At 63.7% G+C, this 57,072-nt stretch carries 51 protein-coding genes (2 of these 51 cut by a window edge); 28 read left to right on the top strand and 23 right to left on the bottom strand.

The genetic code is table 11. The features are described 5' to 3' along the window. Positions 1 to 21: the final stretch of a ligase-associated DNA damage response DEXH box helicase gene (locus tag MRBLMA1_RS21385; protein WP_363739794.1), read on the top strand. It extends 2,391 nt beyond the left edge of the window; 21 of the gene's 2,412 nt are visible here — the last part of the coding sequence; its start codon lies off the left edge, out of view; its stop codon occupies positions 19 to 21. 63 nt (positions 22 to 84) lie between these two features. On the opposite strand, the gene MRBLMA1_RS21380 is transcribed toward MRBLMA1_RS21385, so the two are convergent. After that, positions 85 to 645: a thiamine phosphate synthase gene (locus MRBLMA1_RS21380; protein ID WP_363739731.1), complete on the bottom strand. Its 561-nt coding sequence runs from the start codon at positions 643 to 645 to the stop codon at positions 85 to 87. A 17-nt stretch (positions 646 to 662) separates the two neighbouring features. Here MRBLMA1_RS21380 and MRBLMA1_RS21375 point away from each other — a divergent pair, with 17 nt between their 5' ends. Then, positions 663 to 1,409, top strand: a complete 747-nt coding sequence (locus tag MRBLMA1_RS21375; protein ID WP_363739729.1) for a YggS family pyridoxal phosphate-dependent enzyme — start codon at positions 663 to 665, stop codon at positions 1,407 to 1,409. Here MRBLMA1_RS21375 and MRBLMA1_RS21370 read toward each other — a convergent pair. Next, positions 1,387 to 4,155 carry a TonB-dependent receptor gene (locus MRBLMA1_RS21370; protein ID WP_363739727.1) on the bottom strand — a complete coding sequence of 923 codons (2,769 nt, stop codon included), beginning with the start codon at positions 4,153 to 4,155 and terminating at the stop codon, positions 1,387 to 1,389. The genes MRBLMA1_RS21375 and MRBLMA1_RS21370 overlap by 23 nt on opposite strands. A 188-nt stretch (positions 4,156 to 4,343) precedes the next feature. After that, entirely contained in the window at positions 4,344 to 5,003 is a 660-nt protein-coding gene (pdeM, locus tag MRBLMA1_RS21365; protein ID WP_363739725.1) for a ligase-associated DNA damage response endonuclease PdeM, read from the bottom strand. A gap of 53 nt (positions 5,004 to 5,056) precedes the next feature. Between pdeM and MRBLMA1_RS21360 the strand changes: the two genes are divergently transcribed. Continuing rightward, on the top strand, positions 5,057 to 5,905 hold the full coding sequence (locus MRBLMA1_RS21360; protein WP_414714783.1) for a rhodanese-related sulfurtransferase: 849 nt from the start codon (positions 5,057 to 5,059) through the stop codon (positions 5,903 to 5,905). Between the two features lie 77 nt (positions 5,906 to 5,982). On the opposite strand, the gene MRBLMA1_RS21355 is transcribed toward MRBLMA1_RS21360, so the two are convergent. Genes MRBLMA1_RS21355 through MRBLMA1_RS21345 form a run of 3 tightly spaced genes read right to left on the bottom strand, consistent with a single transcriptional unit; the run spans position 5,983 to position 7,759 of the window. Further along, positions 5,983 to 6,693 carry a M48 family metallopeptidase gene (locus tag MRBLMA1_RS21355; protein WP_363739722.1) on the bottom strand — a complete coding sequence of 237 codons (711 nt, stop codon included), beginning with the start codon at positions 6,691 to 6,693 and terminating at the stop codon, positions 5,983 to 5,985. Continuing rightward, positions 6,674 to 7,099 (bottom strand): YcgN family cysteine cluster protein, encoded by a 426-nt coding sequence (locus MRBLMA1_RS21350; protein WP_133654478.1) that lies wholly within the window; start codon positions 7,097 to 7,099, stop codon positions 6,674 to 6,676. The genes MRBLMA1_RS21355 and MRBLMA1_RS21350 overlap by 20 nt, the downstream gene beginning before the upstream one ends. A 3-nt stretch (positions 7,100 to 7,102) precedes the next feature. After that, complete coding sequence (locus MRBLMA1_RS21345; protein ID WP_363739719.1) at positions 7,103 to 7,759, bottom strand: SCO family protein; 657 nt, start codon at positions 7,757 to 7,759, stop codon at positions 7,103 to 7,105. 47 nt (positions 7,760 to 7,806) lie between these two features. Between MRBLMA1_RS21345 and MRBLMA1_RS21340 the strand changes: the two genes are divergently transcribed. Then, positions 7,807 to 8,430, top strand: a complete 624-nt coding sequence (locus MRBLMA1_RS21340; protein WP_363739717.1) for an ankyrin repeat domain-containing protein — start codon at positions 7,807 to 7,809, stop codon at positions 8,428 to 8,430. A 76-nt stretch (positions 8,431 to 8,506) separates the two neighbouring features. Here the strand turns inward: MRBLMA1_RS21340 and MRBLMA1_RS21335 are convergent, their stop codons facing one another. The 11 genes from MRBLMA1_RS21335 to MRBLMA1_RS21285 all read right to left on the bottom strand — a co-directional run bounded on the left by MRBLMA1_RS21335 (position 8,507) and on the right by MRBLMA1_RS21285 (position 15,585). Continuing rightward, complete coding sequence (locus MRBLMA1_RS21335) at positions 8,507 to 9,001, bottom strand: MmcB family DNA repair protein (protein ID WP_133654476.1); 495 nt, start codon at positions 8,999 to 9,001, stop codon at positions 8,507 to 8,509. A 99-nt stretch (positions 9,002 to 9,100) separates the two neighbouring features. Next, a complete protein-coding gene (locus MRBLMA1_RS21330) occupies positions 9,101 to 9,748 on the bottom strand; it encodes a cell wall hydrolase (RefSeq protein ID WP_363739715.1) in 648 nt (215 codons plus the stop codon). Positions 9,749 to 9,925: 177 nt separating this feature from the next. Next, positions 9,926 to 10,276: a DUF1491 family protein gene (locus MRBLMA1_RS21325; RefSeq protein ID WP_363739713.1), complete on the bottom strand. Its 351-nt coding sequence runs from the start codon at positions 10,274 to 10,276 to the stop codon at positions 9,926 to 9,928. After that, positions 10,266 to 10,775, bottom strand: coding sequence for a PaaI family thioesterase (locus tag MRBLMA1_RS21320; RefSeq protein WP_363739711.1), 510 nt, complete (start codon positions 10,773 to 10,775; stop codon positions 10,266 to 10,268). Before MRBLMA1_RS21320 ends, MRBLMA1_RS21325 begins: the two co-directional genes overlap by 11 nt. Next, positions 10,735 to 11,202 (bottom strand): PTS sugar transporter subunit IIA, encoded by a 468-nt coding sequence (locus MRBLMA1_RS21315; RefSeq protein WP_133654473.1) that lies wholly within the window; start codon positions 11,200 to 11,202, stop codon positions 10,735 to 10,737. Before MRBLMA1_RS21315 ends, MRBLMA1_RS21320 begins: the two co-directional genes overlap by 41 nt. A 117-nt stretch (positions 11,203 to 11,319) precedes the next feature. Next, entirely contained in the window at positions 11,320 to 11,916 is a 597-nt protein-coding gene (gene hpf, locus MRBLMA1_RS21310; RefSeq protein WP_363739709.1) for a ribosome hibernation-promoting factor, HPF/YfiA family, read from the bottom strand. 94 nt (positions 11,917 to 12,010) lie between these two features. Beyond that, entirely contained in the window at positions 12,011 to 12,703 is a 693-nt protein-coding gene (dnaQ, locus tag MRBLMA1_RS21305) for a DNA polymerase III subunit epsilon (RefSeq protein WP_363739707.1), read from the bottom strand. 32 nt (positions 12,704 to 12,735) lie between these two features. Continuing rightward, entirely contained in the window at positions 12,736 to 13,329 is a 594-nt protein-coding gene (gene coaE / locus MRBLMA1_RS21300) for a dephospho-CoA kinase (RefSeq protein ID WP_363739705.1), read from the bottom strand. Positions 13,330 to 13,348: 19 nt separating this feature from the next. After that, positions 13,349 to 14,170 (bottom strand): shikimate dehydrogenase, encoded by an 822-nt coding sequence (gene aroE / locus MRBLMA1_RS21295; RefSeq protein WP_363739703.1) that lies wholly within the window; start codon positions 14,168 to 14,170, stop codon positions 13,349 to 13,351. Then, positions 14,167 to 14,760, bottom strand: coding sequence for a Maf family protein (locus tag MRBLMA1_RS21290; RefSeq protein ID WP_363739701.1), 594 nt, complete (start codon positions 14,758 to 14,760; stop codon positions 14,167 to 14,169). Before MRBLMA1_RS21290 ends, aroE begins: the two co-directional genes overlap by 4 nt. Positions 14,761 to 14,763: 3 nt before the next feature. Next, positions 14,764 to 15,585: a pyruvate, water dikinase regulatory protein gene (locus tag MRBLMA1_RS21285; protein ID WP_133654467.1), complete on the bottom strand. Its 822-nt coding sequence runs from the start codon at positions 15,583 to 15,585 to the stop codon at positions 14,764 to 14,766. 289 nt (positions 15,586 to 15,874) lie between these two features. On the opposite strand from MRBLMA1_RS21285, the gene hemE reads away from it, so the two are divergent. After that, on the top strand, positions 15,875 to 16,936 hold the full coding sequence (gene hemE, locus MRBLMA1_RS21280; RefSeq protein ID WP_363739698.1) for a uroporphyrinogen decarboxylase: 1,062 nt from the start codon (positions 15,875 to 15,877) through the stop codon (positions 16,934 to 16,936). 14 nt (positions 16,937 to 16,950) lie between these two features. After that, on the top strand, positions 16,951 to 17,391 hold the full coding sequence (locus MRBLMA1_RS21275; RefSeq protein ID WP_133654465.1) for a CopD family protein: 441 nt from the start codon (positions 16,951 to 16,953) through the stop codon (positions 17,389 to 17,391). A gap of 25 nt (positions 17,392 to 17,416) precedes the next feature. Here MRBLMA1_RS21275 and panC read toward each other — a convergent pair whose 3' ends face one another. Further along, complete coding sequence (panC, locus tag MRBLMA1_RS21270) at positions 17,417 to 18,262, bottom strand: pantoate--beta-alanine ligase (protein WP_363739696.1); 846 nt, start codon at positions 18,260 to 18,262, stop codon at positions 17,417 to 17,419. 110 nt (positions 18,263 to 18,372) lie between these two features. Between panC and MRBLMA1_RS21265 the strand changes: the two genes are divergently transcribed. The 13 genes from MRBLMA1_RS21265 (at position 18,373) to MRBLMA1_RS21205 (ending at position 32,093) form a co-directional block, all read left to right on the top strand. Beyond that, on the top strand, positions 18,373 to 19,179 hold the full coding sequence (locus MRBLMA1_RS21265) for a division plane positioning ATPase MipZ (protein ID WP_363739694.1): 807 nt from the start codon (positions 18,373 to 18,375) through the stop codon (positions 19,177 to 19,179). Then, complete coding sequence (locus MRBLMA1_RS21260; protein ID WP_363739691.1) at positions 19,179 to 19,625, top strand: molecular chaperone DnaJ; 447 nt, start codon at positions 19,179 to 19,181, stop codon at positions 19,623 to 19,625. Before MRBLMA1_RS21265 ends, MRBLMA1_RS21260 begins: the two co-directional genes overlap by 1 nt. Positions 19,626 to 19,644: 19 nt before the next feature. Further along, positions 19,645 to 21,039: a phosphoglucomutase/phosphomannomutase PgmG gene (pgmG, locus tag MRBLMA1_RS21255; RefSeq protein ID WP_363739689.1), complete on the top strand. Its 1,395-nt coding sequence runs from the start codon at positions 19,645 to 19,647 to the stop codon at positions 21,037 to 21,039. A gap of 397 nt (positions 21,040 to 21,436) precedes the next feature. Next, positions 21,437 to 22,741, top strand: coding sequence for an OmpP1/FadL family transporter (locus MRBLMA1_RS21250; RefSeq protein WP_363739687.1), 1,305 nt, complete (start codon positions 21,437 to 21,439; stop codon positions 22,739 to 22,741). A gap of 51 nt (positions 22,742 to 22,792) precedes the next feature. Next, positions 22,793 to 23,953 (top strand): flavodoxin-dependent (E)-4-hydroxy-3-methylbut-2-enyl-diphosphate synthase, encoded by a 1,161-nt coding sequence (gene ispG, locus MRBLMA1_RS21245; protein WP_133654459.1) that lies wholly within the window; start codon positions 22,793 to 22,795, stop codon positions 23,951 to 23,953. Continuing rightward, positions 23,950 to 24,243 carry a hypothetical protein gene (locus MRBLMA1_RS21240; RefSeq protein WP_363739685.1) on the top strand — a complete coding sequence of 98 codons (294 nt, stop codon included), beginning with the start codon at positions 23,950 to 23,952 and terminating at the stop codon, positions 24,241 to 24,243. Before ispG ends, MRBLMA1_RS21240 begins: the two co-directional genes overlap by 4 nt. Positions 24,244 to 24,283: 40 nt before the next feature. Beyond that, positions 24,284 to 25,213, top strand: a complete 930-nt coding sequence (locus MRBLMA1_RS21235) for a DMT family transporter (protein WP_363739683.1) — start codon at positions 24,284 to 24,286, stop codon at positions 25,211 to 25,213. 10 nt (positions 25,214 to 25,223) lie between these two features. Beyond that, positions 25,224 to 25,715, top strand: coding sequence for a GNAT family N-acetyltransferase (locus tag MRBLMA1_RS21230; protein ID WP_363739681.1), 492 nt, complete (start codon positions 25,224 to 25,226; stop codon positions 25,713 to 25,715). 178 nt (positions 25,716 to 25,893) lie between these two features. Further along, positions 25,894 to 28,215 (top strand): FtsK/SpoIIIE family DNA translocase, encoded by a 2,322-nt coding sequence (locus tag MRBLMA1_RS21225; protein WP_133654456.1) that lies wholly within the window; start codon positions 25,894 to 25,896, stop codon positions 28,213 to 28,215. 587 nt (positions 28,216 to 28,802) lie between these two features. Next, entirely contained in the window at positions 28,803 to 29,456 is a 654-nt protein-coding gene (locus MRBLMA1_RS21220; protein WP_133654455.1) for a LolA family protein, read from the top strand. Positions 29,457 to 29,740: 284 nt separating this feature from the next. Then, positions 29,741 to 30,538 carry an exodeoxyribonuclease III gene (gene xth, locus MRBLMA1_RS21215; protein WP_363739678.1) on the top strand — a complete coding sequence of 266 codons (798 nt, stop codon included), beginning with the start codon at positions 29,741 to 29,743 and terminating at the stop codon, positions 30,536 to 30,538. Further along, positions 30,538 to 31,596, top strand: a complete 1,059-nt coding sequence (gene ribA, locus MRBLMA1_RS21210; RefSeq protein WP_363739676.1) for a GTP cyclohydrolase II — start codon at positions 30,538 to 30,540, stop codon at positions 31,594 to 31,596. Before xth ends, ribA begins: the two co-directional genes overlap by 1 nt. After that, positions 31,593 to 32,093 (top strand): L,D-transpeptidase family protein, encoded by a 501-nt coding sequence (locus MRBLMA1_RS21205; RefSeq protein ID WP_363739674.1) that lies wholly within the window; start codon positions 31,593 to 31,595, stop codon positions 32,091 to 32,093. The genes ribA and MRBLMA1_RS21205 overlap by 4 nt, the downstream gene beginning before the upstream one ends. A 22-nt stretch (positions 32,094 to 32,115) precedes the next feature. Here MRBLMA1_RS21205 and MRBLMA1_RS21200 read toward each other — a convergent pair whose 3' ends face one another. Together MRBLMA1_RS21200 and mutS are read right to left on the bottom strand one after the other, a co-directional pair. Beyond that, entirely contained in the window at positions 32,116 to 34,875 is a 2,760-nt protein-coding gene (locus tag MRBLMA1_RS21200) for a [protein-PII] uridylyltransferase (RefSeq protein WP_363739672.1), read from the bottom strand. Positions 34,876 to 34,884: 9 nt separating this feature from the next. After that, positions 34,885 to 37,536, bottom strand: a complete 2,652-nt coding sequence (mutS, locus tag MRBLMA1_RS21195; RefSeq protein WP_363739670.1) for a DNA mismatch repair protein MutS — start codon at positions 37,534 to 37,536, stop codon at positions 34,885 to 34,887. 140 nt (positions 37,537 to 37,676) lie between these two features. Here mutS and MRBLMA1_RS21190 point away from each other — a divergent pair, with 140 nt between their 5' ends. Together MRBLMA1_RS21190 and MRBLMA1_RS21185 are read left to right on the top strand one after the other, a co-directional pair. Further along, positions 37,677 to 39,938: an NADP-dependent malic enzyme gene (locus tag MRBLMA1_RS21190; RefSeq protein ID WP_363739668.1), complete on the top strand. Its 2,262-nt coding sequence runs from the start codon at positions 37,677 to 37,679 to the stop codon at positions 39,936 to 39,938. Between the two features lie 475 nt (positions 39,939 to 40,413). Then, positions 40,414 to 40,914, top strand: a complete 501-nt coding sequence (locus tag MRBLMA1_RS21185) for a flavin reductase family protein (RefSeq protein ID WP_363739666.1) — start codon at positions 40,414 to 40,416, stop codon at positions 40,912 to 40,914. Between the two features lie 16 nt (positions 40,915 to 40,930). On the opposite strand, the gene MRBLMA1_RS21180 is transcribed toward MRBLMA1_RS21185, so the two are convergent. Beyond that, positions 40,931 to 41,605, bottom strand: a complete 675-nt coding sequence (locus tag MRBLMA1_RS21180; protein WP_363739665.1) for a response regulator transcription factor — start codon at positions 41,603 to 41,605, stop codon at positions 40,931 to 40,933. A gap of 56 nt (positions 41,606 to 41,661) precedes the next feature. Continuing rightward, a complete protein-coding gene (locus tag MRBLMA1_RS21175) occupies positions 41,662 to 43,935 on the bottom strand; it encodes a GumC family protein (RefSeq protein ID WP_363739663.1) in 2,274 nt (757 codons plus the stop codon). Between the two features lie 270 nt (positions 43,936 to 44,205). On the opposite strand from MRBLMA1_RS21175, the gene MRBLMA1_RS21170 reads away from it, so the two are divergent. Beyond that, complete coding sequence (locus MRBLMA1_RS21170; RefSeq protein ID WP_363739662.1) at positions 44,206 to 45,186, top strand: 2OG-Fe(II) oxygenase family protein; 981 nt, start codon at positions 44,206 to 44,208, stop codon at positions 45,184 to 45,186. A gap of 37 nt (positions 45,187 to 45,223) precedes the next feature. Here MRBLMA1_RS21170 and MRBLMA1_RS21165 read toward each other — a convergent pair whose 3' ends face one another. Beyond that, complete coding sequence (locus tag MRBLMA1_RS21165) at positions 45,224 to 46,549, bottom strand: O-antigen ligase family protein (RefSeq protein WP_363739660.1); 1,326 nt, start codon at positions 46,547 to 46,549, stop codon at positions 45,224 to 45,226. 201 nt (positions 46,550 to 46,750) lie between these two features. On the opposite strand from MRBLMA1_RS21165, the gene MRBLMA1_RS21160 reads away from it, so the two are divergent. From MRBLMA1_RS21160 to MRBLMA1_RS21135, 6 genes are all read left to right on the top strand, one after another. After that, on the top strand, positions 46,751 to 47,755 hold the full coding sequence (locus tag MRBLMA1_RS21160; RefSeq protein WP_363739658.1) for a sulfotransferase family protein: 1,005 nt from the start codon (positions 46,751 to 46,753) through the stop codon (positions 47,753 to 47,755). Next, positions 47,752 to 49,086: a pectate lyase family protein gene (locus tag MRBLMA1_RS21155; protein ID WP_363739656.1), complete on the top strand. Its 1,335-nt coding sequence runs from the start codon at positions 47,752 to 47,754 to the stop codon at positions 49,084 to 49,086. Before MRBLMA1_RS21160 ends, MRBLMA1_RS21155 begins: the two co-directional genes overlap by 4 nt. Then, entirely contained in the window at positions 49,083 to 50,249 is a 1,167-nt protein-coding gene (locus MRBLMA1_RS21150) for a glycosyltransferase family 4 protein (protein ID WP_363739654.1), read from the top strand. Before MRBLMA1_RS21155 ends, MRBLMA1_RS21150 begins: the two co-directional genes overlap by 4 nt. After that, positions 50,246 to 51,934 (top strand): type I secretion system permease/ATPase, encoded by a 1,689-nt coding sequence (locus MRBLMA1_RS21145; protein WP_363739652.1) that lies wholly within the window; start codon positions 50,246 to 50,248, stop codon positions 51,932 to 51,934. The genes MRBLMA1_RS21150 and MRBLMA1_RS21145 overlap by 4 nt, the downstream gene beginning before the upstream one ends. Further along, the gene (locus tag MRBLMA1_RS21140) at positions 51,934 to 53,295 is read left to right on the top strand and encodes an HlyD family type I secretion periplasmic adaptor subunit (protein WP_363739650.1); all 1,362 of its coding nucleotides are present in this window, start codon (positions 51,934 to 51,936) and stop codon (positions 53,293 to 53,295) included. The genes MRBLMA1_RS21145 and MRBLMA1_RS21140 overlap by 1 nt, the downstream gene beginning before the upstream one ends. Positions 53,296 to 53,423: 128 nt before the next feature. Then, a protein-coding gene (locus tag MRBLMA1_RS21135; protein ID WP_363739648.1) for a cadherin domain-containing protein crosses the window boundary here: on the top strand, positions 53,424 to 57,072 show its 5' portion. It continues 89 nt past the right edge of the window; 3,649 of the gene's 3,738 nt are visible here — the first part of the coding sequence; its start codon is at positions 53,424 to 53,426; its stop codon lies beyond the right edge, outside the window.

Here is a 57,072-nt window from a genome sequence, read left to right as displayed (position 1 = left end):
GAGGCGATGCGTACAGACTGAAGGGACGAAGATCGCCGGTCACGACTGCATTCCTCCATTGGCTTGAGTGCGCTTTCACGGTTGTCAAAGCGACAGGCCGTCGATCGCCGCCCAGCCGGATGCACCGATGCCCATCAACATCCCTTGATGTGCCGCGCGCACTCCACCCAGGGCGATCACAGGCATGGGGGCCAGTCGGGCCAGAGCCGCGAATCCCTTTCGCCCCAATATGGGTGAGCCGGGGTGGGAGCGCGTCGGGAAAAGTGGCGAGAGAAGGATGAAATCCGCCGAAAAATGTGCCGCTTGCACCATCTCCCGCCGATCATGCACCGGTCTACTGTGGAGGAGCGGCTTTGCCACCCGCCGCCGGTCACGTCCATGCCAGCCATCGGCGTCCCAGGCCTGCGCCTGTATCGCCGTGCCGCCCAGCATCAGCACCAGTCGCCGGCTACGGGCGATCCGGGCGATCCGGTCGAACAAGGCCCGGCGCCGTGATACGATGGTGCGATAGTGCCGGAATATGATTCCCGCCCGGCCCTTCGGCAGGCGGGCGACAGCCGCCAGCAAGGCGGTCTCCTCAACCCGTTCGTCGGTCATCAACCAGATCATCGGCAGTTTTTTACGGTGGCGGCGCTGCATGGCCATCGCCTATAGCAGCCGCCATGACGACCGACAGCATTGAAGCCGCGGAACAGCTCGCCGCAAACCGATTGGCCGGTATAGGTGACGCCATGGGCCGCGCCGCCCGCCTTACCGGGCGTACCGCCGAGGACATCACCCTGATCGCCGTGTCCAAGACGCAGGCGGCAGACGCCATCCGCCCGCTGATCACGGCGGGCCAGCGGGTCTTCGGGGAAAATCGCGTGCAGGAAGCGGAAGGCAAATGGCCGGCGCTTTACGAAGAGCATGAAGGCCTTCAACTGCACCTGGTGGGTCAGCTTCAGTCAAACAAGGCGGCCGATGCCGTCGCGCTGTTCGACGTCATCCATTCGCTTGACCGGCCATCGCTGCTGACGGCGCTGGCCAAGGCCATGGATGCGGCGGACAAGCGCGTGCCCTGTTTCATCCAGGTCAATATCGGTGCGGAACCGCAAAAGGGCGGTTGTCCGATCGCCGACGTACCGGCGCTGATCCGGCTGGCGCGGGAGGCGAACATTCCGCTGTTGGGACTGATGTGCGTGCCCCCCGCCGAGGGGGAGCCCGCGCCCTTTTTCGCCCTGCTCGCCAAGATGGCGCGGGAGGAAGGGCTGGAGCAGCTCTCCATGGGCATGTCGGGCGATTATGAAACCGCGATCATGCTGGGCGCAACGCACATCCGCATCGGCACAGCCCTGTTCGGGGAGCGCCCTGCCGCTCGCCCGACACCGGGGAGCGGCAGGGGCATGATCAGAAACTCCCGCGAAGGGTGACGCCATAGGTGCGGGGTTCGGCCAGATAGGCGGAGATCAACTGGTTCGCCATCGGTGCGCCCAGAGCGAACTGGCCCGTAGTCGAGGTGGACGGGCTGCTCGACTGGAGCGGGCTGCTGAAGGCGACCTGGGTATAATCCTGGTTGAAGATGTTCTGACCCCAGAATTCCACCGCCCAGCGCTGCTGCGGCCCGCGAATGCCGACGCGGGCGTTGAATACCGCATAGCCGTCCTGCCGCTTTTCCGGGAACAGGTCGGACCCGGTGTTGAAGTCGCTGCTCATGCGCCCGTCGACGTAGAAGAGCGCCGACAGGCCGTTTGAGCCAAGCGGCGGCGTCCAGGACGCGCTGACCGTCGTCACCGCTTCAGGCGCCTGGGAGTTGATCGATCCCGGCAACAGGAACAGCGCCGGATCCAGGGGTACCGTTCCGTCGCCGCTGCCGACCAGTCGGTTGGCGAATTTGGCGCGGGCATAGGTGAATCCCCCCGACAGGCGCACGTTCCGCACCGGCGTAGCCGACAGTTCCAGCTCCACGCCCTGGCTGATCAGACCCGGCCCGACATCGCCGCTGGCGCAGGTCCGCGCCGCCGTCAACGCGCCATCGCAGCCATTGATGTTCTGCACGACGAAGCTGGTGCCGTTGAAGGTGTTCAACTGAAAATTCTTGAACTCCTGCCGGAAGGCGGCGATGTTCGCGCTCCATTTGGGCTGGCTATATTTCAGGCCCACTTCAAACGCGTCGACCTTTTCGGCCGCGAAGCGCAGGCTGGTCACATCGGTGTTGGTGCGCGGCGCGAATACGGCCGGGACCGGATTCAGGCCGGTCGATCCAAGCTGGAAGCGATCGAGATTATATCCGCCCGCCTTGTAGCCCTTGGAATAGCTGCCATAGACCAGCAGTTCGTCGATCGGCTTCCATGACAGGACAGCGGTGCCGGAAAACTCCCCATCGGTGATTTTGTCGTTGAGGTCGAGCGCGTTCAGCCCGGTGGAGCCGTTGCCCAGGCAGCCCAATGTCAAAATACCGCCCGCCAGCGTACCGGCCGAGGTGTTGCGAAGCAGCGGATTCGTGGCGATGCTCGACAGCCCGGAGGCCTGCAACGCCGCGCAGGTCGCATTATTATTGTTGAAATCGGCTGAGAAACGCTTGCTTTCATGGGTGTAACGCAGACCCAGAGTCAGATCGAGCTGCCGGGTGATATGCACGATATTATGGGTGAACAGCGCCCAATTCTCGCTCTTCTGATGATAGAGCGAAGCGACATCCCCGGTCCCCGACGGAATCGCCGCCAAGGCCCGCAATCCATTGCCGAGACCGGTGGAAATGATGCTCGCCTGCGTCGCGCCCACCGCCGGAGTCAAACCTGCATTCAACTGCGCCTGCGTACCGCTAATCAGCGCCTGTGTCGCCAGGCCGCTGCCGCAAGCGCCGAGCTGCGCGGCGGTCAGGTTGCTGTTGACGCTCGCCCCCGCCATCAGACGGCAGGCCGCGAAACGCCCATAGTCCGCACCGAAGCGGATATTATCTTCCAGCGCCAGCTTCTCATGGGCGTAATAGCCGCCCACCAACCAGTCGAGCACCTCGCCAAAGGCAGATCCCTGCGCCCGCACTTCCTGGGTGAAGGTACGGAACTGGCGATAGGTGTTGGGATCGCGGTAGAGCAGGTCAGCCCCGCTATAGTCGTAATCGCCGTAATCCTGGCTCTTATAGTTGCGATAGGCGGTGATGCTGGTCAGCTTGGCGCCGCCCAGATCATAGTTGATCTCGCCCGAAATGCCCCAATCCTTGAGCTTGCTCACATAATCGCGGCCAGCCGTGATGTGGAGGTTGCGGTCATAGGGATCGACGGGGAATGTGCTGCCCTGTCCCGCCAATATAGCCGCGATCCGGTTGAAGGGTGCCGTGCTGTAGCCCCCTCCGGCAACCGGGCGGCGTTCCCGCGTTTCGATATAGGCCGCACCGCAGCAGCTTTCATCGCGATGGGTATAATCTCCGATCAGGCGGATGGAGAGCGCGTCATTCGGCTCGAACAATGCCTGCCCGCGCAGGAAATAACGATCGCGATCGTTGGTCTCGCCCACCTTGGCGCCGCTGGCGTTCACCAGGTCGTAGAAACCGTCCCGCTTCGACCACACCCCGTCCAGGCTCAGCGCCAACTGGTCGCTGACCGGCCCGGTGATGCGGCCCGCCAGCCGCCAATAGTCATAATTGCCATAGGTGATTTCGGCCTTGCCTGCGAGCTTGAACTCCGGCGCCTTGCTGATGATGTTGATGAGGCCGGCGGAGGCGTTGCGGCCGAACAGCGTGCCCTGCGGTCCGCGCAACACCTCGACCCGTTCGATCTCGCCCAGTTCGTTGAGGCCGGCGCCGGTGCGCGATCGGTAGACGCCGTCGATGAACACCGCGACGGAGCTCTCCAGACCGGGATTGTCGCCGACCGTGCCAATGCCGCGGATGCGCGCCGAGGCATTGGCCTCCGTCCCGGTGGAAGACAGCAGCAGCGAAGGAGCCAGTTGGTTGAGCGCGCGAATATCCGTCGCGCCGCTATTCTGCATCGCCTGCGCGGTCACCGCCGACACGGCGATCGGCACGTCGGACAGCGGACTGGCGCGCCGCGTTGCCGTGACGATGATGTTGACGCTTTCCGGATCGACCGCTGTTCCGCTGTCCTGCGCCCATGCGACCGGAACGCTGCTGCCCAATGCCATGGCACCGGCAGAAATCAGCCAAAGGCTCTTCTTCATGATGATGCTCCCTCTCCTTTGCCGCACGGCTTGGCGCCGCGTCGAATTATGGTCGAACTATGCTGCCACAGCGGGGTGAAGGCAAGATATGCCTGATTTTCAGGGGCTTTTGCGCCAGATAGTGACCGGATTCTCATAGGCTGTAACGTAGAGGTCACAGCTTAAATTCCGGTTTCCGTAACGGCGGCCTATATTATGGGAAAGCGCAGCAGCCGGTCGGCGACCGGCACCAGGGCAGCTGCATCCGATCCCATCACCCGCCGAATCGCACCATGACCGGCATCCAGACCGCCGGTCAGCGCGCCCAGGGCAGGCAGAATCAATTTGGTCCGCGACCCGACGAAGCAGCGCCGCGACACATGGCGGCCCCGCACCGACAGGCGGAATTTGGGATGATAATGCCCTGATATCTCCGGCTGCGGGTCCACCGGGTCCGCCTCATGCCGCAGCCAGATGCCGTCCACCTGCATATCCGCGCAACGCCTGCCGCCAGGCGTCTGCGCCATGCCGACATCGTGATTGCCCGTGATCCAGACCCAGTCGACCCTGTCCGTCAGCAGCGCCAATCTTGCCCGTACCGCGGGGTCAAGCCGCGCCGCCCCATCGGCGTCATGGAAACTGTCGCCCAGCGACCAGACAGCCCGTGCGCCGGTCCGTTCGACCAGCATCTCGATCATGTCGAGCGTGGCATGGCTGTCGTGCGGGGGCAGGAATTGCCCGAACCGTGCGAACCAGCTCGCCTTTTCGAAATGCAGGTCCGCTACCAGCAGGGCGGAGCGCGCTGGCCAGAAAAGCGCAGCCTCCGGCAATGCCAGAAAATCGTGACCCGCGAACGAAAGGGGAACCATAGCTTGCCTATGCGCCCTTGCCCCGCTGCTTTCAAGAGGGCGAGGAAGCGGCTATGGGCGCTGGCATGGAATCCGCTTTCACCATCGCTGCGCTTTACCGTTTCGCGTCCTTCGACGATCCGCAGGCGATTGCCCGCGATCTGCGCCTGCTCTGCGCAGAAATCGGTACCTGCGGCACGCTGATCGTCGCGGGAGAGGGGATCAATGGCACGGTGGCCGGCAATGAAGCTGCCATTGGAAGGCTGGTGACGCATATCCGTGCCTTGCCCGGCTGCGCCGACCTCGACGTGAAATATGCTCATAGCGATACAGCGCCCTTCGCCCGCATGAAGGTGAAGGTGAAGGCAGAGATCGTCACGATGGGCGCAGCCGATCTTGATCCCGCGCATCAGGCGGGCAAGCGTCTCGATCCGGCGGCATGGAATGCCCTTATCGCCGATCCGGACACCGTCGTGATCGATACGCGCAACGGCTATGAAATATCGGTCGGCAGTTTCGAACGCGCGATCGATCCGGGTACCCGCTCATTTCGCGATTTTCCCGCATGGTTCGACGATTTCGCCGAAAAGCTCCGCGAGCAGGGCCGAAAGCCGCGCATCGCCATGTTCTGCACGGGCGGCATCAGATGCGAGAAATCGACCGCTCTGGTCCGCACGCGCGGCTTTGAGGAGGTCTATCACCTGCGCGGCGGCATATTGCGCTATCTGGAGGAAATGCCGGAAGAGGAAAGCCTGTGGCGCGGCGACTGCTATGTCTTCGATGAGCGGGTGGCGGTGGGCCATGGGCTGAAGGCAGGGGATTATGTCACCTGCCGCGCCTGCGGGCTGCCTCATGGTCGCGAGACTGCACATGATTGCCCGGCGGATGGGTCCGGGGTCTGGCCGCATCGGAACCAGCTGTAGAGGATCGGCCCGATGGTATTTCCATGGCCCTCGGCCAAGGTGGCGGTGAGATAGCGCTACTTCCTTCCCAGCGACTGTCACACGACGAAACGATGCAGCGCCGATCCATGGGTCCGCAGCCAGTTACGCGCCGGTCGGGGGTCTTCCCCCAGGATCCGCTGGTGCGCCGCGTGGAAGGCAGGGCTGTGGTCCATATGCAGCAGATGGGCCAGTTCATGCGCGACGGTGGCCCGCCGCACTCCCGGCGGACAAAGGATCAGTCGCCAGCTATAGCGGATCATTCCGCTGGAGGCACAGCTCGCCCAGCGGCTGTGCGGATCGCCAATGCCGACCGACGCCACGATCAGCCCATGGTCCCGCGCCATTTCATGGCTCTCGGTCTCCAGCACAGCCTTCGCCCGCATCTTCAGCCAGCGCAGGACACGCGGGCCCACCGATTCGGCCGCGCCACCAAGGAGCAGTCGATCCTCTTCCAGCCGGATCACGCGCGAGGCGCCCTCGACCCAGCAAATGCGCACCTCCCGCCCCTCCAGAGGAAAGGCGGCGCCGTCGCGGAGCATCACTTGCGCGGGTCTTCGCGCCATTTGCGAACGGACCCAACCTTCATGTTCCTGCGCCCAGCCGAGAGCGCGCTTCAGATTGGCCCGGCTTGGCAGTGACAGCCTGAGTTCACCGCGCGCATGATCCAGCGACAATCGATAGGCCTTTGCCCGCGCCGAGCGGTGCACCCGCACGGGAACGGCCACGCCATCGACGATCAGGACCGCGTCAGAGCTCTCTGTCGACAAGATGATTTTCCCAATCGCCGACATCCGCTTCGGCGATCGTCCAGCCGCGCACGGATTCCCGCGCATGGTGCACCGCTTCCCGATCGCCGCAGATCAGATAATGCCATTGCGGCAGCGGCTTTCCCTCTCCACGCAGCCGATAGGCGCAGGTGCGGGGCAGCCAGCTTATCGTCTTCACCTTCGCCGGGGTCAATCGCACGCAATCGGGCACGAATTGGCGGCGGTCCTTATAGTTGGAGCATTGCCCGCTGTGCCGGTCCAGCAGGCGGCAAGCGACATTGGTGGGGTAGATATGGCCGCTATCCTCGTCCTCGACCTTGTGCAGGCAGCATTTGCCGCAACCATCGCACAGCGCTTCCCACTCGCCGCGATCCAGTTTGTCGAGGGGCTTTTCCCAGAAGTCCAACCGTCACTTCACCCATTTTTCAAGGAAAGCCGTCACCTTTGCCGGCTCCCCCTCATCCACGTCCGGCGTTCCCGGATCGTCCACCGGAACCAGCGCGACCGGCGCGCCATCACCATCGAAAAGATAGGGCGTCCGGCTGTGGCTGACCAGATAGCCGCTGGCGCCCTTGGCCTCTTCCTTATTGTACAGGACCACGAAGTCCTTCGCCACCCTGGCAATTTCGTCAGGCGTACCGGTCAGGCCGATCAGGCGGGGATGGAAGGCAGCGACATAGGTTTTGAGGACGGCAGGCGTGTCCCGATCCGGATCGACGCTGATGAAGATCGGCTGGACCTTGGCCGCCAGGGCGGGCCGTTCCTTCTCGAACCGGGTGAAACCCTGCATGATCCGCTGCAGGTCAACGGGGCAGACATCAGGGCAATAGGTGTAGCCGAAATAGACCAGGCGATATTTGCCCTTGAAATCGTCCCAGCGGACCTTCCCGCCATCCTGATCGGTCAGGGTGAAGGGTGCACCGATGCGCGCGCCATGCAGATCGCCTTGGACGCTTTCGTCAGCGCTTGATGCATTGCCTCCGGCCCCCATATTGCAGGCTGCCAGCAGGACGGTCAGCGGCAGGGCGAGCGAAATCAGCGCTTTGTTCATGGCGCCGCCAGCCATGCCCTGCTATGGCCCGATTTGCAAATCCCAACGGGGCTATGGATAGAATGACAGGACGTTTTCCGGCTTGGATGGGGGTTGGCCGTGCCGCCGCCCTGACTCTGGCGCTGCTGTCGCCGGTTGCGGCGCAGGCGCAGTTTTCCGACAATTACAGTTTTCTCAAGGCGGTCAAGGATGCCGACGGGCAGAAGGTGACCGACCTGATCCAGAAGCCGGGATCGACCGTCATCAACAGCCGCGACGTCACGTCAGGCGATACCGCACTGCACCTGGTCGTCGCACGGCGGGACAATACATGGCTGACCTTCCTGCTGGCCAAGGGGGCCAACCCGAACCTCACCGACAATAATGGCAACACGCCGCTGATGGACGCGGTGCAGGCCCGTTTCGAGGAAGGCGTGCGCAGCCTGCTCAGCTTCAACGCGCAGGTCGACAAGGCCAATGGAAGTGGCGAAACCCCCCTGATCCGCGCCGTGCAACTGCGCGACGTCGAACTGGTCCGGCTGCTGGTGGCGCAAGGCGCCAATCCGGACAAGCGCGACACGATCGCCGGCATGTCGGCGCGGGATTATGCCGCGCGGGATTCGCGGACGCCGGGCCTGATGGAGGCCCTGAGCGCTGCCAAGACGACGGCCGCGCCCAAGGGACCGGTGCAGGGGCCGGTGTTCTGATATCCAGGCAAAACTGGTTATTTCCCCGCGCGCCGACGGGAATGGCTTCGAACCCCCCGGTTGCGTCCAGAACAGACTACCATCCCGTTTCAGCCGCATGATCCGGATCGGCCAGCGCCGTCAGGCGCCGTGCTGCCCTTCTGGCGAAGCGCAGCGTTTCCGCCTTCCGTCGCGCCGCCGCCAGCGGTTCCATCGGGGCCGGTCGCACCAGTTCGGCATCATATTGGTCCGCGACGATCAGTCCCGTTCGCCCCGGCCATAGCGCCTCGCTATCAAAGAGCGACAGGTCGAAGCCGGAAGGCACCGCCCAGAAATAACGGTCGCAATAGTCGAAATAATCAGGCCATTTCATATCACCCAACAGGTCGGCGCGGCTGCACTTGATCTCCACAATGGTGATTCTGCCCGCCCCGTCCAGCGCCATGATGTCGGCGCGGCGGCCATTGGGCAGCGGCACTTCCAATATCCCGCTCATATCATGCCGGAAGAACAGGCGCAGCGTTCCCCGCGCCACGGCCAATGCCGTGCCATCTGCAAGGGGCGAACAACTGTCGGAAAGATCGGACTCCATGTCGGGTTCTTAGAACAGGAAGGGAACAAAAGGAAAGGGCCGATTCAGGATCACCCGAACCGGCCCTTCATCACCCCCTGCGCGCTCAGCGCGAAACAGTCAGCGATAGAAGATATGATTGTCGATCGCGGCGAGCTGATGCTTGCCCCAGCCCGGCGAAACGCGGCGGGCATGGAAGAAGAGAGCACCCTCAGCCTTGCTGTTCCATCCATCTTCCATCGCGATCTGGGCGATGGCGACGGCCTCACGCCAGCTTTCGCTGCCCAAGCGGATGGGCGGCATGCCATTGCCGCGCACGAAGCTGAACTGGCCCCGCTGATAGACGACACCGCACAGACTGTCGGCAAAGCGGCCGGACTTGGCGCGGTTGATGATGACGCGGGCAACGGCCAACTGGCCTTCCAGGCTCTCACCCTTGGATTCGAAATAGACGGCGCCGGCCAGGCATTTCATGTCGCCGGAAACATCCTCGGGCGCGCCTTGGGCATTTACCAGCGCGGCGAGATCATCGGCCTTTACATCGGCGCTGTCGGAAAGGGGGGCCAGCGGCTGCACGACTTCGTGCGGCGCGGCGAAAGTGACGGCGGGCTTTGCACCGGCCGGAGCTGGATTCAGCTCATTGGTTCCCGGAAGGGAGACGGTCGATGGAGCAGCTTCGGAAGCGCTCGACATGTCGGCCGCGGTCACCGCCGCTGTGGCGGAAAGGGTAAATGCCGCGACGATCGCAGCCTTCAGACGAAAACTCATTACAACTCAAAATCGTGCGGTTCTTGGCCGGGAACGTCAAAAAAACCCCTGAAACACCGACGTTCGGCCGCCCCCCGTCTGCGTGTTTACCGCATCCGCCCCCCATGGACGAAGCCGGCAACCTGCGCGTTGAAAGCGTCGGAGGCCTCTGCCCGCGCGCGGAAAGGGAGTCAACGATTAACAGATCGTTTCAGCGGCGAACCGTTCCGCATCCACGATATCAAGCTCTATTATCCACAGGTCGGGGTCCGAACCGCGGCGGCGCGCAATATATTGAGCCATGGCCTCTGACCCTTTTTCCGGGTCCGGACCGCAACGGACCAGCCGGTAGCCGCCCGCATAATCAGGAACGCGCTCGAACAGGCCCTGTTCCCGGCTCTTTTCAAGCAGCTGGAGCAGAATCACGCCGCTGATCGCATCACCCTTCACCAACACCGTGGCAAAACCGCCCTCCGCCGCGCAGCGCCGCATCAGGACACCGACCAGCATCACGCTGGTCAGTCGCGCCTCGGGTGGATCAGCCGGCATAACCCGGCAGGGACGAGAGGGAAAATTGCGACCGCATGAAGGTGCCCGTACCGCGCCCAACCTCTTCGCCGTCCGCATCGATCAGGCTGGCTTCCGCCACATAGACGCGCCGCCGGCCGCTGATCCAGCGCCCCTCAGCCCGGATCCGGCCAGGTCCGATCGGGCGGGTGAACAACAGGTTGAAGCTCGTAGTCAGCAGGAAACGGTCGCTCACCAGGCTGTTGGCCGCGTAGAAGGCCGCATCGTCCAGCATTTTGAAATAGACCGTGCCGTGCACCGCGCCGGCGGCGTGGAACTGCGTCTCGTCCACGTCGAAATGAATGATCGAGCGGCCCTCTTCGGGAATCGTCAATTCGGACCGGAACAGCCGGTTGATCGGTGCGGAACGGTAGAGACTCTCAAGCGCCCGGAAATGCGCGGCCTCGCCACTGGGCGAGGTGCTGGCCGGCGATACCGGGTCAGGCCGCGTCACGCGCCTCGCCACCAGCCAGCAGGGCATGAAGGGCCGCCGTCGACTTGGCGCCGCGCAACCGGGCAACCTGCCCCTCGTCACGCAGGTAGCGGGAAACGCGGGCCAGCGTCTTCAGATGCTCCGCTCCCGAATCGACGGGAGAGAGCAGCGCGAAGACGATGTCCACCGGCGCCTCGTCCACCGCGTCGAAGGGAACCGGCGGGTCGAGCAGAACGACCACGCCGCTCATTTTCTGGAGGCCGGGAATCTTGGCATGGGGAATCGCCACTCCACCGCCGAAACCCGTCGAACCCAGCTTCTCACGCTCCAGCAGAGCTTCCGCCACCAGGTCGGCTGCCAGTCCGTAGGCCTGCGCGGCAAGCGCCGCAACTTTTTGGAACAACTGCTTCTTGCCGTTCACCGAAAGGGCGGTGCCCAATGCATCCGGTGCGACGATATCATTGAAATGAACCATGCCGAATCCCAGCCGAGCCGCGCCCAGCTTCGGAAAAATGGCGCAACGCCCGGATCTTTAAAGTCCGGCCCCATAGGCCGCCAGCAGAGCCAGGTCAACCGGCGGCCAGGGAGGCGTTCAGCTCAGCCGCGGTTCCACCCAGCCAATGGTACCGTCGTGCCGGCGATAAACCATGTTGTATGCCGCCGTCCCCGCATTGAGGAACAACAGCGCGTTGGTGTTGCGCAGGTCGAGCATCATCACTGCGTCGGACACGCTGGCTTCGGGAATGTCGACCCGGGTTTCCGCCACGATCAGTGGTGCTTCTGCCGGTTCCTCCTCATCGGCCGGGGAAGCGAATATCGTGTAGCCGGCGCCATCCAGCTCCTCAACGCCATATCCATTGGTCCGGCTTGCCTCGGCCGCGGCCGCCTGTGCGCTGCGGTCCTTCAGGCGACGCAGATAGCGGCGCAATTGCTTCTCGATCCGTTCGGCCGCCTGATCGAAGGCGGGATGCGCCTCCTGCGCCTCTCCCGCGCCCTTCAGGATCAGGCCAGTCATCACATGGCAGACGATGTCGCAATGGAAGGCGCCGTGCGGAGCTGGTCGAAAGGTGACCTGAGCGGAAAGCGCGCGGGAAAAATATTTCTCGGCCATGGCCTCCAGACGGGACCAGACATGCTCCTTGAGCGCGTCGCCCGTATCGACCTGATGTCCGGAAACACGAATATCCATATGCCTTCTCCTTATTCTTGCCGGACCGCCCGGGATGGCGGCCCGGTTGGCGTGGAGGCCTGAAGGCTGGGCATCCCGGACGGGGATGCCCGATTCAGGCCTCCTCAAGCCAGAGCGGCTTTTCCAGCGTCGCGACGAACGCTGCATGCCGCTCCAGCTCCTCCGCGCTCGCTGAAAAAATGCGCGCGGGACGAACAGGGCGAACCGCGACTTCCGTCGCAAGTTCCACATTTATAACGAGTTTCTCTTCCTCCTGTGCAAGACCAAGGCCGATCTGACGGCCGCCGGTCAGTTCGATATAAAGCTGGGCCAGCAATTCGGCGTCGAGCAGGGCGCCATGCTTGATGCGATGGCTGCGGTCTATGCCGTAGCGGGTGCAGAGCGCGTCAAGGCTGTGCTTCGCGCCGGGGTGGAGCTGCCGCGCTATGGCGACGGTGTCGATCATCCGATCCATCGACACTTCGGGCAACCCGCACAATTTCAGTTCATGGTTGAGGAAACCGAAATCAAAACGCGCATTATGCGCGACCAGATGGCTGTCCTCCAGAAAGGCCAGCAGTTCCTCCGCGCCGTGTATGAAAAGCGGCTTGTCCTTGAGGAATATGTCCGAAAGGCCATGAACGGCCTCCGCTGCTGCGGGCATGGACCGTTGCGGATTGTAATAAGCGTGGAAGGTGCGCCCCGTGGGCACCCGGTTCAGGAGCTCAATACATCCGATCTCGACCAGACGATCGCCGGAGGCCGGATCGAATCCCGTCGTTTCGGTGTCGAAAATAATCTCGCGCATCGCCCTCTACAACGACTCTTGCCGGATCCCTCTTATCGGCCTGTCTTCGCACCAAGGCAAGCGACCAAGCGGCGCACCTGGAAGCGTGTTTCGGCGAAGGTCGTGCCGGTATGGATGATATAATCGGCCCGCCGCCGCTTTTCAGCATCGGGTATTTGCAGATGGACAATCCGGCGAAACTTCGCAGCGGTCATGCCGGGCCGTCCCAGGACTCGCTTGCGCTGCTTCCAGGCCGGGGCCGTGACCACGATGACGCCTGCCAGCTTGCGATAGCCATGAGTCTCGAACAGCAGTGGAATGTCCAGCACGACGAACTTGCGCGATCGGTTCCGTTGCAAGAACGCCTTGCGGCCCTGCTGCACGGCGGGATGGACAATGGCTTCCAGCGCCTTCAATTCCTGCGGATGACCGAAGACCGCGGCGCCCAGTTTCGCCCGGTCGACACCTTTGACACTCGTCGTGCCGGGAAAGCGCGCCTCTATCGCCGGCAGCAGCGCGCCGCCTGGACCCTGCAGCCGATGCACCTCCGCATCGGCATCGAACAGCGGAACCCCTTCCCGCCGCAGCATGGCCGCGACGGCGGATTTGCCCATGCCGATGGAACCGGTGAGGCCATAGATCTTCATCCCATCATCTTCATCGACATCAGGCGGCGAGCAACAGGGCGCGCAATTCCTCATCCCGATCGCGGGGCGCCTCTGCATCGAAGAAGATGTCGAAGGCCAGGGCCGCCTGCCCGATCAGCATCTCCAACCCGTCGAGGGTCTTCAATTCCCTCCTGCGCGCCGCCTTGAGCAGCTCCGTCTCCAGCGGCGCATAGACGATGTCATAGACCGTCGCTTCGGCACCCAGGGGCGCCAGATCCAGATCCAGCACTGGCTGGCCGATCATGCCGAGCGAGCTGGTGTTGACGAGCAGGTCGGCCTGGGGCAGCGGATCGGTCATGCCGATCACGCGGCCGTTGAATCCTGCCCGGTCCAGCAATGCCTGCCCCTTTGCCGGATCACGCGCCATGACGGTGACGTCCGGCACCCCAAGGCTCATCAACGCGAACAGGATCGCCCGCGCAGCGCCGCCAGCGCCGACCAGAACGGCGCTCTGCCCCCTCCATTTGTCACGCAATAAAGGCTGCAGGAACCCGCCAGCATCCGTATTGGTGCCGATCAACGGCCCGCCCGTTTCGCTGGCGATGGTGTTCATGGCACCGATCCGGTCACGCACCCCACCCGGATCGTCGGTATAGTCCATCACCGCGATCTTGTGCGGGATCGTGACGTTGCAGCCAAGCCAGTCCGGATCGGCCCGCCGCGCCAGGAAATAGGCGGCCAGACCCTCGCTGGTGACGTGGGTCTTCCTGTATTCCGCCTCTATTCCCAGCACATCCAGCCAGAAATTATGGATCAGCGGCGATTTGCTGTGCGCGATCGGATCACCGATCACTTCGGCATAGGGGAGCGTATCGGTCATGCCGCCAGAACGCCCCGGATGCGCAGAAAGTCAAGCAAAGGCAGCAGCGGCAGGCCCTGAATCGCAAATTGGCTGCCTTCGACCCGGCTGAAAAGCTGCGCGCCCGGCCCTTCGATCCGGTAGCAGCCGACGCACCAGCGGCATTGCTCCCAATCCCCATCGAGATAGGATGCGATGAACGCGTCCGACAAGGGTCGCACCGTCATCCGCACCCGTTCGACATGGCGCCAGATCGGTTCGCCGTTCAGGGCGATCACCGCCGCGCTGTGGAGATGATGCACGCGGCCGGAAAGCAGCTTCAATATGCGCTCCGCATCGGCACGGTCGACCGCCTTGTCGATCATCGTGCCGTCGTCGAGGCTGAGAGTCTGGTCACAGCCCAACACCAGTCCGCCCGGCACCCGGCGCGACACGCGCAACGCCTTCAGTTCGGCCAGGGCATCGGCCAGTTTCCGCGCATCCAGCCCGTCAGCGCGCAGTGCATCCCTGGCGGCCTCCTCATCGACACCGGGAGACAAGGCCTCGAACGGAACCTGCGCCGCTTCCAGCAGCGCGCGGCGGCTCGCGCTTTGCGATGCCAGCACGATCATGACTTAACTCCCTTCCGCCAGAACGCGGTCGTTGAACAGGTTGATGATGGCAGCTGCTGCTTCCTCGATGGAACGGCGAGTCATGTCGATCACCGGCCAGCCATTGTCCGCAAACATGCGCCGGGCAAAGGCCAGCTCCTCCTGCACCCTGTCGATGTGGACATAGCTCGTCTCTGGCGCCTGGTTCAGCGAGAGCAGGCGATTGCGGCGAATCTGCACCAGCCGTTCCGGACTGACGGTCAGCCCGACTACCATCGGATGCTTGAGCGTATAGAGACTGCGCGGCGGTGGCGACTGGATCACCAACGGAATATTGGCGGTCTTGTATCCGCGATTGGCAAGATAGATGGAGGTGGGTGTCTTGGACGCGCGCGACACCCCCGCCAGCACGATGTCTGCCTCTTCCCAATTTTCATGACCCACGCCGTCATCATGGGCTATGGTGAACTGGATTGCCTCGATCCGGGCGAAATAGGCCTCGTCCAATATATGCTTGCGCCCCGGCCGGTTGCGCGTTTCCTGACCCAATATGTTGGAGAGTGCGTCAGTCACACTGTCCAGCGCGGCGACATGCGGCAGGCCGAGCGCCCGGCAGCGCGTCTCCAGACGTCGGCGAAGCTGGTGATTGGACAGGGTGAACAGAACCAGGCCCGGATTGGCGGCGATCTCCTCCATGATGCGGTCGAGATGGACATCGGAGCGTACCATCGGCCAGAAATGGCGTACGGCTTCGACATTCTCGAAAGCGCCGATCGCAGCCTTGGCAATGTTTTCCAGCGTTTCGCCGGTAGAGTCCGAAAGCAGGTGGAGATGGATGCGCGACATGAAGCATATCTCTGTGGGGAGGCTGTGGATAAAGCAAGGGATAGGTTGCGGGGAAAATCAGCGCCTTATCGCCCTCCTCGATTCCGGTAATCTTGTCCACAGGCCGCAAACAGGCGGTGATTTTTATCCACAGGCTGTGGATAACGGGAATAAACGGACTGACTCGGACGGGAATCAGCCGCCTCAAGGAGTCAAGTTGTTGGCAAATCGGGGCACAGCGCATAAACCCCGCTGCCAACCGCTCTACTATCTCCATCATCCTTTTTTGAATCTAAATATAAGAGAGTCTATGACGGGACCTGATGCCGGCCGTTCGAATGGGCCATCCGCCAAGCCGTTGCTTTCAGTCCTGAAAGGCGAGCGCCCCGATGTGCCGCCCATTTGGCTGATGCGGCAGGCGGGCCGCTATCTGCCGGAATATCGGGCCTTGCGAGCCGAAAAAGGCGGATTCCTGGAACTCGTCTATGACAGCGCGGCGGCGGCGGAGGTGACTCTCCAGCCCCTGCGGCGATTTGGTTTCGATGGCGCGATCCTGTTTTCCGATATTCTCATCGTGCCCTATGCCATGGGACAGGATCTCTGGTTCGAAGCCGGGGAAGGCCCGCGGCTGGCCCCAGTCCTGGCGGAAACGGAACTGTCGGCCCTCAAACCCGATTTCAGCCGCTACGAGGCGGTCTATGAGACCGTCCGACGGGTCAGGGCGGCGCTGGACCCCCAGGTGACCTTTCTCGGCTTTGCAGGCAGCCCCTGGACCATCGCGACCTATATGGTTGCCGGGCAGGGCAGCAAGGACCAGGGTGCAGCCCGCCGTCTCGCCTATCAGCAACCACAGAAATTCGGCGCGATCATCGATGCGATCATCGACGCTACGGTCGTCTATCTTTCCGGCCAGATCGACGCGGGGGTAGAGGCCGTGCAGCTCTTCGACAGCTGGGCAGGCAGCCTTGCCCCGCTGGAGTTCGAACGCTGGGTGATCCAGCCCAACAGGCGGATCGTGGAGAAGCTGAAGGCGATCCACCCCACCATTCCCGTGATCGGCTTTCCCAAGGGCGCCGGCGCCAAGCTGGCGGATTACGCCGTGGGGACAGGCGTCGATGCCGTCGGCGTCGATGAAACCGTCGATCCGCATTGGGCGAACCGCGCGCTGCCGCAGGGATTGCCGGTGCAGGGAAATCTCGATCCCCTGGCACTGATCGCCGGCGGCAAGGCAGTGGAAGAAGCCGTCGACAACATCCGTGCCGCCTTTGCCGGGCGACCGCACATTTTCAACCTGGGCCACGGGATTCTCCCCGACACCCCCATTGATCATGTGGAAGCGCTGCTTAGCTATGTGCGCCGGACGCGGTCATAGCGGGAGATTGGACCATGCCTTATCTGGGAGCAGCCTATTTGTGGGTCAAAGCCGCGCATGTCATCTTCGTCATCTTCCTGATGGCGGGCCTGTTCATGATGCCGCGCTTCTTCGTCTATCACCAGCAATGTCCGGTGGGGTCCGACGAGGATAGAAAATGGATCGACCGTGAACGGCGGCTGCTCAGGATCATCCTCAACCCGTCCATCATCCTGGTCTGGATCTTCGGCTTGATGTTGATGGTGGAGATCGGCGCCTGGCACTTCGGCTGGTTCCATCTGAAGCTGCTCTTCGTGCTGGGCCTGTCGGCCTATCATGGCTGGATCGCAGGCTATGTCAAAAAGCTGGCCAAAGGGGAGCGTCCGCTCAGCGAGAAGCAGTTGCGGTTGCTGAATGAAGTTCCGGGAATTGCCGCCGCCGTGATCGTTATCGCGGTGATCGTGAAGCCGTTCTGATGTCGATCAGATCTGGCGTGCCTGGTCACGCCGGATCGACCGGAATATTGTCGATCAGCCGCGTCTTGCCGATCTTCGCCGCGCCCAGCAGCCTTGCCGGACGGTCCAGCACCGACATCGGTTCCAGAGTCACCGCGTCGCACAGCGTCACATAATCGATCGGGTCGAATCCATGGGCCGCCAGCAAGGTGATCGCCTTGGCGAGGGCAGCCTCGACGGTCGCGCCATTTTTCATCTGCCGGGCCGCTTCGCCCAGGGCGCGGGGCAGAGCCAGCGCCTCCTTCCGTTCTTCTTCCGTCAGATAGGCGTTGCGCGACGACAGCGCCAATCCATCCTCCGCTCGCTGGGTCGGCACCCCGACGATCTCGATGGGCACGTCCAGGTCGCGCACCATCTGCCGGATCACGGCGAGTTGCTGATAGTCCTTTTCCCCAAACAGCGCGACATCGGGACGGACCTGGTTGAACAGCTTCGTCACCACCGTGGCCACGCCGTCGAAATGGCCCGGTCGCGCCGCGCCGTCCAGCCCTTCGGTGAGGCCGGAGACGGAGATGTTGGTGGCATAGCCGGCCGGGTACATGACCTCGACGCTTGGCGCCCAGAGGATGTCCACTCCGGCCGCCTGCAACATCTGCGCGTCCTTGGACTCGCGCCGGGGATAGGCGTCCAGATCCTCGTTCACGCCAAACTGGCGCGGATTGACGAAGACCGACACGGCGACATGCCCGGCATGGCGGCGCGCTTCCTCGACCAGCGCCATATGCCCGTCATGCAAAGCGCCCATGGTGGGCACCAGCGCCAGCGGTTTTCCGTCGCTTTTCAGCGTATCGACAGCAGTGCGCAGCGAAGGCAGGTCACGGAGGGTTTGCACGACAGGAACGGCTCCGATAAGGGCATCATCAGGGGTACATCCTGCTAAAGGCACGACCGGCTGAAACGGTCAAGAATCATTGCGACAATCAACGGGGTTACAAAGGTCCGATGGCGAACGCCCAAACGCACCATATCGTCTTCGCCAATGAGAAAGGCGGAACCGGCAAGTCCACCACGGCCGTGCATACGGCCATCGCGTTGACGGTATTGGGTCATCGCGTCGGCATGATCGACCTCGACCCGCGCCAGCGCACCATCACCCGTTATATGGAAAACCGCGCCGACACCGCGCGCCGCCGTGCCATCGACCTGCCTACCCCCGATTTCGCGGTGTTCACGGGCGACAGTGTCGAAGCGTTGAACGAACAGGCCGCTGCGATGGCGCAGGACAAGGATTTCCTGGTCATCGACACGCCCGGCCGCGACGATGACTATGCCCGTCACATGGCTGCCCGCGCCCATACGCTGGTGACGCCGATGAACGACAGCTTCGTCGATTTCGACCTGATCGGGCAGGTCGACGCCGAAACCTTCAAGGTGAAGCGGCTCTCCTTCTATTCCGAGCTGATCTTCGAGGCGCGCAAGACCCGCGCCAAGGCCGACGGCGTCACCATCGACTGGGTGGTGCTGCGCAATCGTGTCCAGCATCATGATGCGCGCAACAAGAAGCGGGTGGGCGACGCGCTGATGGAATTGTCGCGCCGGGTCGGTTTCCGCGTGATTCCAGGCTTGTCGGAGCGCGTGATCTTCCGCGAACTCTTCCCGTCGGGCTTGACGCTGCTGGACAAGGGGCATCTGGGTGAACTGGGCGTCAGCCATATCGCCGCACGGCAGGAACTGCGCGAGATGGTGTCGGGTCTTGCCCTTCCCTCGCGTGACGAGGTCGCGCCGATGGATCTCCTCGGCGCGGCCTGATGGGTCTGCTTGCCCTGGCTTTGATCGGGCTTGCCGCCTGGCTTGTCTGGACGGGACGATTGCAACGCATGACCGCAAAGGATGGGATGGCGCTGGGTGCCGCTCTGGTCGGCGCGGTCATGGCGGCCAAGGGCAAGCCGCTGGTCGGTGCACCGCTGCTGATTGGTGCCGCGCTGTTCTTTTCCGCCAGGAGCCGGCCGGGCAGGGCAAAGGCTCGATCGAGCGGTCCCGCCACGCAAACCATTGCTCCGCAGGCGATCGTCGAGGCCCGCAAACTGCTGGGCGTGGGGTCGGATGCCGATGCCCGCGCCATCCGCGCCGCGCATCGCCGGCTTATCGCCTCGGTCCATCCGGACAAGGGTGGCACCGAAGCGCTGGCCGCCCAGATCAATGCGGCGCGTGACCTGTTGATCCAGGAAGTAACGCAGCGTCACAAAACCCCCTGAAACCTAAGGAGAGGATGTCATGGCCCATCGCTTTCATCCCACGCTCCTGCGCGAATATGACATTCGGGGCGTCATGGGACGGACGCTGAGCGAGGCCGATGCCTATGCCGTAGGCCGCAGTTTCGGGACGATCGTCATGCGGGCTGGCGGATCAAGGGTCGCGGTGGGCTATGATGGACGGTTGAGTTCCCCGGCGCTCGAACAAGCGGTCGTCCAGGGCCTTCAGGACGCCGGCACCGATGTGCTGCGCATAGGACTGGGCCCGACGCCCATGCTCTATTATGCCGAAGCGGTCCTGGATGTAGATGGCGGCATTCAGATAACCGGCAGCCACAATCCCCCCGATCATAATGGCTTCAAGCTGGTGCTTCAGCATGATGCCTTTTTTGGCGAGGCCATTGCCGATCTGGGCGCCATGGCTGCGGCGGGGGACTGGAGCGAGACGGGGAGCGGACGTGGCGGCCGGGTTGAGACGGTCGATATCATGGACCGATACGCCGCGCGGCTGGTGGAGCGGTTCGACGGCGCTGCCTGGCGTATTGGCTGGGACGCCGGCAATGGCGCGGCCGGGCCGGTGGTGGACAAGCTCGTCAAGCTCCTGCCAGGTGAGCATCATGTGCTTTTCACCCAGATAGACGGACATTTTCCCCATCATCACCCCGATCCCACTGTCGAGGCCAATCTGGCCGAGCTGAAGGCCCTTGTCCGTTCGAAGAAACTCGATTTCGGAGTGGCTTTCGACGGTGATGGCGACCGGATCGGCGTGATCGACGGCAAGGGTCGGACGATCTGGGGCGACCAGTTGCTCGGAATCTTCGCCGAACTGGTGCTGAAGGATCACCCCGATGGCGTGATTGTCGCGGATGTGAAGGCCAGCCAGGCCCTGTTCGACCGAATCTCTGCGCTGGGTGGGCGACCGCTGATGTGGAAGACCGGGCACAGCCTCATCAAGTCCAAAATGAAGGAGATTGCTGCTCCCCTGGGTGGGGAGATGACCGGTCACATCTTCTTCGCGGACGATTATTATGGTTTTGACGACGGCCTTTATGCCGCGGTCCGGCTTATTCGGGGGCTGACCCGGCTGGGCCGCAGCGTATCGGACCTGCATGACGAAATGCCCGTCATGGTCAACACTCCCGAAATCCGCTTTCCCGTCGAGGAGAGCCGCAAATTCGCGGTGGTGGAGGAAGTGCGGGCGCGATTGCGAACCCTGGGCGCCAGCATGGATGAAACCGATGGCCTGCGGGTCAGCACGGCCGATGGCTGGTGGCTGTTACGGGCATCCAACACGCAGGATGCGCTTGTTGCGCGTGCCGAGGCGCAGGACGAGGAAGGTCTGGGCCGCCTGGTCGCGGAAATCGATGCGCAACTGGCCGATTCGGGCGTGATTCGGATTTCCGAAGCCGATCACTGATGGATGAATGGAAAAAATGGCGCGGTTTGTCAGCCAGATTTACGTTACGGAATTCATGCAGACCAGTGACGATTGCATGAAACGCAACCAGGCATCAGCTTTTCGCATTTGCGAAATAAAGCGCTGCACCGCAAAAGGAAAAGGCCTTTCAGGCATCCTCTCCTAAAACTTTCAAGCCGTCCCTCGGGGCGGCTTTTTTTTCGTTTGAAGAAGTGCTGCTTTTTCGCTCCCTGCCGTAGCGTCGCTTGGCATTTTGACCGCCGGACGCCCAGAAACGGCGCAAATTAGGGCTTTTCGAACGAAAATTTAACCATATTGCTAATAGGGCGAGGCTTTGAGCGGATCACTTTGCCGCGAACGCCATTTGCCAGTGACGAGTTTGAAGAGAGGATTCACCATGCCCTTCCGCCGCCCCATCCTTGCGAGCCTCCTGTTGTCGGGCATATGCGCGGCACCTGTTCCGGCTCTGGCAGGTGGTTTCTACCTTCAGGAGCAGGCGCCCAAGGAAACCGGGCGTGCCTTGGCAGGCGCGGGCGCGGCGGCGGACGATCCGTCGACCATCTACTTCAATCCTGCGGCCATGACGGAATTGTCGGGTGTCCAGACCTCTATCGGCGGCATCGCGCTGATGGCGTCCGCGCATCAGGCCAATCGCGGCACCTATCGCACCGTTCCCACCCTGCCTGGCGCACGGGTGCCGGTAAGCGGCAATGACGGCGGGCAGCCGTTCGAAAAGGTCATTCCCATTCCCAGCTTCTATATTACGGCGCAGGCGACCGACCGGCTGTGGCTGGGCCTTGGCGTCAATGCCCCGTTCGGGCTGAAGCTCGATTATGACGACGGGTTTTTCGGGCGCTATGACTCGCTCTACACCAACCTCAAGACCTATAATATCCAGCCCAGCGCGGCTTATAAGCTCAACGACAATTTCTCGATCGGCGGCGGCGTCGATTTACAATATGTGAAGGCGACGCTGACCAACGCCCTGCCGCAGCTTTCTCCCCTGGCGCCCGCCGACGGCTTCGCGCGACTAAAGGGTGATGATTGGAGCGTCGGCTGGAATGCGGGCCTGTTCTACACCAATGGCGACACCAATGTCGGCATTTCCTACCGTTCCGCGATCAAGCACAAGCTGACCGGCACGCAAAGCATTTCGGGCCTGCTTGGACCGATCGCTGCGGCCAATGGCGAGTTGGACGCGTCCGCGCCGCTCAACCTGCCCGACATCGTCACCATCGGTTTCATGCATCGCCTGACGCCCCGGTTGCGGGCGATGATCAGCGCCCGCTGGTACAATTGGTCGACGTTCAAGGGCATCGCCATCACGACCGCCACCGGTACCAGCAACAAGGAACTGGACTACCGGGACAGCTACAGCGTCAGCCTGGGTGGGGAATATGACGTCAGCCCGGCTCTGACGCTGCGCGCGGGCACGATGTTCGACCGCACGCCGACCAATTCCCAGCATCTGACGACGCGCGTGCCTGATGGCGACCGTGCATGGCTGACGGCTGGCGCCACCTTCAACGTGTCGCCGGCCTTTGCGCTGAACCTCAGCTATGCCCATACATTTGTGGAAAAGGCCAACATCATCCGTCCCGACAGCTATTATCCCGCGCCAGCGACAGTGACGGCGACCACCCTGTCTCAGACCAGCGGCAATGCGGACCAGATCGGCGCATCGCTCACCGCACGCTTCTAACTTGATCCAATAATCCCTATAGGGGCTCCATCAGAACGGAGCCCCTATTTCATGTCCGACCATAATCCCGGCCTGCGTCCCTGGCGCGATATTGCTCGTCGAGAGTGTCGCCAGATCATGGTCGGCAATGTTCCGGTGGGCGGCGGTGCTCCGGTCACGGTGCAGACCATGACCAACACGCCGACCCATGACGTCAGGGCGACGATCGACCAGATCCGCCGCTGCGAGGAAGTGGGCGTGGACATCATCCGCGTCTCCTGCCCCGACGAGGCGTCCACTGCTGCCCTGAAGCAGATCGTCCGCGCCGCCCGCGTGCCGATCGTCGCCGACATTCACTTCCACTATAAGCGCGCCTTGGAAGCCGCCGATGCGGGCGCGGCCTGCCTGCGCATCAATCCCGGCAATATCGGCAGCGAGGCGCGGGTCAAGGAGGTGGTCGACGCGGCCAAGGCCAATGGTTGTTCGATCCGCATCGGGGTGAACGCAGGCTCCCTCGAAAAAGACCTGCTCGAAAAATATGGTGAGCCTTGTCCGGAGGCGCTGGTCGAAAGTGCGCTCGACCATATCAAGCTGCTGCAGGATCAGGATTTCCACGAATATAAGGTGGCGGTGAAGGCCAGCGACGTCTTCCTGGCGGTCGCCGCCTATATGCAACTGGCCGAAGCGGTGGACTGCCCGCTGCACCTGGGCATCACCGAGGCGGGCGGGTTGATCGGCGGCACGGTGAAGAGCGCCATCGGCATCGGCAATCTGCTCTGGGCCGGGATTGGCGACACGATCCGCGTTTCCCTTTCCGCGGAGCCGGAAGAGGAAGTCCGCGTCGGCTATGAGATATTGAAGTCGCTCGGCATCCGCACACGGGGGGTCAAGGTCATCTCCTGCCCCAGTTGTGCGCGGCAGGGTTTCGATGTGATCCGCACGGTCCAGGCTCTGGAGGAACGGCTTCAGCATATCCATACGCCGCTTTCGCTGTCGGTCCTGGGCTGCGTGGTGAACGGTCCCGGCGAAGCGCGGGAAACCGACATTGGCCTGACTGGCGGCGGGGCGGGCAAGCATATGGTCTATCTGTCCGGCCTCACCGATCATACGATCCAGGACGAAGGCATGATCGACCATATCGTCAACCTTGTCGAAGCCAAGGCGGCGGAGATCGAAGCGGCGAAGCTGGAAGCCGAAACGACCGATGCAGGCAAGGCGGAAGCGGCGGAATGACTGACAGTTTCCCTGATGCTGACGAAGAGGCGGTGGAACGGGGCAAGGTCATGCCGGCTGGCCGTGTCGTGGAGAAGAGAGGCGCATCAGCGGTCGGCGCGACCGCTCTGGGCACCGGAGCAATCGGCAGCCTGGCGATTGGAGCGCTGGCATTGGGTGCAATGGCTCTGGGCGCTCTGGCCATCGGCGCAGTCGCCGTCGGCCGCATGCGCATCGGCCGGGCGCGCATTGCCCGTCTCCAGATCGACGAACTGACTGTCGGGCGCCTGATCTGGAAGAACCGCGACTGACGGAGCCGGCTCACCGCGCTCTGCATCCATTAGGCATATCATGGGCAGCGATACTCACCGCGCCGCATCGGCGACTGCATTTCCCCTCGCATTCGCGGTCTGTTGCGTCGGAGTAGCGCTGTTTTCGGTGATGGATGCGGCCATGAAGGGATTGAGCCTTTCCATCGGCCTGTTCAATGCGCTGTTCTGGCGCGCCATGGCGGGGAGCCTGCTGGGACTGGCGCTGATGCTGCTGACGCGGCAACGTTGGCCCCATCTGACCGTGCTGCGACTTCATATGCTGCGCGGGACGGTGGTGGCGGTCATGGCCAGCCTGTTCTTCTGGGCGATCATGCGGATGCCCCTGGCCGAGGCCATCGCGCTTTCCTTCATCGCGCCGCTGATCGCCCTGTATCTCGCCGCCCTGTTGCTCAAGGAACGGATCGGGCGACGAGCCATTGGCGCGTCTCTGCTGGGACTGATCGGCGTTGCCGTCATCCTGTCGGGGCGAATGCGGGGCAGCTATGATGCAAATGCACTTCTGGGCGCGGGCGCGGTGCTGCTGTCGGCGGTGCTGTTCGCCTGGAACCTGATCCTTCAGCGCCAGCAGGCGCAGCTTGCGTCCCCGATCGAGGTGGCCTTCTTCCAGCATGTGGTGATGCTGGCGGTATTCTCCCTTTTCGCCGTTCTTGCCCAGGAAATGCCGATTGTGCCGGCCGCGCCGTCATGGGCGCTGGTGCTGCTGTCCGCGACGCTGGCCTTCACCTCGCTCACCGCGCTGGCCTGGGCCTATGCACGGGCGGAGGCGCAGCGATTGATCCCGGTGGAATATACGGCTTTCCTCTGGGCGGCGGTCATTGGCTGGCTTGCCTTTGGCGAACGGCTCACCCTGACTACCCTTGCTGGCGCGCTGTTGATCGTGGTGGGGTGCCTCATCGCATCCCGTGCAGGACCGACCGAACCGCCCCATGTCGAACCGTCCGTTGCCTGAAAGGAAGAGCATGTCCGTCACCATTCGCGAGGCCGTTTCCTCCGACCTTGCTACGATCCACGCCTTCATTCTCGCCCTGGCGGACTATGAGAAATTGTCCCATGAGGTGAAGGCCGACCGCGCCTCCCTCGATAAATATCTGTTCGGCCCGCGTCCCATGGCCGAGGTGCTGATCGCGGAAAATGAAGGGCGCGCGATCGGCTTTGCCCTCTTCTTCCACAATTTCTCGACTTTCGAGGGGCGACCCGGCCTCTATCTGGAGGATCTGTTCGTGATCCCGGAGGCGCGGGGGCTGGGCGCAGGCAAGGCGCTGCTCTCGCGCCTCGCGCAACTGGCGCTGGAGCGGGATTGCGCGCGGCTGGAATGGTGGGTGCTGGACTGGAACGAACCGTCCATCGCCTTTTACCGCTCGCTGGGCGCGCGGCCCATGGACGAGTGGACGGTGCAGCGCGTCGATGGCGCAGCGCTCGCCGCCCTCGCATCAGCGCATCCTGCACGCTGATGTCCGGTAATGTGGCAATCATTGTAACGCCTCCGTTCGCCAGGCTTTTTTGTCGTTCTGATCCGTGCCCGAGGATTCTTACGGAGTCCGCAAGACGAGCCGAGGGCCGGACTCTTGACGGAGACTCCCTCCCCGGCGCATTGTGCCGAAACGGAACATTTGGGGGACAAGGACTGCCATGGCTGTCAGCCGCGGAGCCAAACGCACGCCGGAATGGCGTGAAATGCTGAAACGCAGCCTGATCCGCAGCGGCGCGCTGATCGGTGCGATTGCGCTGTTGCTGGCGACCCTGTTCCTGGCGCTGGCGCTGCTCAGCTATCAGCCGAGCGACCCGTCAATGAACACGGTGGCGGGCGATCATGTGCAGAATATCATGCAGGCGCCGGGTGCCTGGGTCGCGGATTTCCTGCTCTGGCTGCTGGGCGTGCCAGTGGCGCTGGTGCTGCCGCTGATGGCGATTACGGCACGACGGCTGTGGGGTGATCAGGACATGAGCGGGTGGAAGGCGCAGTTCGGCAAATGTTTTGCCGGCATCGTGCTGCTGGGTATCGCGCTGGCGCTGTTCCAGACCAATCCACTGGTCGGCCTGCCGTCGGGCTGGGGCGGCATCATCGCGCTGGTCACGGCACGCGGCGTCGCCAGCCTGACCGCGCAGGCTCCAGCCGCGCAGGGCTGGATCACCGGCATCCTGATCGTCCTGACGCTGATCGCGGGTCTTGTCCTCTGGTATCGCAGCCTCGCTCTTGAAAAGCCGATCATCGCGCTGCGCCGACCGTCGCTGCCACGCCTGGCGCTGCCACGGCCTGCTTTCGCTCTTCCTGCTCCTGTGCCGGTAGCCGATGCGGATGAAGATGACGAGCTGTTCGAGCGCGTCGCGACGCCGCGCCGGACCGTGACCAACGAACCCAAGCCGCCGATCAATATCCAGACGCCCAAACCCGCGCCCGTGCAACGCTCAATGGCGCCGGTCAGCCAGGACGACCTGTTCGGAAACAGCTCCCTGCCGTCACCTGACCTGCTTAATCCGACCCCCGCCAGCCAGGGGCAGAAGATCGACAAGGCTGCGCTGGAGCGCAATGCCCGTCTGCTCGAATCCGTGCTGGACGATTTTCATGTGAAGGGAAATATCGTCGAGGTTCGTCCCGGCCCGGTCGTCACCATGTACGAACTGGAACCGGCGCCGGGCATCAAGGCGAGCCGCGTAATCGCGCTGGCCGACGACATCGCGCGCAACATGTCCGCGCTTTCGGCGCGCGTCGCGACGATTCCCGGACGTACCGTGATCGGCATTGAGCTGCCCAATGCGAACCGGGAGGGCGTGTCCTTCCGCGAACTCATCACCAGCGAGCAGTTCGGACAGGAAGCGACCCTGCCGATCATCCTGGGCAAGAATATTTCGGGGGAGCCGATCATCGCGGATCTGGCGCCGATGCCGCATCTGCTGATCGCCGGTACGACGGGTTCGGGCAAGTCCGTGGGTCTGAACGCGATGATCCTGTCGCTGCTCTACCGCATGACGCCCGATCAGTTGCGGCTCATCATGATCGATCCCAAGATGCTGGAACTGTCGACCTATGACGACATTCCGCATCTGCTCTCCCCCGTGGTGACGGAGCCGGCCAAGGCGATCCGGGCGCTCAAATGGGCGGTGGAGCAGATGGAGGACCGCTATCGCATGATGGCGTCGATTTCCGTCCGCAACCTTGCCAACTATAATGAAAAGGTCCGCGCGGCCAAGGCGAAGGGCAAGCCGCTCGGCCGCAGGGTGCAGACCGGCTACGACCCCGAAACCGGCAAGCCCATTTACGAGGAGGAACAGCTCGATTTCCAGCCTCTGCCGCAGATCGTGGTCGTGGTGGACGAGCTTGCCGACCTGATGATGACGGCGGGCAAGGAAGTGGAATTCCTGATCCAGCGGCTCGCGCAGAAGGCGCGCGCGGCGGGCATCCACCTCATCCTCGCAACGCAGCGTCCGTCGGTCGACGTCATCACCGGCGTCATCAAGGCCAACCTGCCGACCCGCATCAGCTTCTTCGTCACGTCGAAGATCGACAGCCGAACCATATTGGGCGAACAGGGCGCCGAGCAGCTGTTGGGCAAGGGCGACATGCTCTACATGCATGGTGGCAAGGGGCTGATGCGCGTGCACGGTCCCTTCGTGTCGGACGATGAAGTGCGCGTGGTGGCCGATCACTGGCGCGCCCAGGGCCAGCCCGACTATATCGCCGCCGTCACCGAGGAGCCGGAGGAAGGCAGTTTTGCGCTGGATGGCGTGGATCTGGGCGACGACAGCCCGGATGCGCAGCTTTTCCGCAAGGCATGCCAGCTCGTCTTCGAAAATCAGAAGGCGTCGACAAGCTGGCTCCAGCGGCAATTGCGCATCGGTTATAATAGCGCCGCGCGCCTGATCGAGCAGATGGAGGAGCAGGGGCTGGTGGGCCCCCCCAACCATGTCGGCCGCCGCGAAGTGCTGCGTGACGAGAATGGCAATCCGCTCTGACGCCGTGAGTGCAGAAAAATTTCATTTGGCCTGATGCCAAAAAACCACTGCCCATTTCGCTCTGAAACCGATTTTTGCGTGTGATTCCGCGGAATGGCCTCGTGCCAAAAGCCGGCAGTGCCGGGAAAAATCGCGATTTTCCAAGGATGATTGCGTTTCATGCAATCGTCCCTTGGTTCTTCGCATTTGCGAAGGAACGGGATTTGGATGAAAAAGACCCTGCCTTTCAGGCATCCTCTCCTAAAAACTTTCGGGCTGGTCTTCGGATCAGCCTTTTTTTTGTCATCGCATCGGACTAAGCAGGGGTCGCTCACCGCAGCGCCTAAAAAATAAATTGGGAGAGGGGCCGCCGGAAAGACCGGCAATGGCGAAGCGGGAGCAGAGGGGGATTGAGCGACCATGTCGCTCTCCCCCTTCCCGTTTTTCTCTGGCTGTGATGCGGACTGGGCTGTTCTGGACCAGCCAGACCGTCCGGCTGCTTCCGACCCTTATCGTTCTGTTCGTTGCACGACAGGAACGAAGGGGTTCACAGCGGGTTCAAGCCCTGCCACCTAGAATCCTGATCCTGAACAACCGGAGACGATTGCATGAAGCGCATGTCTGCGCCCCGCACCCTGACGCTGGCTGCCCTGACCTTGACCGTCGCGTCATTTGCGGCGCCCCTGATCCCGGCACTCGCGCAGGCGGACCAGTCCGACCTGTCGAAGGTCAACGCCTATATCCGCGCCGTCACCACCATGACCGCCGATTTCGCCCAGACCGACCGCAACGGCCAGACGCTGACGGGCCAGCTTACCCTCAAGCAGCCGGGCAAGATCCGTTTTCAATATCAGAAGGGCGTGCCCTTGTTGATCGTCGGAGATGGCAAGGCGCTGACGATGATCGATTATGAAGTGCGTCAGGTGCAACGCTGGCCGATCGGCAATTCGCCTCTGGGCGCGCTGATCGATCCGTCCAAGGACCTGTCCAAATTCGGCAAGGTGATCCAGACCGGTGACCCGACGATATTGTCCGTCCAGGCCCGGGATCCCAAGCGGCCGGAATATGGCACCATCACCATGATCTTCAAACGCGATGCCGCCAGCCCGGCGGGTCTGCAGCTCTATGGCTGGGTGGCGCTGGATTCGCAGAACAACCGAACGGCGGTGAAGCTCAGCAACCAGCGTTACGGGGTGCCGGTGGCCGATTCCGCTTTCCGCTGGATCGATCCGCGACCCAAGGGTCGCGCCGCTGGCGGTTAAACGGGGCACAGGCGCGACGGGTCGAAAACTTTTCAAAATCGTTCATCTGAGGCTCATATCCAGAACCCTAGAAGGAACTCCACGGCGCGAGACGAAACCGGGATTTCCCCCCTGTTACCCGGAACCCCGCTCCCGCCGCAAAGCGCTTCAAGGGCGCGATCGAGGCCCCCGTTCCATGCCCCCGGAGCGGGGGCCTTTTCGTTCCGTCCCGGGCCGTATCCCAACCGGTCATCAGCGATCCGCCACTCTTGCGCGGGGCGGCGGAGGGTCCTAGTGGATCAGCCATGCCTCATACACTCAGCATCGCTTCCTGGAATATCAACAGCGTTCGTGCCCGGCTCGAAATTGTCGAGCGCTTTCTGACCGAGGAATCGCCTGACGTCCTGTGTCTGCAGGAAACGAAGGTGGTGAACGACACCTTCCCGGCGGGCCTGTTTCGGCAGCATGGCTATAATCATCAGGTGCTGAACGGCCAGCCGATGCATCATGGCGTGGCGATCCTGTCGAAGGTCCCGATCCGGGAAGATGATCGCCTGGACTGGCAGGCCAATGGAGAGGCGCGTCACGTCGGTGTGCGGCTGGACAATGGCGTCAGGATCGAGAATGTCTATGTGCCCGCCGGCGGGGATGTGCCGGATCGGGAGGTCAATCCGAAATTCGGGCAGAAGCTCGATTTCCTGGAGCGCATGATCCAATGGTCCTCTACGCTGGAGGACAAGCCGACCATCCTGACGGGCGATTTCAATATCGCGCCGATGGAATGCGACGTGTGGAGCCACAAGCAGCTCCTCAACGTCGTCAGCCACACGCCCATCGAATGCGAGATCCTGGCGCGCTTGCAGGAATCGAACAACTGGGTTGATATCGGCCGCAAATTCCACCCCGCACCGCAGCGGCTCTACACCTGGTGGAGCTATCGCGCCCGCGACTGGGCGGAATCGGATCGCGGACGACGGCTCGATCATATGTGGATGACGCAGGACGTCGCGGAAAAGGCCGTGGGTCACCGCGTGGTCGAACCCATCCGTGGCTGGACGCGGCCGTCCGACCATGTACCGATCATCACGGAATTTGCATTCTGATGAGCGCCCGCACCGCCGCCCGCGCCATTGACGCGCTGCGCCGGGGCTGGCCGGTACGGGTGCAGGCCGCCGATGGGGTCTTGCGCCTCATGGCGGTGGAGGGGGCCGATGCGGTGACGCTTGCCGGCTTCGATCCGGGCGCTGAAGCCGACATATTGATCTCGGCCGCGCGGGCGCAGACGCTGAAGCTCGCCAACCAATTGGCGGCGGCCGATCCCGACATGCCGGTGCTGGTGGCGCGCGCGCCCTGGATCGATGTCGACGTGGCGACGGCGATCTCCGATCCGGTTCTGGACCTCGGTTCGCCGCTCAAGGGGCCGTTCATGGCAAAGCCGCTGGCAGCGCCGTCTGCGGCCAAGGCGGCGCTGCGGCTGGCGCGGCTGGCGGGCATATTGCCGGCCTATTTCGTGACGTCCGACGGCGACGTCGAGGCAGAGGTGAGCGCTGCGGACATCGACGCCTATGACGATGCCGTGCATCTGGCCATCGCCACGCGCGCGCGCCTGCCCGTGTCGGCCAGCGAAATGGCGGAGATCATCGCCTTTCGCAGCCCCGATGAACCGCGCGAACATGTTGCGCTGGTCATTGGCCGGCGCGATTCCTCGCCGCCTGTCGTCCGGCTGCACAGCGAATGCCTGACGGGAGATGTGCTGGGATCGCTGAAATGCGACTGTGGGCCGCAATTGCACCAGGCATTGCACCAGATTGCGGATTCGAACTGGGGCATATTGCTCTATCTGCGGCAGGAGGGCCGGGGCATCGGCCTCGTCAACAAGCTGCGCGCCTATGCCCTGCAGGATCAGGGCTTCGACACGGTAGACGCCAATGTGCGGCTGGGTTTCGCGATTGATGCACGCGATTTTTCGGTGGCGGCACGCATGCTCGACCTGCTGGGCGTGCGGGAGGTGCGATTGCTCACCAACAATCCCAACAAGGTGACCGGATTGGAGACCGCCGGGATCAAGGTAGCGGAGCGGCTGCCCATCATTCTGCCGTCCAACCCCCATAATGAACGCTATCTCGCCACCAAGCGGGACCGGACCGGCCATCAGCTATGAATGTCATCCGCGTCGACACGGGTGCGGGGCGTCTTTCCTTCGGTGACATGGAGATGTCCTGCACGATCGGGCGCGGCGGCGCTTGTGCGGCCGCCGACAAACGGGAAGGGGATGGCTGCACGCCGCTGGGGCGCTGGCCGATCCGGGGCGTGTTGCTGCGGCGGGGCAAGGTGGAGGCGGCGGATATCCGCCTGCCCTGGCGTTGGGTGCGGGAGGGTGATGGCTGGTCCGATGACGTAGCTGATCCGGCCTATAACCGGCCCGTCCATCTGCCGCGGGACTTTTCGGCGGAAAATCTGCTGCGGAACGATGAAGCCTATGACGTGATCATAGTGCTAGGGCATAATGACGCGCCCCCGGTGCCGGGGCGGGGGAGCGCGATCTTCTTCCACCTGTCCGAAGGAAGGCCCACCGCCGGATGCGTGGCGGTGGAGCGGGATGATATGCTCCGTCTGTTGCCTTTGCTCGTGCCGGGTGACCTGATGGAAATCCATTAGAGTTTTGCGCAGGAATCGAGCGTCAAGCCTGCTCCAGTTCCGCTACCTCGCCGCCGGCCGCTTCCAGCAACCGCCGCTCCAGCGTTTGCAGCCGTGCCTTGCTCTCGATCTTCCCGGCCAGAAGGTCGGTCACATAGAAAGTATCCACGGCGCGCTCGCCATAGGTGGCGACATGCGCGCTGTGCACCGTCACCTTCGACTGGAACAGTGCATTGGCCAGGCTGAACAGCAGTGCCGGTCGATCCCGCGCATTGACCTCTATCACGGTGAAGCGGTTCGATGCCTTGTTGTCGATCAGCACATTGGGTTCGATGCGGAAGGCTTCCGCGCGCGTGCGGGGCAGCGGGCGCGCCTCCAGCTTGGTGATCATGCGGTGCCGATTGGCCAGCGAATCTTCGATCGCCTTGCGGATGCGCGTCAATTGATCGGGGCTGTGGAAGGCACCGCCCAGCGGGTCCTGCACCAGGAAATTGTCGATGGCCACGCCGTCCCGGGTCGTGTGGATGCGCGCGTCGATGATGTTCCCGCCCGCCAGATGGATGGCGCCAGCAATCCTATAGAACAGGCCCGGATGGTCGGCGGCATAGACCGTCACCAGCGTCGCGCCGCGCTGCGGATAATATTGCGCGGCGATGGATAGCGGGGAATCCCCCGCTTCCAGTATATGCTGCGCATTGTGGATGAGGATGTCCTCCGGCTCCGCGATCCAGTAGCTTTCCGGCAGGCGCTTGCGCAGCTTCTCGAAATCGGTTTCGGACAGGCCCAGTGCCTCGCGCAGCGCCCGCTGCTTGGTGGTGACGCGCTCGCTGCGGCCCTTCTGCTTGTGGCCAAGGCGCAGCACTTCTTCGGCGGCCTCATAGAGGTCGCCCAGCAATTGCCGTTTCCAGCTGTTCCAGACACCAGGTCCGACGGCGCGGATATCGACCACCGTCAGGCACAGGAGCAGACGAAGCCGCTCCGGGCTTTGCACCACCTCGACAAAATCGAGGATGGTCTTGTAATCGGCCAGGTCGCGCTTGAAGGCGGTGGCCGACATCAGCAGATGGTGCAGCACCAGCCAGGACACGGTCTCCGTCTCTGCCGGAGTCAGCCCCAGGCGTGGGCAGAGATTCTCCGCCACCTGCGCACCCAATATGCTGTGGTCGCCGCCGCGCCCCTTGGCGATGTCGTGCAGCAGCACCGCAACATAGAGCACCCGGCGCGACACCAGCTTGCCCATCAGGTCCGCCGCCAGCGGATGATCCTGGTTCAGTTCGCCCTTTTCGATCCGCGCCAGCAGGCCGACGGCGCGGATCGTGTGCTCGTCCACCGTATAATGGTGGTACATGTCGAACTGCATCTGCGCCACGACGCGGCGGAAATCGGGGATGAAGCGACCGAAGACGGTCGACTCGTTCATCCAGCGCAGCACCGTTTCCGGATCACGGGGGGAGGTCAGCACCTCCATGAATGCGGCGTTGGCGCGGGGATCGCGGCGTACCTTGGCGGTGATCAAGCTGGCGTCGCGGCTGGCTGCGCGCATGGCGCTGGGATGGATGGCCAGGCCATGCTTGTCGGCCAGAGCGAAGATTTCCAGCAGCCGCACCGGATCGTCCTGAAAAAACTGGTCGTTGGGCAGCGCGAGCCGTCCGCGATCCAGAACGAAGCCGTCCAGCTTCTTCGGGCGGCGGAAGAAGCTGGGGATGTAGCGGCGCCCGCGCTCCGCCATCTGGTCGTCCAGATGGGCGAGGAACACGGCGGTCAGATCACCCACCGTCTTCGCGTTCAGGAAATAATAGCGCATGAACCGCTCGACGCCCGAACGCCCGGCGCGTCCCGTGAAATGCATGCGGGTCGCGGTCTCGAGTTGCAGGTCGAAGGTCAGCCGGTCCTCCGCCCGTCCCGTGATCATGTGCAAATGGCAGCGCACCGCCCAGAGGAAGTCCTCCGCCTTCTGGAACTGGCGCAGTTCGGCTTCGGTGAGCAGGCCGACATCGACCAGTTCCGCGACCGACTTCACCCGGTTTACATATTTGCCGATCCAGAACAGCGTGTGCAGGTCGCGCAGCCCGCCCTTGCCTTCCTTCACATTGGGTTCGACCACATAGCGGCTGTCGCCCATGCGCTTGTGCCGCTCATCCCGCTCCTCCAGCTTTTCGGTGACGAAGGCGCGGGCGGTGCCCTGCATGATTTCGGTATCGAAGCGCTTGGCGGTTTCCTCGTACAGCAGGCGATCGCCCCAGATGTAGCGTGCCTCCAACAGGGCCGTGCGGACGGTCAGGTCCGCTTTCGCCATGCGCATGGTTTCGTCGATGGACCGGCTGGAATGGCCGACCTTCAGCCCCAGGTCCCACAGCGAGTAGAGCATGGATTCGATGACCTGTTCGGTCCATCCGGTGGGCTTCCACGGGGTGATGAAGCCGATGTCGACATCGCTGTGCGGTGCCATTTCGCCCCGGCCGTAGCCGCCGACTGCGATCAGCACGATCCGCTCGCCGGTGCTGCGATTGCCGGCCGGGTAGAGATGATGGGTCGTCGCGTCGTAGAGCAGGCGCAGGATCTGATCGATCAGGAAGGCGAAAGCGGTTACCACCTCGCGCCCGCGGGTCGGCTTGTGTTCGAGGCGGCGGGCGACATCTTCGCGCCCGGCGTCCAGCGCCTCCTTCAATTCCTTCACGATCAGGCCGCGCAGCTTGATCTGGTCGCCCCGATGCTCCTGCGCCAGGGCGTTGATGCGATCGGAAATGGCGCGCCGGTCGATGATCGCGCGCCTCGAACCCAATTTTGGAAACTGCATGACCATAAGGCTTATCTAGTCTTCCTGCCCGGCCGCCGCCAGTTGCTTGAGCCGATAGAGATGATCGAGCGCCTCGCGGGGGGAGAGCGCATCGGCATCGATCGCGTCCAGTGCGGCGCGCAGCGCGTCGACCTTCTCCTCCGGCTGCGCCGTGGCGGCAGCGAAGAGGGGCAGGTCGTCCAGCCCCGCCGCAATGCCGCCGGTCCTGGCCTTGCCCGCTTCGAGGCGGGAGAGAACATCCTTGGCCCGCTTGAGAACCGCGGGAGGCAATCCGGCGAGCCGCGCCACCGCCAGGCCGTAGCTGCGATCCGCCGGTCCTGCCGCGACCTCATGCAGTAGCACCAGATCGCCCTTCCATTCCCGCGCCCGGACATGGTGCAGCGACAGCGAGGACAGCGTCTCGGCCAACCGGGTCAGTTCATGATAATGCGTCGCGAACAGGCAGCGGCAGCGATTGACCTCATGCACCGCCTCGACAACCGCCCAGGCCAATGCCAGCCCGTCATAGGTCGACGTGCCGCGCCCGACTTCATCCAGGATGACGAAGCTGTGTTCGGTCGCCTGCGCCAGGATGGCGGCGGTTTCGACCATCTCGACCATGAAGGTGGAGCGTCCCTTCGCCAGATTGTCCGACGCGCCGACGCGGCTGAAGAGGCGATCGACCAGCGTCATGGTCGCGGATGCGGCGGGGACATAGGCGCCCGCCTGCGCCAGGATGACAATGATCGCATTCTGCCGCAGGAAGGTCGACTTGCCGCCCATATTGGGACCAGTGACCAGCCAGAGCCGGTCGCCTGACGACAGCCGGCAATCATTGGCGACGAAGGGCTGGCCCTCGCGGCGCAGTGCATCCTCGACCACGGGATGACGGCCGCCGACGATTTCCAGGCAGGGGCCTTCGCCATCCTGGGCGACGAAATGGGGCCGCTGCCAGCCGCCCTCCGCCGCGCGTTCGGCCAGCGCCGCAGCCACATCAAGCCGGGCAAGGGCATCGGCCGCCCGCGCGATATCCGCCTTGCGGGCAAGGGTTGTTTCGATCAGTTCTTCCAGATGCGCGGCTTCGGCCACCAGGGCGTGAGCGCCGGCCTGCGCCACCCGGCTCGCCTGTTCGTGCAGGTCGACCGAATTGAAGCGCACCACGCCGGCAAGCGTCTGGCGATGGGTAAAGCCGCTGTCGGGCTGCATCAACTGATCCGCGGCGCGGGCGGGCACCTCGACATGATAGCCGAGCACGCCATTATGCCGGATCTTGAGCGAGGCGATGCCGGTCTGCTCGCGATATCGGGCCTCCAGCGCGGCGATGGCGCGGCGACCATCACCGGCAAGCCGGCGCAGCTCGTCCAGCGCCGGGTCATAGCCGTCCGCGATATAGCCGCCATTGGCGGTCTCGGTCGGCGGGCTGGGGACCAGCGCGCGGGACAGGCTGTCGACCAATGCGCCGTGCCCGTCCAGCGCGGGCAGCAATTGGGTCAGCAGCAGCGGTTGGTCGGGCAGGCGTCCCAAGCGCTCGCGCAACAGCCGCGCTTCGCCCAGCCCGTCGCGCAACTGGCCAAGATCGCGGGGACTGCCCCGGCCCATGGCGAGCCGGCCGAGCGCGCGCCCGATGTCCGGCAATGCGCGCAGGGCAACGCGCAACTGATCGCGCAACATGCTGTCGTCATGGAACAGTTGCACCAGGCCCAGCCGCGCCTCGATGGCGGCCTGATCCATCAGCGGCGCGGAAAGATCCTGCGCCAGCAACCGCGCGCCGGCGCCCGTGACCGTCCGGTCCACAGCGGCCAGCAGGCTGCCTGCCCGCGTGCCGCTCATGGTGGCGATGATCTCCAGGCTCTCGCGGGTCGCCGCATCGATGGCGACGTGGGCGCCGCTGGTCTTGCGCATCGGCGGCGCCAGGAAGGGAAGGGTGCCCTTGCCTGCATGATCCAGATAACCGAGCAGCCCGCCCATCGCCGCCAGTTCAGCGCGGCCGAACTGGCCGAAGCCATCCAGCGTGACAACGCCGAACAGGCGCTTCAGCGCCGCTTCGGCCCGGCTGCTGGAAAAGGCAGCCCGGTCGAACGGGTGGGAATCGGGCAGTTCCAGCCCCAGCCCATCCGGCAACACGATCTCGCTCGGCCGCAGCCGCGCCAGTTCGGCGGCCAGATCGGCCGCCCGCAAGGTCAGCGTCTCGAACCGTCCGGTCGAAATATCGGCGGCGGCCAGCCCATATTCCCCCGCCTCTTCGCCGCCGACCTGCGCCAGCGCGACCAGCATATTGTCCCGCCGGCTGTCGAGCAGCGTCTCCTCCGTCAGGGTTCCAGCGGTCACATAACGGACGATGGCGCGCGCGACGAGGGACTTGGACCCTCGCGCCTTGGCCTCGGCAGGGGTTTCCGTCTGCTCCGCAATGGCGACGCGGTGGCCCGCCTTGATCAGCCGCGCGAGATAGGATTCCGCGCTGTGCACCGGCACGCCGCACATCGGGATCGGCGCGCCGCCATGCTCGCCACGGCTGGTCAGCGCGATGTCCAGCGTTGCCGCCGCCGCCTTCGCATCCTCGAAGAACAGCTCGAAAAAGTCACCCATGCGATAGAAGAGCAGGCAATCCTGCGCTTCCGCCTTCAGCGCCAGATATTGCGCCATCATGGGCGTCGCCTGTTGCGTGGATGTGTCGATCGTTCGCGCCATGGCAATGCGGATAGCCGGAACGACAGGTTCAGGCCAGAGTTTCGGGAAACGGCAGGAAAATTGCGCTTCTCGCACTTGCCCACAAGATATTCTTGCCGCTAGGGCCTCCTCATTGTTGCATAGATAGGGGGCGCGCCGCCATGACCGAGAAGTCGAACGTCGAATTTTCAGAGCGGGAGGCGCTGTTCTTCCACTCGACGGGACGCCCCGGCAAGATCGAGATCATCGCGTCGAAACCGATGGCGACCCAGCGCGACCTGTCGCTCGCCTATTCGCCCGGCGTCGCCGTGCCGGTGCGCGCCATCGCGCAGGACCCGGCGACGGCCTATGACTATACCGCCAAGGGCAATCTGGTCGCGGTCATCTCCAACGGCACGGCGATCCTGGGCCTCGGCAATCTGGGCGCGCTGGCGTCGAAGCCGGTGATGGAGGGCAAGTCCGTCCTCTTCAAGCGCTTTGCCGACGTCGATTCCATCGACATCGAGCTCAAGACGGAGGATGTCGACAGGTTCATCGATGCAGTCGAACTGATGGAGCCGACCTTCGGCGGCATCAACCTGGAGGACATCAAGGCGCCGGAATGCTTCATCATCGAACAAACGCTCAAGGAGCGGATGAACATTCCGGTCTTCCATGACGACCAGCACGGCACGGCGATCATCGCGGCGGCGGGCGTCATCAACGCGGCGATGCTGACCGGGCGCGAGATGAAGGACATGAAGGTGGTGGTGAACGGCGCGGGCGCCGCGTCCATCTCCTGCACCGAACTGATCAAGGCGCTGGGCGTCCAGCATGACAATGTGATCATGTGCGACAGCAAGGGCGTGATCTATCAAGGCCGCACCGAGGGCATGAACCAGTGGAAGTCGGCCCATGCGGTGAAGACCGACGCCCGCACTTTGGCCGAAGCGGTGAAGGGTGCGGACGTGTTCCTGGGGCTCTCGGTCGCCGGGGCCGTGACGCAGGATATGGTGAAGTCCATGGCGGACAAGCCGATCATCTTCGCCATGGCCAATCCCGATCCGGAAATCCTGCCGCCGGACGCCAAGGCCGTGCGACCCGACGCCATTGTCGCCACCGGACGATCGGACTATCCGAACCAGGTCAACAATGTGCTGGGCTTCCCCTTCATCTTCCGGGGCGCGCTGGACGTGCGGGCAACCGGCATCAACGAGGCGATGAAGCTGGCCGCTGCCAAGGCGATCGCCGAACTGGCGCGCGAGCAGGTACCGGAGGAAGTTGCCAAGGCCTATGGCCGTTCGCACAGCTTCGGACCGGATTACATCATTCCCGCACCCTTCGACCCCCGCCTGATGGAACTGGTGCCGGCCGCGGTCGCCCAGGCGGCGATGGAAACCGGCGTGGCGCAGCGTCCGATCGCGGACATGGCCGCCTATCGCCAGTCGCTCAAGGGACGGCTCAACCCGACGACCTCGGTGCTCACCACCGCTTATGAAGTTGCGAAGGCCAATCCCAAACGCGTCGTCTTTGCCGAGGCGGAAGAGGAAGTGGTGCTGCGCGCCGCGATCCAGTTCCGCGAACTGGGCTATGGCATTCCCGTGCTGGTCGGCCGCGCCAATGTCCATGACAAGCTCAGGGAACTGGGCGTGCAGGATCCGGAGAGCTTTGAACTGCACAACAGCGTCAATTCGCCGCTGGTGCCGGAAATGGTCGACACGCTCTACAAGCGGTTGCAGCGCCGTGGCTATCTGCGCCGCGATTGCGAGCGAATGGTGAACCGGGACCGCAACATCTTCGGATCGCTGCTGGTGAAGATGGGCCATGCCGACGCGATGATCACCGGCATGACCCGGCCCTTTGCCCAGACATTGCGCGAGGTGAAACGCGTGATGGATCCGGCGGCGGGCCGTACCCCCTTCGGCATCCATGTGCTGGTGACGAAGGACAAGACGGTGTTCCTGGCCGACACCACGGTCAATGAGCGTCCCTCGGCGCAGGAACTGGCCGATATTGCGGAGGGCACGGTCGCCGTCGCCCGCCGCATGGGCCATGATCCGCGTGTCGCCTTCCTGTCCTATTCCAACTTCGGCAACCCGCCGGGCAGTTTCCTCGACAATGTCCGGGACGCGATCAAGGCGCTGGAGGAGCGGAATGTCGACTTCGAATTCGAAGGTGAAATGACGGTCGATGCGGCGCTCAACCCGACGGTGATGAAGAACTATCCCTTCAGCCGCCTGTCGAGCCCGGCCAATATCCTGGTGATGCCGGGTCTTCAGTCCGCCAATATCTCTGCCAAGCTGTTGCGCGAACTGGGCGGCGCGACGATGATCGGGCCGATGCTGGTCGGCATGGACAAGTCGGTGCAGATCGCAACCATGGCGTCCAACGCCTCGGAATTGCTGACGCTGGCGGTGCTGGCTTCCGCCGGTGTGGCGGTCTGAGCTCCTTGCGGAACGGAATGGCGGGTAAAAAGGGAATAGGGGCCTGGTCCCTTTGAGGAAAAGGACAGGCGGCCTTGCCAGATGCGGCGAGGCTGCCTCCTTGCAGTCAGGGGAATGCAACCCGTTGCCTGCAGCCGCCGCATTGAATGGGCCAATGCCTCGATCAGGAAGATCTGGCGGTTGCAATCTCATTATGGGCCTGCAGATCGATCAAAGTTCTGCCCTTCGTCATAGTTTCATGCCGCGACGGCGCCAGACGAGCGTCGATGGATTGCAGCAATATCGCATAGCGGATGAATCAGGATCGTGCCGTGCTGATGCGCGCCATGGCGGCTTAAGATGGCGCTTCGAGGTTCCGGAAAAGGAAAACTCGTGAGCGTATCAGCGGGATTTGCTTGTCATGCCCCGCCAGGTTTAGAAGAGATGCGATGATGAAGATCAGTGTCGATATTTTCCTCCTCTGGGGTCAGTGCGCATGAGTGAAGCCATAGCGTTCGATAGTGGCACGTTCCGGCGCGTGCTGGGCCATTATCCGACCGGAGTCTGCGTTGTGACTGCGGTGTCAGGTGATGATGCGCCTACCGGCATGGTCGTCGGCTCCTTCACCTCCGTTTCGCTCGATCCCCCGCTGGTCGCCTTTTTCCCGGCCAAGAATTCGCAAAGTTGGCCCCGGATCGAAAAGGCGGGGAAATTCTGCGTCAATATCCTTGCCAGCGACCAGAAGCCACTCTGCCAGCAATTCTCGGCCAAGGGCGCGAACGACAAGTTCGCTGGCGTGACGCATCGCGTTTCGGCCAATGGTTCGCCGATACTGGACGGGGTGGTGGCGTGGATCGATTGCGGGCTGGAAGCCGTGCATGAGGCCGGCGACCATTATATCGTGCTGGGCCGGGTCATTGCGCTGGAGGTGGAAACGCCCGGCAAGCCGCTGCTTTTCTTCCAGGGCGGCTATGGGGAATTCGCCCATCTGAGCTGATGGGCTGCTTGCTCTGTTACTCCTGGTCGTCGCCCTTTAGAAGATGGGCGACGATCTGCGTGCGGTTGGACGCGCCGTTCGCCGTCATGATGGCCCGTACATGCACTTTCACCGTGCTTTCGCTGATGTTCAACCGGTGGGCGATATCCTTGTTGGAGGCGCCTTGCGCCAGCAGGCGCAGCACGTCGCGTTGCCTTTTGGTCAGCAGTTTGAACCTGTCGACTGCCAGCGCAATCCGCTCGGTCAGACCGTCGGTCTTGTCTGGCGGGCGCAGGTGCAAGGCGGCGGCGATCGCGGCCGGATAGACGGAAAGCCCCTCCTTCAACAGGGAAAGCACCCGGTGCATGGTGACGATGCCGGTGCTGGATCGCAACAGCGCCTGCGCCCCGGCCGCAATCGCCGTCTGCATCAATGCTTCATTGCCATGGTCCGCGATGACCAGGATCGCGGCTGTCGGCCATAGCTGCCTCGCCTGCGCGATCTGCAGCGGCAGGGCCGCATTTTCCAGTTCGGATTCGCCGGTCTGGAGCAGGACGATGTCGGGTGGATCGTGGGTTTCCCAATCATCCAGGCTGGATTGCTGCAATATCCGGACGCCTGCCGCCTCCAGCGCGACGGCCATGCACGCGCGACGCAGCGGGCTCCCGTCCAGGATCAGCAAGGTGAGACGGGGCGGATCCTCTTTGATCATAACGCTTTCGAAACCAAAAGGAGACGATGGCGCCTCCTCCAGGGGCGGCAGGCGACTCATGCAGCCTTGCGGGTGAAGAGGTTACGGACGCGCTCTGCCAGGCTGGGCCGAATGGGGAAGCTGTCGGAATAATAAGCGGCAGATCCCATATAGAACTGGACCGCGTCGCCATAACCGCGGCGGGCATGTTCCTCATAATCGACCTGGTTGAACACGGCGCCGACCACCTGATTGTTCACCATCTGGAGCGAGGCGCGCAACTGTTCGACCGTCGTATGTCCCCAGCGCACGACCATCAGCGTCGAATCCGCAAGGGAAGAGAGGGTGCGCGCGTCGCGTACGGCCAGGATGGCCGGCGCGTTGATGACGACCAGGTCGAAGCGTTCGCGCAGATCGTCCAGCAGCTGGCCGATCTGCCAGCCCTGAACGACGGCGGCCGGATTGCGGATCTGTTCCCGGGTGCTGAGAACGACGGGCATCAGCGCGACCGGCGCTGCACCCTTGGCCGCATCATGGTCGACATGGGGTTCGGCCTGGGGAATCAGGCGGCGGCTTTCACCGCTATGGGTCAGCACCTCGATCAGGTCGGGCGTGTCGGAACTGTCCTGGATCGAACGCAGGATGCTGGGTCCGGGGCGGCGCAGGTCGAGATCGACAACGATGGCGCGGCGCCCCATGGATGCGGCGGCTGCCGCCAGCGTCAGCGCGACGCTCGACTTGCCGTCGCCGGGCAGCGGCGATGTCACCAGCACCCGCTGGCTCGTCCCCTGATGCGGCAACTCCTCGATCTCGCTGGCAAGGTTGCGGGCGACTTCGGTGAACAGCGATTGCGGTTGCGTGATCACCGGATTGTCCTCGATCGTCGTGCCGATCGAATCCTCCAGCTTCGGCAGCATCGCCAGCGTCCGCAGAGCGAAGAGGCGGCGGAGTTGTTCGCCGCTGCGCAGCCGGTTGTCGAACATCTCGATCCCCAGCACGATCAGGAAAGCCAGGACAGAGGAGCCGACAAACGCAGCCAAGGCCATCTTCTTGGGTGCGGGCGCGACTGGCTGGAGCGGCACGGCGGCTGCCGAAACCATGGTGGAGTTGACGCCGGTGGTTTGCAATTCCGACTGCACCGTCTGGGCGCGCTGGGCCGTGGTCAGATAAGCCTGGCGCGCTACCTCAGCCCGACGGTCAAGGATGGAAAGGTCCACCAGATTGGCATTGTTGCGGAAAGCTGCGCCGGTCATGGCGTTGAGCTTCGCCTGCAACTGGCCTGCCCGGGCGGAGGCGGCACTTGCCTCCGCCAGCGCCATGGCCCGCTCGCGCCCGGCATCGGTGTCGTTTTTCGTCTGCTGGGTTGCGACGACGGCGCCGCGCTCCTGGATGAGAGCCCTTCCCACCTGGGCGATCTGCGCGGAGAGCGCCTGCATCTGCGGATGGTTTGCGCCCATCTGGACCGACATTTCGGAGCGTTGACGGATAAGGTCGTCATATTGCTTCGCCAGATTGTCGAGCGCAGGCGAGCTCGCGCCGGCCACCGTCCGCATGCTCGCGGCCCGGCTGACGCCGGCTGCCTGCGCCTGCATGGCGCTGCTCATCGCGGCGGTGGATGCTGCCTCCACGGCGATCCGGTTCATCTGCTGATAATCCTCCGCGCTCCCCGCGCCCATCGGCATCAGATGCTGCCGGCGGAAATCAGCGACGGCGCGTTCCGCCAGCTCAACCTCATGGGCGAGGCGCTTGGTCTCCTTGTCGAGCGCGGTGCTGAGGCCATCGCGCCATGTCTGGCGGCGTTGCGAGCGCATCTTCTGCAGGCTGTCGATGAAGCGATTGGCGATGCGCGCCGCCAGTTCGGCTTTTCGCGACTGAACGATGATGTCGATGAAGTCGGAATCGGTGGAGCTGACCACACGAGTGTTCTTCGTCAGCTGCACGGCGGCCTGCTGCACCGTCATCTGCACGCCATGGGTAAAGGCCGGGTTGCGGTTCAGGTTGAGGTCGCGCACCACTTGTTCCGCCAGCGCCTGCGATCGATACATGCGCGCCTCATTGGCGACGCGCTGCTGGTTGCGGGTGGCATCGGCCTGGTTGGAGCCGGTGGAATCGTTCAGCTCGACCTGCACGGTCGCCGTCGCCTCATAACGATTGGGCAGTTGCAACTGCACGATCAGCACGACCACGACGCACGCGCTGACGATGCTGGCCACCAGCTTCATATGGCGGCGGAGAAGAAACCAGATCTGGCGCGCCGACATCTGCTGCAACTCGAACGACAGGTCGCGCGGCTTTTCCGCTCCGCCGCCTGATGCGACGCCATCGACCAGAGTGAGCTGTGCAGACGCCATGATAGTCTCCCAATCGCATCGGGCGCGCAGACGCGCCCCGTCGTCAGGGCTGTCCCCAATGGAATCGATAGTGCGGGTTGCTGCGCAAGAGAGCAAAAGCGCATCGGGGACCGATGATGCGCATAGGTGCTAACCCTTCGGAACAGGATAGGGCCTCATGCTCCGGCTAGACATTTCTGATGTATGTCTGGCTATTCCGGATCGTCGATTTCGCGTCCTTGAACGAAAGTTGATCAAGGATAAGAACGCTCCGCACGAGGGGATCGGGACATGATTGCGGAGCATGCATATCAGGAACTGGAACCGGGCTCATTGGCCCGGCTGTTCAGTGCGGGCCATGTTGCGGTGCTTGTGCGCTGTCCCGACGTCCTCGCCGAATTGTGGCAGGGACTGCTGGAAAATCCGGATGAGCAGATGCCCTGGGAAGCGCCGCTGGTCGACATCGCCCGCAATTATCACGGCAGCGGCGACATCACGGCCAGCCTCGGCGATCTCTTCTATTTCCAGCCTGGGCATCACGGCTATATCGCTCGGAAAATGGCATTATCGCGCGGGCAGGAAGAGGATCCTGTCACCATGCATCCCCCATCCTTCGTGCAGGGCAGGCGCCATTATGCGCCCGGTCCCGCGCTTCTGGACCAATGCTGGTCGATCGGCCGGCGGCTGATGATGGCGCTCGCGCCGGATGGCATGCCGCCCAGCGATATGCAGATCGTGGTACAGAGGCTGAAATATCAGGAAAGTGCAGGCGATTTCGACCGTCTGGGCGCGCTCGCCCGCAATTCGCTGGGGCGGTGGGGCCGGGCGGGCTGTGGCCTGGACGAAAGACGGTGGCAGGCGGCGGGCGTGCTCAGTCTGCGCGGGCTGTCTGACCTCTATGGGATGCTGGCCGATGCGCCGGGCGTGGGGCGGCTGCTCCGGCGGTTGAACCGGCTTTTTCTGCATGGCGACCGCCGCCGGGATATCGCGCCGGATCAAACGCTGATCGAGGGTGCGCATTTCGACCACCGCTATTTTTCGGCGCTTTGCGGCGAACGGTCGCAGATGCTGACACAGGTCTTTGCTGACGGACGATGGATCGATCTGCCGATCGACCGGGCGACGCTGGCGGTCTTTCCCGGCAGCATGGCCACGCAGGCCTATGGCGTGCGGCATGTGCTGCATCGTGTGCTGCATGTGGAGAAGCCGGGACAGGTCGGCGGCCGCAATCCTCGGACCGACAATGTGACGTTGCTGATCGGGGCAGCCTGATGGAGCACGGCCCGCTTAATGGCAGCAACTTGCCGGCCTATAGCTCCGGCAGGGGCTGAGGGCCCACCGGCCGCGCATAAATCAACGCCGCTGAGTCCGGCGCGGTCCTGCGGGGTACGTAGATGGTCGCCAGCGCGACCATCACCGGCATGATCCACATGCGCGAATACATATGCGGGTAGGACAGGGTGTAGATCAGGAACACCAGCACCACCGCCACCGCCATGGCGCCCTTGTCGCGGTTGACGCGCAGCCCGTTCACCGCCAGCAACCCGATCAGCCCCAGCAGCATGATCAGCCCGCAAAAGGCGATCGCTCCGCCCTCGTTCCAGATCAGCAGGAACAGGTTGTGCACCGGATTGTCATAGGCGCTGAGTTCGCGATAGCGGTCCACGCCCATGCCGATGACGGTATAGTCTTCGGCGAATCCCCAGGCTTCTTCCATGAGCTGCGAGCGGTTGAGGAATGTCCCCGCCTGATTGATGTCGCCGCTCTCCACCGCATTGCCGACGCGTTCCTGAAATGCCTTGGGCAACGGGGCGCCGCTGGCGAAGAAGAGTGCGGCGGCGACCCCGGCGGCTAGCCCCAGCCGGAAGATGTAGCGCACGCCCATCAGCAGCAATGTGGTGAAGATCGCCAGCAGCGAGGCCGAAAATCCGGTGAAGGACGCGCTCAGCATCAGGCCCCATAGCAGCAGGATCAGGCAGGCGACCCCGCCAAGGCCCCCGATCAGCCGGAAGCGCATCGAATAGAGTAGCATCGGGAGGGAGAAGGCGACGACCGCGCCATTGGGATTGGGCTGGCCCGCCATGGAACCCAGCCGCCCGTTACCGGTGATGAAGCCGTCGCCGAGCCAGTGCAGGGTCTCGTGGAAGGTGAAAAAGAAGCTGGCCGTGATGCCCACCATTTCGGAACAGGTGATGCCCAGCATGAAGATCAGCGGCGCCTTGCGGATGGTGCCTTCCTCCTGCTGCATCAGCAGGATCGGAATGCACAGGAAGGCGACGGTATATTGCAGGGCGATGTTCACCCAACGCAGCGGATCGCCGTTGATGATGGACCCGATGAACAATCCGCCCAGCATCATCACCAGCCCAGCCAGCCAGAAGGGGGTGAGCGAGCGGAAAGGCGTGACGCTCAGCCGGCCGCGCAGGGCGGAAATGATGAAGCTGAGGAGGAAGAAGATATCGGAAAAGGTGAGGTTGATCTGGCCGACCCGCAACAGGCCCCAGCCGCTCAGGAAGATCGCGATCAGCAGGGAGGAACGCGCGATCCTGTCCCATGTCTGCTCATGCGCGGCCAGGATATTCGGCCTGGCGATCGCGGCGGACGCAGAAGGGGAAGGGCTGGCGAGAGTCGTCACGGTCCCGGAAGCTGCGCCTCGCGCCGCCGCCGCGCAAACGCCCTTCGGGGCAGGATGCAGGGCGATTCCAGCCAGCTCGCCTATCCGAATTTGCCGGAGGATCAGCCTTGTGATCCGTTGAAATGACCTCGCGACTGACGGGATAACGGCACCGAGCGCCGCCGGATCGGCAGGGCGTCTCGCGCGACAAGGATGACCTTGGTGACCGATGCGACACTGCCCCTGCGCAACAGCGAACCGCCCCCAAAGGCCGGGCAAGCCGCGATGTCCGCGTCGCCCGCTGCGCAGCAATCCGCCATCAAGCTGATCTATGTGGCCGGCTATGGACGCAGCGGGACGACCCTGCTGGACATCGCCCTGGGCGAGCATCCCATGATCATGGGCGCGGGCGAGGTGACGACACTGGCGCGGCATGTCTGGGAAAAGGGCGAATATTGCGCCTGCGGTGCGCAGGTGCGGGAATGCCCGCAATGGCAGGCGATTGTCACGCGATGGACCCAGGGCGAACCCCAGGGCTTCCTGGACCGTTACCGTCGCGCGCAGGAACGGACGGAGACCCTGCTGGCGCCAGCGCGGCTGCTGCGGCTGCCGGGGTGGCGGGACCATGGGCGCCAGACGGTGAAATTGCTGCGCGGCATGGCATTGGCTTCGGGGCGGGCCGTGCTGGTCGATTCGTCCAAATTGCCGGGACGGGCCTTCGCGCTGGCGGCGATGCCTGGCATCGACCTGCACGTCGTGCATGTGGTGCGTGACGGGCGTGGCGTGGCCTGGTCGCTGATGAAAGGACACAGACGCAGCGTCGAGAAGGGGGTGCAACGCGACTTGCGGCCAAAACCCCTACTCTACACCGCTCTGCGCTGGGCAATGGTGAACATCGCGGCCGAACTTCTCTGTCGCCGGGTCGGGGCGGAGCGCAGCATCCGCGTGCGTTACGAGGATTTTGTCGATGACCCGCGCCGCACGATCGGGCGGATCGTCGCGCTGGTGGGCGAAGCGCCGCATCTACCGGCAACCGATCTTGCACCCTTCACGCCACAGCATCAGGTCGCGGGTAGCCGCCATCGCATGCAGAAGGCACTCACGATCAGGGGCGACGACAAGTGGAAGAGGGAGATGCCGGGCTGGAAGCAGCGGCTGTTCACCCTGTTCTGTGCGCCCTTGCTGCGGCGCTATGGCTACGCCTTGCGCAGTGGGGATGTCTCATGAGGCGGCGACTGACCGGGATGCTGCTGACCATCCTGATTGCGGGCTGTTCGGGTGCGGGCAGCGAGTCGCAGGCGCAGCCGGTAAAGGGCGAGCCGGCTTTTCCGGGCGCGGTGGGCTATGGCGCTGCAGCCAAGGGAGGGCGCGGCGGGCGGATCATCGCCGTCGACACCCTGGCCGACAGCGGGCCAGGCTCCCTGCGCGCCTGCATCGATGCCGTTGGACCCCGTGTCTGCATATTCCGGGTAAGCGGAACCATCCGCTTCACCAGCCGGCCGCCGGTCATCGCCAACCCCTATCTCACCATAGCCGGCCAGACCGCCCCGGGCGGGGGCATCGTCATTGCACATGCCGGCGGCGATGAAGGTCGCACCCCGATCCTCATCAAGAACACGCACGACATCGTCATCCGTCATGTCCGCGTGCGCAACGACCGCACCGGCACCCACCGCGGGTCGGAAGACAGTTTCACCATCGAAAACAGCCGTCAGGTCATCGTCGATCATGTGAGCGCAAGCTGGGCACGAGACGAACTGATCAACGGCTATGGCGACAATGACTGGATCACCATCAGCCATTCGATCTTTGCCGAGGGCATTCCGCGACACGACAAATGCGCCCTGCTGGCGAGCGATCCCAAGGGGCCGCAGCATCTGAGCTTCATTGGCAATATCTGCGCCCATAATGGCGACCGCAATCCCGACCTCAACTTTCCGCCAGGTTCCTGCGCGGAGGTGATCAACAATATCCTTTATAACGGCCAGTCGGAATTTGCCGAAATCTGGGAAAGTTTCGGCGGCGTGCCCGTCTCCCTGATCGGCAACAATTTCATTGCGGGGAAGAACACCCGGCCAGACACCGTCGGCGTTGCGCGCAATCTCATGGGGTCGAAGGGAAGGGCGAGGGTCTATCTGGCCGACAATCGTTTCGACGGCGACTTCGTTCATCTGTCGCCGCAGTTGAAGGAGGCGGAGGTGGACAGGCCGCCTTGCCCGCCGACCATCGCCGCCGAACCGGCGGATGCGGCCTATAAGGCGGTGCTGACCGAGGCTGGCGCCTTTCCCCGCGACCCGTTCGACAGGCGGATCGTCAAGCAGGTGCGAGAGCGCAAGGGGCATATCGTGAAGCAGCCCGGCATGATCGACGAACCGGAGCCGGGGACGCCCTATGCCGATGCCGACGGGGACGGCATGGACGACAGGTGGGAGGCGGAGCACGGCGCCGATCCCCGCAAGGCGGATCCCTGGGCCGATGCCGATGGGGACGGGCTGGCCAATCTCGACCAGTTTCTCGACCAGCGCGCGCGCGAACTGATGGACGCGGCGGCGCCATGAACGCGCCTTCGCCCACCCTGCAACCGGCAGTCGCGGCACAGGATGATCGGCTGCGCATCTGCTTCCCCTTCTCCGGCGACAGCATCGGCGGCAGCCATATTTCGGTGCGCGGGCTGATGGAGCATCTGGATCCGGCGCTATATCGTCCGGTGGTGGTGACCGAGGTGCCGGGCGGCATGATCGCCAATTTCTTCGCCGGGCATGAGCAGATGGACGATCCGGGTGCCCAGCGGCTGTTCGTGCCGGGCGAGGCCTTCACCGCCCGCAAATTCGCCCGGACGTTGACCGGCGTTCTACCTCGCGCCCGCTTCCTGCGGCGAAACCGGATTGACATCGTTCACGTCAATGACGGGCGGAGCAGCGCGAACTGGGCCCTGGCGGCGCGACTGGCCGGAGCTAAGCTGATCTGGCACCATCGCGGCGATCCCGGAGCGCTGGGATTGCGTCTGCTCGCGCCGGCGCTGGCGCATCGGGTGCTGGCGGTATCGTCCTTCGCCTTGCCGCCCGCCGGTCTCTGGTCGGCACGGAAGCGCGCCTCGGTGGTCCACAGTCCCTTCGACACGACGCTGGAGGTGGACCGGAGCAAGGCGCGCGAGGCGCTGATCCGCGAACTGGGGGTACCGCACGACACGCTGCTGCTGGGCTATTTCGGCGCTTTCGTACCGAGGAAGCGGCCCCTGCTTTTCGTCGACATGATCGCCCGGATGGGGGAGATCAGCCCGCGCCCCGTCATGGGCCTGATGTTCGGGCAGGCGCGGGTGCCCGCCATGGACATCGCCCTGCGCAAGCGGATTGCGGCGACTGGCGTGGAGGACCGGGTGAAGCTGATGGGCTATCGCACGCCCGGACCCTTCTGGATCGCGGCCTGCGATCGGCTTGTCGTGCCTGCCGTGGGCGAGCCGTTCGGGCGCACGCTGGTGGAGGCGATGCTGGTCGGCACGCCCATCGTCGCCGCCCGATCCGGTGGTAATGTGGAGGCGCTGGAAGGCGGCATCGGCCTGCTTGTCGAACCGGACGATGCCGATGCGCTGGCGCGGGCCTGCATCGAGGGGAGTGACGCCGATGCCATGGCCCTGCGCGCGCAGGTCAATGCCCGCGCCCGCTTCAGCGAAGCGGCCCATTGCGCGCAGGTCAGCGCCATCTACAAAGCGTTGCGGCCATGATCGCGGTGGTGAGGCGGCATTTCCTGTGGGCGGCGCTGTTCAGCGCGCTCGCCAATCTGCTGTTCCTGGCGCCGACGCTCTACATGCTGCAAATCTATGACCGGGTGGTGCCGACGCGGGGCGGGACGACGCTGGCCTTCCTGACGCTGGCGCTGCTGCTGGCCTATGCCACCCTGTCGCTGCTGGAATATATCCGTTCGCGCATATTGGTGCGGGCGAGCATCGGGCTGGACCGCCGGCTGGCGCGGACGCTGATTGCAGCGACCCTGCGGCAACAGCCTGCCGACCGGCCCGGCCGCCGAAGTCGCCAGCCGATCCGCGAATGCGACCAGCTTCGCCAGACGCTGACCGGCCCGGCCATGTTCGCGCTGTTCGATGCTCCCTGGACGCCAATCTATATTCTGGTCTGCGCGCTCATCCACCCGCTGATCGGCTTGATGGCGCTGCTGGGCAGCCTGGTGCTGGTCGCCGTCGCCTGGACGAGCGACCGGGCAACGCGCCAGCCCCTGTTCCGCGCCAATGCCGCGGCGAACCTGTCCTACAGCAGTCAGGAACAGACGATGCAGGGGGCCGAAGCAGTGCGCGCGCTGGGAATGCAGGGCGCGATGGTGCGACGGCATCTGGCCGAGCGGGAGGATATGCTCGCCTGGCAGGCAGAAGCCAGCTTCGCCGCCAGCAGCCGCATGGCGGCCAGCCGTTTTCTGCGCAACATGTTGCAATCCGGGGCGCTGGGACTGGGCGCGCTGCTGGCCATAGACGGGCAGATTTCGGGCGGCGCGATCTTTGCCTCCTCCTTCCTGCTGGGCCGGGCGGTGGCGCCGGTCGACCAGCTTGTGGGAAGCTGGCGCAGCATAATCGCGGCGCGGGCATCCCATGGGGAGATCATGGCCTGGATCGACGGCGCGCTGGACGATGTGCCGCAAACCGGCCTGCCCCGTCCAAAGGGCAGGGTCGACGTGGAGCGCGTGACCATAGAGGATCCGCATTCGCAGCGGCTGATCCTCAACAACCTGTCCTTTGCGATCGGCCCCGGCGAGATGGTCGCGGTGATTGGCGCCAGCGGCGCGGGAAAATCGACCCTGGTGCGGCTGGTGGCGGGCGCCATCGCCTGCGACCAGGGCGAAATCCGGATCGACGGGGCGGAGCGGTCGCAATGGGATGGCGACGCGCTGGCCGTGCATGTCGGCTACATGCCGCAGCAGCTTTCCCTCTTTGCGGGGTCGATCCGCGACAATATCGCGCGTTTTGCAGATCCCGACATGGACGACCGCATCGATGCGGACGTCATCGCGGCGGCGCAGGCATGTGGCGCGCATGAGATGGTCCTGCGCCTGCCTCAGGGCTATGACACGGTGCTGGGCTGGGGCGGGATGGGCCTGTCCATGGGCCAGACGCAACGCATCGCGCTGGCCCGCGCCCTGTTCCGCGATCCGGCCGTACTGATCCTGGACGAACCCAATGCGCATCTCGACTCTGACGGCGAAGCGCAACTGGTCGCCGCGCTGGCCAAGGCGAAGGCGCGAGGGGCGGCGATCATGGTGACTGCGCATCGCACCGGCCTGCTGGGTCCGGCGGACCGGATCCTGGTGCTGGACAATGGTCGCATGCGAATGAGCGGGCCACGCGATCAGGTGCTGGGCGCATTGACCCGGCCCCGCCCCGCGCCGGTCGCGGGAGTGGCCTGATGCTGATGCGAACGACGCAGCCCCTGTTATTGCCTTCGCCGGATGGGCGGTCCGCGGTGGCGGCCGATCCCAGGTCGGAGATACGGGGCGGGCTGGCGGTGGCCGCCGCCTTCTTCCTGCTGTTTCTGGGATGGGCGGCCTTCGCCCGGCTGGACGCGGCGGCACTGGCGCCTGGGCGCACGACCGTGGCAGGCCAGAGGCAGAGCGTACAACATCGTGACGGTGGCATCGTTGCGGCCATATTGGTCAAGGAAGGCCAGGCAGTCCGGCAGGGCGAGGTGCTGATCCGGCTCGCCGCGCCCGCTGTCGCCGCGCAGGAACGGGTGCTGGCTTCCCAGGCGATCTGGCTGATCGCGCAACGCGCCCGCCTGCGCGCCGAACAGGCCGGAACCGGCATGGAGGTGCCGGTAGAGTTCCGCAATCTGACGGGGGACGATCGCGCCGATGCGCAGGCCGCCCTGCGGGCGCAGCGGGCGCAGATGGCTGCGCGGTCGGCGCTGCTCAGCACGCAGCAGGGCGTGGCGATGCATGAGGGGAGTCAGGCGGGGTCCCAGGCGGTGGGCTATCGTGAACAGGTCGCGTCGGTGATCGAGCAGGAGCGGCTCATCACCGACGAGTTGGACAGCCTGCGTACCGTGGCGGAGAAAGGCTTTGTCAGCAAGACGCGCATCCGGGCGCTCGAGCGGGCGAAGGCGGATCTGGTCGGTCAGCAAAGCCGTCTGCGCGCGGCGCGCGACAGTGCCGCCAACATGGTGGGCGAGGCGCGGCTGAAGGCGTTGGAGGCGAAGCAGAATCTGCAGGAAAAGGTCACTTCCGACCTGCGCGATACCGAAGCGCTGCTGGGTGATGTGCTGCCGAAATGGAGTGCTGCGCGGGACGAACTGGCCCGGACGCAGGTCCGCGCGCCAGTGAGCGGGACGGTCGTTGGCCTCAGCGTGCACACTATCGGCGGGGTCATCGCGGCCGGGCAGACGTTGATGGACATCGTGCCGCGCGCTTCCGCCGTGGTGATCGAGGCCCGCTTTTCCCCGACCGACGTCGACGATCTGGCGGTGGGGCAAAAGGCGGAGATCCGCTTCGCCGGCTTTCCTGGACGCAGTCTGCCGATCATCGAGGGCAAGCTGACGCGCCTGTCCGCCGACAGCTTCGTAGAGGAGAAAACGGGCATCGCCTATTTTCTGGGGGAGGTGACGATCGCGCCTGATCAGATTGCGCTGATCCGCGATTATCGCGAAGGGGATTTTGCGATGAAGCCGGGCATGCCGGTGGAGGTGGTCGTACCGCTGCGGCGGCGAACGGCGCTGCAATATATGATCGACCCGCTCACCGATACGATGTGGCGGTCCTTCCGGGAGCAATAGGAGCCATTCCTACACCCATTGGCGCACTCCCGAAGACGTAGGCGCTATCCCTAAGACCCCACCGCCCCGGCACGGTTTCCCGCTAAGGAATTCAGACCTTTCACAAGGACGCTGGACAGGGGGCGAACATGGCAAATTTCTTCAACGTGGTGGGAAGTCAGACCATCACGGCAGGCAATGAGAAAGACCAATTCTTCGCCTTCACCCGGCTCGCCAATCTGGACTATGTGCGCCCCGATGCAGTGATGGCGCAACTGGTCTGGAATTCGGCGATCCTCACGGGCAGCGGCACGGCCTATCAACTCACGGCCACCAACATCCAGATTTCCATGGACCTGCTGATGGGAGGCACGGGCACGGACGTCATCTACGGATCCAATTTGTCCGACGCCATCTTCTACAATAATGGCGTGATTTCGGGGGGGGTCGGCAGCTTCGACAATATCGAGCAGTTCTGGCTGGGGGACGGAGACGACATCATCGACCTGACCGCGCATGGCGCGGGCGGGATCGACTATGCCAAAGACGTGCTGGTCCAGGCAGGTCTTGGCAACGACATCATCATCGGCGGCGCGGGCAAGGACAATCTGCAGGGCGACGGCGGCAACGACATCATCTTCGGCTGGCGCGGCAGCGACACGATATCCGGCGGGGCAGGGGACGACCTGCTCTACGGCGATGATTTGGGCTTCAACGGCATATCCGGGGACGATACCATCGACGGCGGCACGGGCAACGACATCCTCTATGGCGGCCGCGGCAGCGACAAGATGACCGGCGGCGACGATGACGACATTCTCTACGGTCAGGCGGGCGGCGACAATATGTCGGGCGGCAGCGGGAACGACCTGCTCTATGGCGACGATGCCGACACCAACAGCAATGATACGCTGAACGGTGACGCGGGCAATGACCAGCTTTATGGCGGCGCGGGCAGCGATGAACTCTATGGTGGCACTGGCGACGACCTGCTGGATGGCGGCACCGGCAACGATTACATGCATGGCGGAGCGGGCGACGATACGATCCTTGCAGGTGCAGGCAATGACGTGATCGACGGCAGCGCCGATATCGATACGGTCGTCTTTTCCGGCAACCGGATGGACTATATCTTCACGCTCCAGACAGATGGCAGCTATGTTGCGGTCGACCAGCGCGCAGGCTCTCCAGAGGGCAGCAAGACGATCCGCAATGTTGAATATTTCCAGTTCGCGGACATGACAACGCCCTCGACCGCGCTGAACGCGCCGCCCGTCATCACCTCGAACGGCGGCGGTTCCAGCGCGTTGCTGACGGTCGATGAGAACGGCACCGCCGTCACCACGGTCATCGCGACAGATCCCGACATGGGGCAGACGATCGCCTTTTCCATCGTCGGCGGAGCGGATGCGGCGCTGTTCACGATCGACGCGGTGACGGGCGAATTGCGTTTCCTTGTGGCACCCAATTTCGAAAGCCCGGCCGATGCCGACCACGACAATGTCTATGATGTGATCGTTGCCGCCAATGACGGCAATGGCGGCATGGATACGCAGGCGCTTTCCGTGACCGTGAACGACGTGCCCGATGGCTTTGCGCCGGTCATCACCTCCAATGGCGGGGGGGCGAGCGCGGCGATCACGGTCAATGAGAATGCGACCGCCGTGACCACGGTAGCCGCCACGGATGCGGACGGCCCGTCGATCAGCTACGCGATTGTTGGCGGGGCCGATGCCGAGCTCTTCGCCATCGATACTGCGACAGGTGCGCTGACATTCAAGGCCGCCCCCGATTATGAGGCGGCCGCCGACGCCGATCACGACAATGTCTATGACGTGATCGTGCAGGCGAGCGATGGCTCCAACGCGGACCAGCAGATACTGGCCGTGACGGTCGCCAATCTCAACGACAACGCGCCGGTGCTGATGTCCTATGCCGGGGCGGCTTCGGTTGCCGTTTCCGTGGCGGAAAACAGCTTGCTCGCCGCGACGGTTCAGGCCAGCGACGCTGACGGCACGGCGCTCAGCTACAGCATCAGCGGCGGCGTCGATGCGGCGCTGTTCACCATCGATGCCGCGACCGGTGCGCTGAGTTTCAAGGCGGCGCCCGATTTTGAAGCGCCCAATGACAGCAATGGTGACCGCATCTACAATGTCGTCGTCAGCGCCAGCGACGGCAGCAACAGCGTCTCGCAGACCCTGGCAATCAGCGTCACAAATGTGAACGACAATGCGCCAATCATCACCTCCAACGGCGGCGGCGCGTCGGCATCGATCAACATGGCGGAAAATGCCAGCGCCGTGACCGTGGTGGCCGCCAGCGACGCGGACGGGACCACGCCCGGCTTTGCGATTTCGGGGGGAGCCGATGCGGCGCTGTTCACCATCGATCCGGTGACCGGCGCCCTGTCCTTCATCAACGCCCCGGATTTCGAGAACCGGGTCGATGCCGATGGCGACGGCGTCTATCAGGTGACGGTACGCGCAACCGACGGCAGCAACTTCGATGATCAGCTGCTGTCGATCACCATCACCGACGTGGCTGAAAACGGGCGGACGATCACGGGATCCTCGGGCAACAACACGATCAGCCCGACGACCACCGTGCTCGCCTACCAGACCACGGCGCTCAACGACACCATCTACGCCCTTGCCGGCAACGACGTCATCGATGGCGGGGTGGGCGCCGACTATATGGACGGGGGTGCGGGTAACGACATCTTTTATGTCGACACCTGGTCGGATGACGGCTTTGACGGCAATGACGATCAGGTGATCGAACTGGCCGGTGGCGGCAGCGATCTCGTCTATGCTTCGGTCAGCTATCGCCTGGCCGCCAATGTCGAGAAATTGACGCTGACCGGCGCGGCGTCGATAAACGGCATGGGCAATGAGCTCGCCAACACGATCACCGGCAATGATGCGGCGAACATGCTGTCAGGCGGCGCGGGAGCCGACATTCTGTATGGCATGGGCGGCAACGACACGCTCGATGGCGGCGACGACAATGACAATCTGTTCGGGGGCGACGGCAATGACGTGCTGCTGGGCGGCGCGGGCAATGACTATCTGGACGGTGGTGCCGGCGCGGACAGCCTGATCGGTGGAGACGGTGACGACAGCTATATCGTCGACAGCTGGTCCGATGACGGCAACAGCGCCAATGACGACCTGATCTTCGAACTGGCGGGTGGCGGTAACGATCAGGTCAACGCTTCGGTCACCTACAAGCTGGCGGCAGAGATCGAGAAACTGGTTCTTACCGGCACCGACAATATCGACGGCACCGGCAATGATCTGGCCAACAACATCACCGGCAACAGCGGCAATAACAGCCTCTGGGGCGGCCTGGGCAACGATATCATATTGGGCAATGGCGGCGGCGACCGGCTCTATGGCGAGGACGGGCAGGACAGCCTGGACGGCGGCGCGGGCAATGACCTGCTGGACGGCGGTGCGGCGGGCGATACGCTGAAGGGCGGAGCGGGCAGCGACACGCTGATCGGCGGCGCGGGCAAAGACGTGCTGACCGGCGGGACGGAAGCGGACGTGTTCGTGTTCAATCGCGGGGACACAACGCTCAACACGTCCAGCTATGACCGCATAACCGATTTCAAGGCGAGCGAGGGCGATCGCATCGACCTCGACTTCCTGAACGGCAGTCTGGCTGCCGCCGATTATGCGGAAAAGGCGATAGCGACCAATGTTTTCGCCGATGCGCTGGCGGCCGCGAACACGACCGCCGGGGTCAATCATGTGACTTTCGTCGCCGGGACGACCGACGGCTGGATTTTCTACG

It is taken from the genome of Sphingobium sp. LMA1-1-1.1, assembly GCF_040676365.1.
Taxonomy (GTDB): domain Bacteria; phylum Pseudomonadota; class Alphaproteobacteria; order Sphingomonadales; family Sphingomonadaceae; genus Sphingobium.
This window is presented reverse-complemented; position numbering and strand designations above follow the sequence as displayed.

Coding starts and splice junctions, on each gene's coding strand:
- MRBLMA1_RS21275 (WP_133654465.1), top strand. CDS start 16,951: ATGCCTTATCTGGGAGCAGCCTATTTGTGGGTCAAAGCCGCGCATGTC.
- MRBLMA1_RS21340 (WP_363739717.1), top strand. CDS start 7,807: ATGACAGGACGTTTTCCGGCTTGGATGGGGGTTGGCCGTGCCGCCGCC.
- MRBLMA1_RS21230 (WP_363739681.1), top strand. CDS start 25,224: ATGTCCGTCACCATTCGCGAGGCCGTTTCCTCCGACCTTGCTACGATC.
- MRBLMA1_RS21315 (WP_133654473.1), bottom strand. CDS start 11,202: ATGGTTCATTTCAATGATATCGTCGCACCGGATGCATTGGGCACCGCC.
- hemE (WP_363739698.1), top strand. CDS start 15,875: ATGACGGGACCTGATGCCGGCCGTTCGAATGGGCCATCCGCCAAGCCG.
- mutS (WP_363739670.1), bottom strand. CDS start 37,536: ATGGCGCGAACGATCGACACATCCACGCAACAGGCGACGCCCATGATG.
- MRBLMA1_RS21285 (WP_133654467.1), bottom strand. CDS start 15,585: ATGTCGCGCATCCATCTCCACCTGCTTTCGGACTCTACCGGCGAAACG.
- MRBLMA1_RS21170 (WP_363739662.1), top strand. CDS start 44,206: ATGATTGCGGAGCATGCATATCAGGAACTGGAACCGGGCTCATTGGCC.
- MRBLMA1_RS21330 (WP_363739715.1), bottom strand. CDS start 9,748: ATGAGTTTTCGTCTGAAGGCTGCGATCGTCGCGGCATTTACCCTTTCC.
- MRBLMA1_RS21155 (WP_363739656.1), top strand. CDS start 47,752: ATGAGGCGGCGACTGACCGGGATGCTGCTGACCATCCTGATTGCGGGC.
- MRBLMA1_RS21235 (WP_363739683.1), top strand. CDS start 24,284: ATGGGCAGCGATACTCACCGCGCCGCATCGGCGACTGCATTTCCCCTC.
- MRBLMA1_RS21220 (WP_133654455.1), top strand. CDS start 28,803: ATGAAGCGCATGTCTGCGCCCCGCACCCTGACGCTGGCTGCCCTGACC.
- pgmG (WP_363739689.1), top strand. CDS start 19,645: ATGGCCCATCGCTTTCATCCCACGCTCCTGCGCGAATATGACATTCGG.
- MRBLMA1_RS21380 (WP_363739731.1), bottom strand. CDS start 645: ATGGCCATGCAGCGCCGCCACCGTAAAAAACTGCCGATGATCTGGTTG.
- MRBLMA1_RS21260 (WP_363739691.1), top strand. CDS start 19,179: ATGGGTCTGCTTGCCCTGGCTTTGATCGGGCTTGCCGCCTGGCTTGTC.
- MRBLMA1_RS21265 (WP_363739694.1), top strand. CDS start 18,373: ATGGCGAACGCCCAAACGCACCATATCGTCTTCGCCAATGAGAAAGGC.
- MRBLMA1_RS21180 (WP_363739665.1), bottom strand. CDS start 41,605: ATGATCAAAGAGGATCCGCCCCGTCTCACCTTGCTGATCCTGGACGGG.
- MRBLMA1_RS21240 (WP_363739685.1), top strand. CDS start 23,950: ATGACTGACAGTTTCCCTGATGCTGACGAAGAGGCGGTGGAACGGGGC.
- MRBLMA1_RS21375 (WP_363739729.1), top strand. CDS start 663: ATGACGACCGACAGCATTGAAGCCGCGGAACAGCTCGCCGCAAACCGA.
- MRBLMA1_RS21345 (WP_363739719.1), bottom strand. CDS start 7,759: ATGGCTGGCGGCGCCATGAACAAAGCGCTGATTTCGCTCGCCCTGCCG.
- xth (WP_363739678.1), top strand. CDS start 29,741: ATGCCTCATACACTCAGCATCGCTTCCTGGAATATCAACAGCGTTCGT.
- hpf (WP_363739709.1), bottom strand. CDS start 11,916: ATGGATATTCGTGTTTCCGGACATCAGGTCGATACGGGCGACGCGCTC.
- MRBLMA1_RS21360 (WP_414714783.1), top strand. CDS start 5,057: ATGGGCGCTGGCATGGAATCCGCTTTCACCATCGCTGCGCTTTACCGT.
- aroE (WP_363739703.1), bottom strand. CDS start 14,170: ATGACCGATACGCTCCCCTATGCCGAAGTGATCGGTGATCCGATCGCG.
- ribA (WP_363739676.1), top strand. CDS start 30,538: ATGAGCGCCCGCACCGCCGCCCGCGCCATTGACGCGCTGCGCCGGGGC.
- MRBLMA1_RS21150 (WP_363739654.1), top strand. CDS start 49,083: ATGAACGCGCCTTCGCCCACCCTGCAACCGGCAGTCGCGGCACAGGAT.
- pdeM (WP_363739725.1), bottom strand. CDS start 5,003: ATGGTTCCCCTTTCGTTCGCGGGTCACGATTTTCTGGCATTGCCGGAG.
- MRBLMA1_RS21190 (WP_363739668.1), top strand. CDS start 37,677: ATGACCGAGAAGTCGAACGTCGAATTTTCAGAGCGGGAGGCGCTGTTC.
- MRBLMA1_RS21175 (WP_363739663.1), bottom strand. CDS start 43,935: ATGGCGTCTGCACAGCTCACTCTGGTCGATGGCGTCGCATCAGGCGGC.
- ispG (WP_133654459.1), top strand. CDS start 22,793: ATGTCCGACCATAATCCCGGCCTGCGTCCCTGGCGCGATATTGCTCGT.
- MRBLMA1_RS21290 (WP_363739701.1), bottom strand. CDS start 14,760: ATGATCGTGCTGGCATCGCAAAGCGCGAGCCGCCGCGCGCTGCTGGAA.
- MRBLMA1_RS21145 (WP_363739652.1), top strand. CDS start 50,246: ATGATCGCGGTGGTGAGGCGGCATTTCCTGTGGGCGGCGCTGTTCAGC.
- coaE (WP_363739705.1), bottom strand. CDS start 13,329: ATGAAGATCTATGGCCTCACCGGTTCCATCGGCATGGGCAAATCCGCC.
- MRBLMA1_RS21140 (WP_363739650.1), top strand. CDS start 51,934: ATGCTGATGCGAACGACGCAGCCCCTGTTATTGCCTTCGCCGGATGGG.
- MRBLMA1_RS21250 (WP_363739687.1), top strand. CDS start 21,437: ATGCCCTTCCGCCGCCCCATCCTTGCGAGCCTCCTGTTGTCGGGCATA.
- MRBLMA1_RS21320 (WP_363739711.1), bottom strand. CDS start 10,775: ATGCCCTGCTGGCTGGTGGCGAGGCGCGTGACGCGGCCTGACCCGGTA.
- dnaQ (WP_363739707.1), bottom strand. CDS start 12,703: ATGCGCGAGATTATTTTCGACACCGAAACGACGGGATTCGATCCGGCC.
- MRBLMA1_RS21205 (WP_363739674.1), top strand. CDS start 31,593: ATGAATGTCATCCGCGTCGACACGGGTGCGGGGCGTCTTTCCTTCGGT.
- MRBLMA1_RS21335 (WP_133654476.1), bottom strand. CDS start 9,001: ATGGAGTCCGATCTTTCCGACAGTTGTTCGCCCCTTGCAGATGGCACG.
- MRBLMA1_RS21325 (WP_363739713.1), bottom strand. CDS start 10,276: ATGCCGGCTGATCCACCCGAGGCGCGACTGACCAGCGTGATGCTGGTC.
- MRBLMA1_RS21370 (WP_363739727.1), bottom strand. CDS start 4,155: ATGAAGAAGAGCCTTTGGCTGATTTCTGCCGGTGCCATGGCATTGGGC.
- MRBLMA1_RS21225 (WP_133654456.1), top strand. CDS start 25,894: ATGGCTGTCAGCCGCGGAGCCAAACGCACGCCGGAATGGCGTGAAATG.
- MRBLMA1_RS21185 (WP_363739666.1), top strand. CDS start 40,414: ATGAGTGAAGCCATAGCGTTCGATAGTGGCACGTTCCGGCGCGTGCTG.
- MRBLMA1_RS21200 (WP_363739672.1), bottom strand. CDS start 34,875: ATGGTCATGCAGTTTCCAAAATTGGGTTCGAGGCGCGCGATCATCGAC.